This is a genomic window from Paenibacillus sp. FSL R7-0216, from assembly GCF_037969915.1.
In the GTDB taxonomy this organism is placed as follows: domain Bacteria; phylum Bacillota; class Bacilli; order Paenibacillales; family Paenibacillaceae; genus Fontibacillus; species Fontibacillus rhizolycopersici.
The window spans coordinates 2083198-2140299 of record NZ_CP150222.1 but is presented as its reverse complement, the minus strand read 5'-3'; the positions used below and the strand labels follow the sequence as shown (position 1 = coordinate 2140299).

Sequence of the window (57102 nt, the reverse complement as noted above, 5' to 3'; positions counted from 1 at the left end):
GAACTCGATCCAGCCGATTTCCAGACCCGGCTTGATATAATCAAACTTCAGCTCGTAATCGCCTTCTGTAAGCTCGATGCGGAGCTGCTTCTGAGTGACCCATTTTCCAAAGGTGCCATTCGTCTGCACGGTGGTCAATAGCTCGCCATTCAACAGAAGATTGCAGGCGGATTGCGACAGGTTCATGGCTTCGTATCGAATATGCGCTGTCACCGTGTACACCCCGGCTTCCCGCACCTGCACCACCACGGTCTGTGCACTGGCCAGAACTTTGGCGCTTTCCGAGCGGGACAACGAATAGACTTCTGTGCCTTCCCCGACAACGAACTTACCGTCTTGTACAGCCTGGATTGAGCGGACCTCGTCAGCCGATTTCGGTTCACGGGCAAATACCGGCGCATTCATCAAAAACCGGCAAATATTCATGGCGCACCGCTGCAATTCGCCGACCGTCAACGATCCATTAGCCAGAGCTTCTAGCGTATTATCCCCCAGCGAATTGATCTCCGCGCCATTGTTGTTCACGACCATATACAGATCGTTTTGGGCACGTACCATGAAGGATGTATTCTTCGCATCGGCCGGTCCGCCTTCTACGCAGTCGTTCATGACTGCCCACCAGTCCGTCATGACGATGCCCTCGTAACCCCATTCGTTTCGGAGAATGGTCGTGTTGAGATCATAGTTGGAAGCCGCCCAATGACCGTTGACCGGATTATAGGAGGTCATGATCGAAGTCGCTTCTCCTTCTTTCACCGTCATTTCGAAGCCTTTCAGGTAGATTTCGCGCAAAGCCCGTTCAGAGACAACCGTGTCCACTTTCGAACGCGCCTGCTCCTGGTTATTGCCGGCAAAATGCTTCACCGTCGCGGACGAGCCGCCTTTCTTAATCCCACGCGTCATGGCCGCCGCGAAACAACCGGTCAAATACGGGTCTTCGGAGAAATATTCGAAATTCCGTCCATTTAATGGGTGCCGATGGATGTTGATTCCCGGGCCCAGCAGGGTGTCGATTTCATTCTGCAGAAGCTCTTGTCCCTCCAGCACGTATAACGATTCTACCAGACCAACATCCCAACTGGAAGCGAGCAACGTGCCGATTGGCAGTTGAGTTGCCTTCAAACCGCTGTCCATGCGAATGCCGGAAGGGCCGTCGGCAGCACTAGCCACCGGGATCCCGTACTCCAGCAGATTGTCCCCTACCCCGCCAAAAGCGGAAGCCGTTCCCGGCGTGACCTTCGGGCTGCTCATGCCTTCGCCGCGCACGATTGTGGCCAGATCCGCGTCGCTCAGTTGAGCGACGAATTCCTCTAGGCTGGAATTACCGGCTTGAACGTCCTTCAGCATGATGCCACGATGGCCTGTTTGCGGATACGCTTCCGGTAATCTGCTTTCGATGCGTTCTCTGAGCGAAATCGTTCGCTGCGGGACTTCCTCGCGCACGATTTCATACGTGCCGTTCGCCTTGCGGGTCCCCGGCTTCATCCGGGAAAAACGTTCAACCGGAGCCGCCGCTTCCTCCAGCCGTTCAACAACGGCCAGTTCAGCAAGATGGAACGCCGCTTTCCCGCTCACGGCAACCCGTTCCGTGTTTCGGATGCTATTGCCGACATAAAGCTCGTAATCGCCGGCTTCCATTACATAACAGGATTTATTCCCCGTAAAGCCGCCGTCGTCATAGGAAGCCATCCGCCGCACCGGTAATTGCAGCGTCAGCACCTCGGATTCGCTAGGCTGGAGCAACTTGGTTTTCGCAAAAGCTCCGAGCGCCCGGGCCGGTTTGCCCAATTGACCTTGCGGCGCTTCATAGTACAGCTGAATAACTTCTTTTCCGGCAAAATCCGCTCCGGTATTCGTCACCGCAACTTTAACTTCAAGCCGGGCATCGATGCCAGCTCCTTCGAGCTTCACCCCTTGCACGCTCCAGGTGAAGGATGTGTAGGAGAGTCCATAACCGAAAGGAAATAGGACCTTATCCGGACAGAATGTTTCAAAATAACGGTAACCTACATAAATATCTTCCTCATAGAAGTTCCGCACTTCACTGCCAAAGTTGGCTGTGGACGGGTAATCCTCGATGTGATAAGCGACCGTATCCGGCAGCTTGCCGCTTGGCGTGACATCTCCCGACAGCAGGTCGGCCACCGCATGACCGCCGATCATTCCGCCTTGCCATACGAACATGACCGCATGGATTCGGCCTTGGTGTACCGGATCGTTAATCCAGCTCATGTCGATGACATTAGCAACGTTCATGAGTACCGCGACCTGTTCAAAATGCTGGGTGACCGTTTCGAGATTCAGCCGTTCCTGCTCGGTTAAGCGATAGCTTCCCTCGGTATCGGCATTATCCTTATCCTCGCCGGCCGTCCGGCCGATGACGACCACCGCCTTGTTCGTCACCTTCTTAGCCTCCGCTACGATTTCGTCCGTCAGCGGCATTTCCTGCTGGCACCAAGGCTCGGCAGCCCAACCGCCGCCGCCGTTATCAAACGGGTTCTCGGCAATCCATTGCTCATATTGCCCGGCCAGCTGCTCATTGACCTGAATGCGTGGATTGGCCCGGAGCCCGTCCAAAATGCTGACGACATAAGGAACGTTCACGGCGCCGCCAGACCCCGTGCCGCTTCGGTAGTAATCGATTTGACTTCTTCCGAAAACGGATACAATTTCATTTTCACGAATCGGAAGCATAGCGTTTTCATTTTTCAACAAAACGCCGCCTTCGGCTGCCGCGATTCGGCTGTACTCGGCGAAACCTTCCAAAGGAACGCCCAACATCGATTTGCTCATTATCTCTGCTCTCTCCTATCCGTTAGTAGATCCCGTTACGGGATGCCTCATAAGTAGTAGACCTAGCTATAACTATACCAAAACCAACGTGAAGTTGGATAGAATAACCTGCTTCCTGCAAGGGGAATTCATGCGAAGATATTGGCGTAGATGATGATCCCTATAAACGGCACCACCCAAAGCAAAGGGAGCAGATTCCACCATACCGCTTGTTTGTATTTGCCTTTAGCGAAGAAGGTCCATCCCAAAATCAAGCCTAGCAGTAGCCCCCCGGGATAAGCCTGGAGGTAGGCAAACAACCCTCTGATCCCTGGATTCACATCGCCGGAATCTCGAAACAAATACGCAGAAATGCCCAGCACGACAAGCCACGAGATAGAAAACATCAAATACACGAGCTGCGACAGGATCAAGAAAATCAAAGTTTTGCGTTTGGATAACATAAGGATGACCTGCCTTCCTTCATCGGGTTAAGTGTGCCTAGTCAAGCCATACTTCAGTTTCGTGACGAAGGTCGAATAAACGTTCAATCTGTTTCGAGGTGTTTCTCCCCGTGGACAATGGCGGTAATTCGTCCCGGCCGAAGAATCCGACCTCCAGCGTCTCCATCCCGGCTTCCGCTTGCCCTCCGGCGATCTCGCACAAAATGAACAATTTGTAGATATGGTAAGCTTCGGGAGGATGCTCGTGGAATTTCTTGTCCAACACGGCAAGCAATCGCACGGGGACAACAGTAAGACCGGCTTCTTCCTTCACTTCCTTGACAACGACTTCTTTCGGCGAAAGACCGATGTCCGCCCAACCGCCGGGAAGCGCCCAAGCCCCGTCAATTCGTTCTCTGACGAGCAAAATCCGGTCTTCTTGGAATACCGCGCCGCGAACGTCAACTTTTGGGGTGGCATACCCGCTTTCTCCGGCAAACAGGGACTTAATTTTCTCCGTCTCAACCTCCGTGTAACGGGCCAGAATGTCCACGCTGAGCTCGCGAAGCATTTCAAAACGCTCAAGGTCGTACATATCTTTAGAATAGGCCAACCCGGCCTGACTAATCGACTGGATTTGCTTCGCCCATTCCAGCCATAACCGCCGTGGAATCGAGTCCGACATCGTATCGCAACCTTTCGTGTAGAAATGCTCTAGATCCATTGAACCGCTACCGAGATCAAATAGGCTGCTGGCAGAATGATTGCTTGTGCCGCAAGCGTCCCCAGAAATCTGGCACCCATCAATAAAATATAGATCTTCCCGAGTTGTTGCCGGGATTCTTCCTGATGTAGCGCCCGTTCCGTAATCAGCCCGAGCTTTGGATCGATAAAGATCGTCAGCAGGATGGTAGCGACGCCGTTAATGATGCCGGACGCTTGTGAGGCCGTCGTGGCCAGTTCCGGCACCAGATAAGCAGCGTATAAAGAAGCCAACACGCCAACCGTATAGAAAGCGGTCACCGCGATATTCAGCAATATAAAGCGCTTCGGAACTCCCATGAGGCGAAAGGAACGAAGACGCAGGCTGGGCTTGCGAAAATAATGCCGGACGTTTTTGAGCTGCGGGATCGATACGCTCGTGACCAGCTTGGGCAGCGATCCTGCCACCTCCAGCTTGGCGATCACGCGTTCAAAGAGATTTACACAGGTAGGAAATAGAAGCATCGCCAGCAGCGTTCCGGCAGAACCGGCCAACAGGATGATCCGCAGCGTGTCCATCACCTGAAAATCGGGATACTTCCTGGCGTGATCGATAAATGTGGCCGTCATCGGTGCCTGAAGCATATTCGCTGTTCTAGATACAAGCACGACGATCCCGGTCAGAGACAACGCAACAACGATTTTGTTCAATTTCACACCGGCATAACGGATTGAATACGATAGGGTCTCTGCTGCATGAATAATCATCGTTAGGATACATACAATGGCCAGATTGGTGGTCAATTTATTCCCATCTCCACTTAACTTCCCTTAGATTCATGGCCTTGCCTAAATGCGTTTCACGTATTTGGCCATCATCGTTCGATAATCGAACAATACTTCTTCCTTCTCTTCGGTATACACGAACCCGTTCGATTTATAAAAAAGCGTACCGATGCCGTTCTCGCGTTCACACCAGGCATAAAATTCCTTAATCAAGGGGTTCTGGCGAATCAGCTCGTTCAGCAATTGCTTGCCGATGCGCTTACGCTGATGCTCTTTTAATATATATAGTCGAGTCAGTTCGCTAACTCCCTCATCCGGCTCCGACAATTGGCCGAAACCAACGATTTCCCCTTCCCATTCCGAAACCAAAAACTTGCGCGACGATTGCGCCTCATCCAACGTAATGCTTTGTTCCAGGCTGCTCTTGGCATAGGCATGGGTCAAATACGTCGCAATGAAATGCTCCGGATAAATCGTTTCGTACGTGCTGTTCCAGGTTTCCACGGCCACCTCGCGAATGCCGTCGATATCGTTCAGACTTGCCGGACGGATCAGCAGTGAATCCATCAACTTCAATCCTTTCTCTGTCTAAAATAACTGAACCCAGCCTTGGATATGGGCGATCTCCAGCCGGGTCGTATGTTCAAAAGTGATATAAAGGACATTTTACAAATCTATGATACACTGTTCGCAACGGGGAATGCTACCCCTAATCATGAAATCGCTTTCTTTCTAACAATGTAATCAACGAACCCTTGTCTGATGCGTTCTCCTTCATAAATTCTTTCAAGCACCCTGTCCTCTTTATACAAAATCTCCATATCGCTCAGGAGAGCATCTGGCTCCCCCGGCTCGTAATAGGAATGAATCACCGGTTGGTCATCATCAAATTGCTCGTGTTCATGATTCCCCACGTCGGGACCTTGCCCGCATCGGAAGTCATTTGTCGTCAGAAAATTAACGAACATCAGCCCGCCCGGCATTAAGACGCGCTTTAACTCCACAAGCGATTGTAGGACCTCTTGTTTACGCATATGAAATATCGAATTGTACGAGTACACAAACCCCATCGATTGATCTGGAAAGTCTAATTTGCGCATATCCCCTTCACGGATGTTCAAGGATTGGTCTTTTTGCCGGCCATACGCATTAGCTCGGTGGCATTGCTCCGGATCCGCATCGATGCCATAGGTAGTAAAGCCGTAAGCGCTAAACAGGCTCAAGGGAGGCATGTCCCCGCCAGCCCCGCAATCGAGAATCCGTCTTGGAAGGTTCGTTTCCATACAATAGGCCAGAAAACGGTACAACGGTACTTGCTTGAATATTTCTTGCAAGATCCTCACACTCCAATAGGTATGTATTTTCGTTCACAAACATTATATTAGAGAACTGGTGATAGATATAGGAAAAACCTTATTCTGAGGTTAACACTGGGATGAAAAACACGTGCTAAGCTTGTCATGGGATCAAATGAGATAAGAGGAGGCAATCAACATGCTGGACAACAGTGCCAACTGGCGGGAGTTGGCCTTTCATCATATCCCGCGCATGCTCATCGATGAACATGAGCCGTTCCGTCCCATCCGGGTCGGCGTGACGGTGCTTACGGAAACCGGGCCATCCCCTTCGTTCAAACGAATGCTGGAGGTTGATCACAAGCGCGTTGGCGCCGTGATCGAATATGCGGTCTATTGGGACTACGATATTACGCATCTCTACGATCTGGAACATATGTGGATCTTCCTGTCGCCGCAAGGGGCTGTCGTCGATTGCGAGGCCAGCTTCCACGGGACGTACTTGAAAGGCATCGCCCCCAGTAAAACGAACGTCGGATCTGATGGAAGCATCAGCTTATATTGTCAGCCGGGAAAACACGCCTACTCCCCGCTTCGTGAGCTGTTCGATCTACTGCCGAACTTGCATCTGGCAACCGGCGAGCATGCGGGAAAACACGGCGTACTGGAGCCCGACATGCTACGCGGTACGTATAAGACACTACCCGATGCCGATGAACTCGCGGCCAAGCATCTCCGCAGCTTCCGGTTTGACATCGCCGGCACTTATATGCCGTTCGATTGGACGCCCGACATGCTGGTAACCTGGGAGGAACTGAAGCGAGAAATCCCGGCCCGCATGAAAGATTTGCTGAACCAGCTGCGCGAACAAAGGCCGACCAGTGCCTTGAGCCAAGAATCGATCTTATAGCCATTTCAAAAGCCTTCCAGCGGCATCAGTGCGCGACCGGAAGGCTTTTATTTTTCTCTGATTTAGGGATAAGTCAGCAGTAAGGGTTAAAGAACGTAATGGCGGGTTTGTGATTTAAGACCTACAGATAGTCCCAAAATTCACAGCGTCGTTGTCCGCTAAGACTTCACCCAACGTTTGCCCAGCTCATGGCCGACCATCACCAGCGGTACGACGAGCAACCCAACCGGAACGCTGAGCAGAATCTCGCCCCAGGTTACCAGGTTATCCGAAAGCAGACGGTCAAACAAAACCAACGAATAAGGAAGTACAATCAGAACGGCGGTGACGACGCCCGGCGTGTACATTTTCAAATAGAGCGACTGGGCCACATGAGTAAACACATGCAAGAAGAACAATGAGTTAATGGATAAGAAGATAAAGAACCTTCCTTGCTCCGCCGCCATCAGCGTAAACGGAACAAAGACGATAAATTCCAGCAGAACGGCCACGGCGAATTGGCTGCTGTTGATGGTAAGTATCTGCGTTAACGAACGCCTCATACGAGCCGGGACCGCAGCCACCGCCTTCTGACGATTTCGCTTCGCCCATGGCCCGACCCAGATCATCTCCTCCATGTCATGGATGACAAACGCTACGAGAAACAGCCAGACCAGAGATGAAATACTTAAGTCGTCCATCTACTCCCCCCCTCTCGAACAGATCCAATCACAACAACCTCAGTCTTCCCCTCATTCTCCACATCGGCTTACCCTGTCACAACGCCAATGATCGTCCACACGCCGGAAACCATGATCAGCCATAGGGCAACTCGTTTAAACCGCTGCTCATCCAGCTTCTTCAGCGCACGAATGCCGACGAACACGCCGATCAGCATGCTCGGGACGAACCAGCCTGTGTAGTGAAGTGTCTCTCGAGTCAACAATCCCCCGTACAGGTAGGTCAAGATCGTCACGATGTTAAGGAAGATCCCGTATACCGAAATATTGGCACGAAACGTCTCCTTGCCCACTCCCTGGTTGGATAGAAACAAAGCGACCGGCGGACCGCTCATCGAGATGCTTCCATTCAGCAGCCCGCTCAATGCGCCGATCGGCAGGTACGCCAGCTTGTCCCGCTTGACCGGAAACGATTTGCCCACCAGTTGAAGCGCAGCCACAAGGATAATGAGGGTGCCAGTAGCCAGCTTTAGGACATCCCCGCTTAAAAAGAGCAAAAGATAGGTCCCCAGCGGAGCAGCCAACAAGCTAGAGAGGATCAGGAGCCAGATCTTACGAATATCGGCGTGTTTGTAGCAGCCAGCGAATACAATCACATTCGTGCATAGGCTCAACATGACGATGATCGGAACCGTTTCCTGCAACGAAATGATCTGACCTAGGATCGGCGTCGCGATCAGCGCAAAACCAAAACTGGTTAGTCCCTGTGTGAATCCGGCTGCCAAAATAACGATGATACCAAGCAAGATAAGGACGGACGACTCCATGAGAACGGGCTCCTTCTGGGGTGATTTTCCTGTAGATATACTCCGTCTACTTTACCACCATCGGCCGGTTCCTTCTATGCCCAATCTCTCGAACCGGCCGAAGAGCCGAAGGAGGAATTCTAGCTACATCGTCGGTTGTAAATAGAGATGAAACCACGCCGAAATTTCCTTCAGTCGGCGAATCCGGTGCACCGGTTTTCCCGAACGGGACAACTCGTGGTTTTCGCCTTTGAACAGACATAACCGCGACGCCACGCCATGCATTTTCAAAGCGGTAAACATCTGCAGTGCCTCCACCTGCCAGCAGCGGAAATCTTCGTCGGAATGAAGAAACAGGGTCGGGGTTTGCACGCGGTCCGCATACTTTAGCGGGGACTGCTCCCACATGTGCTCCGCCCCGTCCCACGGCGTAGAAGCGGTTTGATCTACAGCGAAATAGTAGCCGATATCGGTGGTACAGCACATTGAAATCCAATTGGAGATGGACCGCTGAGAGACGGCGGCGGCAAAACGCTCGGTATGCCCAATGATCCAGTTCGTCATAAACCCGCCGTAGCTTCCCCCGGTGACGCCCAGCCGCTGCGAGTCGATCGCGGGATAAGCTGCCAAGGCCCGATCCGTGAATTCCATCAAATCCTCATAATCGATCGTGCCATAGCGCCCCCGGATATCAGCAAAATCGTCCCCGCGTCCGTCTCCTCCTCGCGGATTGCTGTATAACACAAAATAACCATCATTGGCCCACAGCTGCATTTCATGGAAAAATACCGTTCCGTATACGGTTTTCGGACCGCCGTGAATGTTCAGGATGGCCGGATATGTTCGGCTAGCATCATAATCCTTCGGCAGCAGCACCCAGCCGTCGATCTCCACGTTGTCCTTGTTTACGAAGCTCAGCGGCTGCGGGACCGCAACGTATTTTCCATGCAGGACCTGATCGTTGAAATTTGTAAGTTGAATTTCCTCCCCGGAGGACAGTTCTAGCTGGTAGAGCTCTTGCAGCCGTTGCTCCCGCATCCCAATGAACACAACTGTTTCCCCGCTCTTGGCGAACACATCCATAGAGCCTTCGGCTTGGCTGAGAAACTCGGTATGTCCATCATAGGTGATTTTACACAACCGGGAGCATGCCCGGTCGGTCACAAGACAGTAAATGCCGTCCTTCTCCGCCTTAAACCATCGTCCTTCGCCCAAGCGGCAGTCGCTACCTACCGTGTTGCCCACGGAGAAGTCCGGATCGGCAAACCGGACGATCCGCCCTTCCGGGTCCAAGCGCGAAAACGTCGGGTTTTCGTTGATCGTATATTTTCTGTGCTCCGAAGCGGCGAATACGATATCTTGCCCTAGAAACTCTGCCGAACGGAACTGATAAGTGCCGGCCGGAATCCGTTCGCGCGCTTGGGCTGTGCCAAGATCCAAAGTCCAGAGCGAATCGGTCAGTTCCATTTTGTCAGAATAATCTACCCCTATGTACATGAGCTGCGTTCGAGTATCGTTCACTTTCATCAGGGATACGTCAAAAGACGGAGCGCTTACCGGCGTCAAGCTTCCGTTTGCCGCATCATACAAATAAATTCGATTCCGCTTCTTATTGGTGATTCCCGCGCCGTTTTGCCAAAACGGAATTTCGTCCAAGACCGTGTAATCCTGCTCTTCATCGTAAGCCTTCCGAGCTTTGGCCTTGTCTTCCTCCGTCTGTCCCGTGATTGTCGGATTGGCGTTGTCGTAAGAGGCACGTACCGCCCATCGGCTGTCGTTCAGCGGCAAGATTTCCGTTACTCGCAACGGAAGGGTAAAAGCTTTGAGCGCTTCGCCTCCATCCAGGCGCAAGGTATAGAAATGGGTTTGGGGCTCAAGCGGATGCGGCTCCTTGTCCAGATGCTCCCGGTCTGCCTGAATGAACAGAGTATCGTCATCCAGCCAACGAAACGACCCTACATCTCCCATTCCCGTATACTGACGGGTTTGCCCGTCTCGAACTGACGTGATCCATAAATCGGAGAGATACCCCAGCTTCTCTGGATTGCTGATTTTCACGCCATAGGCGGCGTAACTTTCGTTTGGTGAAAGCTGCACGGCCGACAGGAAACGATACCCGGTAAAATCCTCAAGCTGCAACGCTTCCATTCCTGACCCACTCCTTTTCCGGCATTTTATCCCATTCTACTACGCCGAGATCCGCAACAGAAGAAGAAGTCGCTATGAAATCCATAAAAAAAGACCTTCCCCGATCAAGTTCGGAGTAGGTCTCTAGAAATTGGAGGAAGTCACGCGAGATCAGCATTATTCTTTCGACTCAGATGTGGGGCTTTGCGCTTCGCCATCAGCCTCCCGGATTCCCCTGCCGCCGGTCATCTCCTCCGCCGCTTCCATCAGCGGCGTTGTGACCCGCGTTGGCAGGGTCCGAACAGGTTCACGGGATCTTCTCTGTTTCACCCAGTAGATCCCGGCAAGCAGGGCGACCAAGCTCAAACCGACCACCAGCCCGGCGCCTTGTCCGGAAATAAACGGCATACTCGCGATGATCCCGACCATGCCGATAAGGCCAGCCCAAGACGTGTAAGGATATCCCGGAAGCTGGCAGGCGGCTTCGGGAGAGCAAGGCGTCGTTCGCCGCCAGCGATAGTGCGATGCCAGAATCATAAAATAGGAGAACAGCAGCGAAAACCCGCCGCAGCTGACCAGGAAGAGGTAAACCTGCTGAGGAAGCAGGTAACCCATGGCCAAGCCAAACAGCATGGCGGCTCCAGAGAACAAGATCCCCTTATAGGGGATATCCTGCCGGTCTTTCAGCCAAGCGGGGGCATGACCTTCCGCTGCTAGGGAACGCAGCATCCGGGCAAGGCCAAACGTGGAGGCCAGCATGGTAGACAAAATTGCCGTTATCATCACGATATTGATCAGCATCCCGGCCCACCCCATTCCCCAACGGGTTAAGGCCAATACCAGCGGACTTTGATCCGCAATCATGCCTTGCGTCGGATACAGCATAAGGACCACGGCGATGGCGGCAATATATAACGCCACCAAGCTAATCAAGGTCATGTTGATGGCCCGGGGAATCGTTTTCTTGGGATTCTCAACCTCGGAAGCGGCCAAGCCGATGACCTCAAATCCAGCGTAGGTGAAAATCACAATCAGCATGCTGCCGGCAATTCCCGTGAATCCGCCCGGAAACCATGCAGTTCCCCGCAATTCGCCCACGCCTGCGGCCGGGGTTCCGGGTACCCAGCCTGCGATCAGGGCTAGCCCAATCACGATGAACCCGACGATCGCCAGCAACTTGACTGCGGCAAGACCACTTTCCAGCTTGCTTAGGTAGTTGGCCCCGAGCAAATTAAGCAAAGTGATCCCCACAATGATGATCATACCCATGGCGACCTCCGGGAATCTCGGGAACCACTCCCTCAAAAATGTTGACGCGGCAATCGATTCGCTGGACATCGCCAGAATCAAGCCGATCCAATATACCCAGCCAGTTACAAATCCGGCGCCCCGCCCAAAGCTGCGTTCGGCATACGTGCGAAAAGAGCCCGGCACCGGGTCGGCTGCCGTCATTTCCGAAAGAGCATAGAGGATGACGTAGACCAGCAAACCACCGAGAATATATGAAAACAAGATGCTGGGACCCGCCGCTTTAATCGCTACGCCCGAACCGAGAAAGAACGAGCCTCCGACCACTGTGCCAAGCGCCAGCATCGTTAAATGAAACGTGGAGATTCCTTTTTCCCTTGCCTTGCCGTTACTCACATCGCCCGCCTCCCTATTCGCTTTAGTAACTATAGGGAGTATTGGCGTATTATAACGAAAATATGTTACATAAATGCGATGCAAAGGCCTACAAAGCCGCTTCTTCGCGCCACCGCTCCGCTTGTTCCCGTACCATAGAGACGAATTGCTCCAAAGCCGGAGATCTCCATTTCTTGCGGTGTAAGGCTAACTGGGTTGCAACCCGCTGAGATTCGTCGTTCCAGTTCAGCCTCACCAGCTTGCCTTCCGTAAGTTCGCTGCGCACGGTGATCAGGGGCAAGAAGGACAAGCCTAAGCCGGTTATCACGCACTGTTTGATCGCTTCAACGCTCCAGAACTCTAAGTTCGGATCGGGGAAAACGCCATGACTGTTCAAATAGTGCTCAAACAAGGTACGATAGGAACAGCCGCTTTCGGTGTGCAGGATCGTTTGATCCTTCAACTGGGCCGGAACGACTTCCGGCTCCTGGCTTAAGGGATGGTCAGCCGGAGCGACCAGTGCCATCGGCTCATGAACAAGCGTTTCAATGTGCAGTCCCGATCCTCCACCTCCGGCTGTAGTAGAAAAGCCACATCCAGTTCCCCTGAACGAACCAGATCCCTTAATTCCCAGCACTGTCCGGGCTTCAGCACGATCTGCACTTGAGGATAACGCTGCCTGTAATGACGGATGACCTCCGGCAAACGAAACGCGGCCAGCGATTCCGGTGCACCGATCTTTAGGGATCCGGCCATATCCGCTTCCGGACGCAGGGCGTTTTTGGCCATCTCGTGGATCTTGGAGATCTCTTGGGCGAAGGGGAGCAATCGTCGACCCGCATCGGTTAAGACGATCCTTCTGCCGATCCGGTCGAACAGCGGCAACCCGATTTCTGCCTCCAATGCCTGAATTTGTGCCGTAACGCTGGACTGCGCATAATCGAGCTGCTGCGCGGCCCGAGTAAAGCTGCCAGCCTCGACCACAACCAGAAACGTAAATAAATGACGGGACTCCATTAGTTCACCTACTTCCATCGGAAATTCGAATGGATAAAATTCGATAATTCTGTTTTTCCTATGGATCTATTATCTGATACGCTAGAAAAAAACACAATGAAAGCAGGAAACCTCCATGAAAGAAACAAGCACCAAACTCCAAAAAGGGATTGGCCTGCCGCAGGCTATCGCATTATACATCGGCGCCGTGCTGGGCTCCGGCGTCTTGATCGTACCCGGACTGGCGGCGGAGACGGCCGGCCCGGCTTCCTTGCTCGCGTGGGGATTCATGACTTTGCTTATTTTGCCGATGGCGTTGTCGATGGGACTGCTTTCAGCTAAATATCCAAATGCCGGCGGGGTATCTCACTTCGTAACCTTAGCTTATGGGAAGAAAACCGGAACGCTCGTCGGCTGGTTTTTCCTGATGTCAGTGCCGATCGGTGGACCTGTGGCCGCTTTGACCGGTGCCGGGTACTTATCCGCGGCGCTGGGCTGGGGAGAAGGTGCCAAGCTGACGGTTGCCGCAGTGATGTTGGCCGTCGGCCTGCTGACGAACTGGGTCGGCATGCAGCTCGCCGGCAAAATCCAGATTGCCGTAGTTATTGCCATCGCCTCCGTGTTAATCTTCGCTTTCGGGGCGGCATTACCGCGAATGGAAAGCGTTCATTTTACCCCGTTTATGCCGCATGGCTGGCTCAGCGTCGGCCAGGCCGCTTCCATGCTGTTCTGGTGCTTCATCGGCTGGGAGGCGGTATCGCACATGTCCGAGGAGTTTAAGGATCCGCAAAAGGCGGCAATCAAAGGGGTGACCGCCGCCGCAATTATCGTAGGGACTTTATACTTTTTGTCGGCATTAGCCACGGTTGGCACGCAAAGCTACCTGAAGGGCGGCTCAGAGTCTTCCATGGTCTGGATTATCAGTCAGCCGCTGGGTTCATGGGGCGGTATCGTCGCCGGGGTTACGGGGCTGTTCATTTGCATGGCCGCGATCATCGCCTATACCGGAGCTGCCGCTCGGGTCGCATACGCCATGGCTCGCGAAGGCAGTGCCCCGAAATGGTGGAAGGGGTTGTCTCCACGGTTTCATACCCCCACCGGCTCGCTCTTATTCCTCATGTTCTGCTTTGCGGCAGTGATGATGCTTTACGGAACCGGGACGGTATCCCTAAGTACGCTGATCCAGTTTCCGAACGCGACCTTTATTCTGACGTACATGGGCGGCTGCGCCGCGGGGATTCGGCTTCTGAAAGGCAGCCGCACCGGAGTTGTCCTTAGCTGGATTTCTTTCGCCGCCACGGCCGTCGTGTTTCCGTTCACCGGCTGGGCCATGCTGTACCCGCTGCTAATCACCCTGTTGTTTCTCGCGATCCAGTTACGCATCAGTCGGCGGAAGGCGGCTTCACTGGAATCCTAAACCAATATCGGAAAAGGCCTGCCGAGAGTTCGGCAGGCCTTTTTGATGTTCAAATCTCAGATACGGCCTTCGTCAAAATACGTGACCTCCACACCCTTCGTCACGATAGAACTAATTCCTTCGGGATAATAGGGCATCCGTTCATCGGCATGCTGCACATCCACCCACTCGATAGCCAGAATTTCGTCCGGCCGGGTAATCTCCAGGTCACCGCTGACGATTTCCGCCCGGAATGTCAGTAATACCACATGTTCATCTTTGTCCGTATGTACGAATTCGTTCACGGCCACGATCCCGAACACCTTAACATCCAGTCCCGTCTCCTCCTTGCCTTCGCGAATCGCCGCCATCTGCAGCGTCTCTCCAAGCTCTACCGTGCCTCCCGGCAACGTCCAGGCTTCATTTTCATTCTGCACCATGAGCACTTTAGTTCTAGTCTCATCGGTAATCAATAGATACACGACATCCGTTCGTTTCATCGTTAACCTCCAAACAATAAATCCAGAATGGTCGAGAATTTGCCAGACGGGTGTCCTCGAAGTACGTCCGGGTCATAGATTTCCACATGACCGCAATGCAGGCAGGAGACAAAGAGGTAATGGTTGTGCTGGATGTCCATCAGTTGACTCAGTCCGGTGCCGGTCATCGCCACCTCTTTCACCGTTGCCTCCCGGTTCCCACACTTGCCACATTTGAACCGGCGCTGCAGCACTTCTTCCAAATTGAAGTAATCCATGACCCGAGGGGGTTCGGTGGGATCGCCAGGTTCCGGGCCGGGCAATCCCTCCAGATGCTCCGGAAGCACCTCATGTCTGCATTCGGGACAAACGTCTTGGACCAAAACGACCCGCTCTCCGCACCAAGGACATTGAATCATGGCCTCCGCCTCCTTAGAGATCAAGCTTAGAAAATTTTCCCCATATAGTACTCGTCGACGTACATCCCATCCATCCGAATGGAATTTCGTTTAACCCCTTCGATTTCAAAACCCATTTTCTTATAAAGCGCAGCGGCCCGTTCATTCGGTACCATCACCGTTAATTCGAACTTGGTGAGCTCGCTCTCTTCGCGCCACTTTTCGGCCGCATGAAACAGCGAAGTCCCCAAGCCACTTCCTGTATAAGCTTCAATAATACCTATGACGATGTGACCGATGTGTTTCGTTTTGTTCGCATTCCCGCCGAAGATAGCCAGATAACCAACGAGCTCGCCTATCTCCTCCGCTACTAGGATCGTGGAGCGTCCATCCGCCAGAATCGCTTGAATCCGATCCCGCTGAAGCTCTACTGTCGTGGTTCGTTCTCCTGGTTCATAAAGCATAAATTTCGTTTCCTGATCCAATCGCAGACAAAGGCGCAAGAAGCACTCGGCGTCGTCCTCTCGAATCTCTCTAATTAGAGTCATCCCGTTCTCTCCATCTTGAAATGATAGATATGTTGCAATCCCACCGGACCTAATCGCGTTAAACCGCGGTCTTCAAACCCGACTTGGAGGTATAGCCGCTGGGCGGTAAGATTCCGTGCGTTTACGGCAAGCACGATTTCATCGACTTCGGGGAAATGTTCCCTTACGAAAGCGGGAAGCTGCAGCATTGCCGCTTTGGCATACCCTTTACCCTGTTGCCGGAAGTCAACCGATAAGGCCCGTAAGAGGATGGCCCGCGGGTTATCGACCAACAAATCCGAACCCCCATTCAGGTGCAACACGAAGAATCCGACCGTCTCCCCTTCCGCCGATTGGATGACCACCGGATATCGGTTTGGATCCTGGGCAGCCACTTCCAAAGCCTCGCCAGGCAGCGCAGTAAATTCGACTTGCTCGGAGAGGAGCTCAAACCCTTGAAGCGTTTCAAAATCCTCCTCCTTAGCATAAAAGCGAAGTTGCGATGGACTGTTATTCATTCTCTATCCCGCGCTCCTTGGCCGCCCATTTATCTGCAACCTGATCCTCGCCCTTGAAATAGTCCACTTGGTCAGCGCTATCGTAAATTTCCTGATAAGGCAAAATATTAATTTTCCCCGAGTCCGGATATTCGCAGACATCCAGCCCCACATTCGTGCGAATATCCAGATACTTGCACGGCTTTTCCGTATGATTAAGCAGCTGGTGTGCTCCTGAAGGGCCCGTCTCGAAGAAGACGACATCCCCGGTTTGTAATTCCTGTTTCCCTTCCGGCGTACGGAGCAACGCGCTTCCCTCCAGAATAACGAAGAGTTCCTCGGCATTGCGGTGAAAATGATACGGATAAGAGTATTTCCCCGGATCCAACGAGCGGATATCGAACGTCAAGTGTTTGGAGCCGGACAGCTCCGCCAAGCGTTCGCTGGTGTGCCAAGCAAACTCCGGAATCGGTGATTGCTTCAGATGGTACGTAACGCGGTCCGCGTGATAAAGATGTGCCATACCTCTCCCCCTAGATAAAAAAATGCCCGGCCGCCGATCATCTTTTCCTGGGGCCGGGTCATGCGTTGGTCTCTCCATTATACCTAATTTCGGACCGTTCGGATGGTTCTTGTTCTCTTATAACGAAAAGGTTTGGGCCAGAACCTCGTGGAAACCAGGCAGCCCCTCGATTTCCACGCTTTCGATCGACTCGACGAATGTGATTCCGTGCTGCCGGTAAATCTTCTTCCAGAAAGCAACGGCAATGGCGTTATTCTGCAACTGTTCCACCCGAATGCGGCCCGACAAGCGCCGCAGGATTTCGGATACGGCCTTCTCTGCCGTTTTCTGCCCGCGATATTTATGTAGAATAAACATCTCCTGTACCGTAAAATCGATCTCTTCAGGTACAAAAGGCGGTGCGCAAACCAGTAGGAAACCAGCCACCTTCCCCGAACAATAAATAAAATAAGGATGCAGTTCCTCCCGCTCCAAATAGAGGTACGTGTTCGCTAGGTCGAATCTCCCGTCATCACCCGGTTCCTCGCCGGTGAAAGCCGACAAATCATGCAAATACAAATTAAACAAATTAAAGAACAGCGCCTTCTGAGACGGTAAAATGGTTGCGATTCGAACGTCCATGTAGAGCCCTCCTTGGTTTCGCGAGTTACCGTCCTCTTTGGTCACGGAGATAAATATCCAGAGCTTCAATGCCCCGGCGGGCAAGAGCTACCCGTCAGTGGTCGACTCCGGCCAGCATTATGAGTTCCGCCAGGCTGCGAATCTCGTAAGTCGGCTTCAGGCCCAGCGTATTCGGGCGATGGAACGGGTTAAACCAGCAGGTGTCGATGCCGTAGTTTTGGCCGCCCCTCATGTCAGAAGTCAGCGAATCTCCAACGATCAACACTCGGCTTTTGTCCGCCTGCCGAAGCCCCAGTTGCTCAAAAGCATAATCGAAAATACCCGGATGCGGCTTCTGATATCCCGTATCCTCGGACACAATGATTGCCTCAAACATCCCCGACAATTCCGAACCGGCGATCCGGTTTGTCTGCACCTTCTTAATCCCGTTGGTGATGATGGCCAGGTGAACACCGGCTTCGTTCAAACCACGACAGATGTCGTAAGCGCCGTCGATTAGATATATACCTTCTCCGAGCAACTCCAGATAACGCTCGCTGATCTCTGCCACCTCGAAACGGGGAGTCAGACCCAGCTCCTGCACCAGCCGAGCAAACCGCTCCGTCCGAAGCGCAGCTTGCGTAACAAGCCCTTGTTCAAGGTCGCGCCATAGCTTCTGATTAATCGCTTGATAGGCTTCCATCACCTCATCGGTGCAAGCAATGTCTGCCTCCGTAAGCGTCCGGGTTAAGGCATGGCTCTCCGCCTTCGGATAATCGTATAACGTATCGTCCGCGTCGAATAAAATATGCGTATAAGTCAATGGAGCTCCTCCTGTTGCGTTCTAAGTTATCGTAAAGCATCGCCTAGCACTGGCAGACCATCAGCAGATTTCCGTCGGGATCCTTGAAATTAAACCAATGATTATGCTCGATCCCCGTAACCAATTCCACGTTCCGCTCCTTCATATAAGCGTAAGCTTCCGTAATGTCATGGGTGTTGAAATGAAACGCAGGAACGCGAAACGTCTTGTCTTTGGCATAGATTTTGCTGTCCAGCACCAAGCCAGCTCCCTGCATCGGCAGCACGTATAAATGGCCGTGCAGAACTTCTCCGTCGACCGGCAGCCCTAGTAAGCCGCAATACCAGTCCCGGGCCTGTTCAATGTCGCTGACCGGAAGAAACACCGCCCCGATTTGATTGCTGATCGGATTCAAATAAACCTCTCCTTTCACGCCCTTGTTTTGATCGGAATGTATAAGTCCACCTTGGCCTTGCCTTCGGGATCCTGAGCCGGATCGTTCATGCTGAACTCTAGGCAGTACCGGTCGTCCGGGTCATATTCGCTGTCCGGCAGCCAGTTACCGAAAATGCTCTGGTACAGAAGCGCAAGCTTATCCGTTGTATCAAAGAAATAAAACTTGGCATAAAGTCCTCCCGGCAGCGTCTGGAACTGAATCTCCGGCGGCGTATCCGTTTGGCTTAACCCTTCTGGAACGGTCACACAGGCATCGTACCGGCATTCCTCTTCCTCAGTCACTGCGGGATCGTCCAGTGAAATGCCGATATAAGATTGCCCCGGCGGAAACAGACGATGTTCCGCGGCCCACATGCCTAATTTCGCCCAAGCCCGATAGGTTTCCAGATAACTGCCCACATGCCTTACGTACGCTACTTCCATCAAGGGAAGCTCTTCAATGGTTGCTTGCATTTGCCAAACCCTCCTCAATAAACTGTGTTTTACAGTTTGATCATATCGGATTGGCGCTGCGGCGACTTCATCGGGATTGCGGAACGATTGCGAAATATTGCGATCCTGCCGTGCTTGTTCGCGCATCTCGGTTGGTGTTTGGCCGTAGTACTTCTTAAAAGCCGCATTGAAGTTTGAGGCCGACTCAAATCCGCATCGCAGGGAAATCTCCAGCACAGGGAGGGGAGATTCCCGCAGATAAGTGGCAGCTTGGACTAATCGCTGCTGAGCGATATACGCAAACGGCGTACGCCCTGTAACTGAAGCAAATATCCTCGAGAAATGATATTTGGAAAAATGGGAGACTTCGGCCAATTGATCCAGACTGAGCTTCTGATCCAAGTGCGCATCGATGTGTGCGCAGACCTGGTTAACTCTTTCCTGATAATCGTTCATCCCGCTTCAATCCTCCCCGGAGCCCCCTCCCAATGGGAGGGCCGTTGGAGGAGAGGCGGTAGCTTCGTAGCCGAGTCCCCTTTAGCCGCGTTGATTTGAGCTTGGGTAAGGAAGAAGCTCTGAGACAGATTGGCACCTCTTAAATCGGCATCCCGCAGATCTGCACCGATCAAGTCGGCACCGCAGAGGTCCGTTCCCCGCAAATCGGCGGCGATCAGATAGGCGCCTCGCAGGAGGGCACCACGTAAGTCGGCCCCCCGAAGCTTCGCGCCGATCAAGTCAGCGCCGCGTCCAAAGTTTCTGCGGCGTCCAGGTGACGACTTGGCCTGTCGGAGCGCTTCGGAACGGACGCGCTCGCTCACCTCCAGCAGCAGCTCGTTGACTTTGGCACGATGAGCTGCCGGATCACAGGCGAGCAGATCGTCCGCACCGGCGTAAGCGAGCCGTTCAGTCTCGTCATAGGCGAAGCGCAGCTGATCATGCAAATCATTCACCTGGGATAGACTTAACGCTTCGTCCAGGTACCAGAGCAATTCGTGCAGCTGCCACATCACCGGGAACACTTCGAACATCGGCTTAGCAGATCCCGCCGCTTGACGCCAACTCACCCCAGCGAAAGTCACCTGTGAGACCTGTTGCCCTGCGCCAAAGCAGTCATAGACTGTACAGCCTCGATAGCCCTGCTCCCGCAGTCTGCCATGAATCCCGCAGCGAAAATCCTCCCGCAAATGTCCGCAAGGCTGTCCTGCCACCTTATCCGCAGCGAAGTCCACCGATGCGGCGAAGGGCAAGGCGGCACAACACAAGCCAAAGCAATTGTCGCAGTCGGCTCGCAGCGATAATCGGCGTTGCCCGTAAGCTGTTTCCCCGGTCGTTAAGTTCTCAGGCATAACGAAATTCCTCTCTTTTCTTCTTCAAGGTTGTGTATCTAATATAAACAAGGAACCGGGAAAATCAAAGGAATTTCCTAGTTTTATTCCCTTAACGAATATCGCGAATTTGTCTGAGATGATGCTCCGCATGCCGGATATAATCTGCAAATAATTCGTCAAGTGTTAGCGAGGTACCGTCGGTGAGCACACATCGTTTCGCTCCATCCGATTCGGTGGCACTACGCAGCGCATTCAGGATCAACCCGTTAAGTTGATTCCACAACAGGAGAAGCTCCTCACGGTGATAGTAATGCTGATAGCCGTGGCGTTTCACCCAATCATCCTGCGCGTACCCATCAATTGTGATCGGCTCATCCGTCGTCAGAATCCGCATAAACCGCACATGGTTATTTGCCGCCGAATCGCACAAATGCCCGAGGATCTCCATCTTCGACCACTTCTCCGGCGACGGTTTATTCACAAAGCTTGCCTCGTCCATGGCGCTCACGACTCTCGAAAACTCCGCCAACAAAAGCTCCAATTGATCAAACGATTTGATCATCCCGCTCCCCCTCCTCGATTCGATAACGTAACCAATAACTCCATATTAGGCCAGAATACAGCTGGAAGTAAATGCCGATTTGCTAACCTTTGCCTAATCAAAAGAGGCCTGTCGTAACAGGATGAACTCCTGCTCCGACAGACCTTCCGAGATCCCTAAAGAGTTTATTTCAACTTCGCAACAGTGACGGCTACCTTCTCCATCTGGGTTTGGCTTATTTTGCCATCCGGCGAGCTTAGCGTCACGAAACGGTCATCCAACTTGAAGGAAAGCATCGGCGTTTCAGACGGAGTGTACCATTTCGCTTGAACATCGTTCGACAAGGTGATCGTTTTTCCCTCGTATTCGTAAGCATAATCCCGCGGGGATATCGAAACCGTCATATGATTAAAAATCAAGTTCACGCCATCATCCGAGGCGCCCACCAGCTTAAAGCCATCCCCTTTAGCCATTTGTTGGGGCGCATATGGCGTTTCGAAGGATTCGAATTTGGCGAACGCTTTGATGATCTCCTCCAACTGGGCTTTTGTATAGTTTACAGTGATCAAGTCTGTATTGGATTCAGGGATTTCCGGGGTTTCCGGAGCTTTGCTCCCGATTTGCACCTGATGGCGGGTAGCGTCATAATTCACCGGAACCTTCAGCACATCCGCCAATGCCCGTACCGGCAAATACGTCGTTCCGTCGTAAGTGATTGGCGCCAACTGACGCCCTTGCCCGTCAACCGGGGCGTAGGTTTGACCGTTAACCTGGATGCCGATTTGGTGATTCAAATAAGCGGTGATTTTCTGCAATTGCGTTCCTGCGAAGACTCCTGCGGCTCCGGTAAAGGTCATGCCCACTACAGCGAAAGCCAAGATCGATTTTTTCATGTTGTTGTTCATATGGTTATTCCTCTCCTCACAATGTTCTTTTCAATTACTTAAACTCGATGACTTGAGTGACAAGCAGCGATTTTGGATCATCCACCGTAATACCCAGCTGTTTACCCGATGGACTCCAGCTTAATGGGTATACCGGATGGGGGAGCGGCTCCGTAGACGCGTAATAGGGAGCGAGCGGCGACACTTGCCCTGAACCCGTGTCGAACAGATACACCCCGTTCATACCCGGTTTCTTCTCGGTATACACGTCGAACGCCAGTTTGTCGGACTCCGGAGACCAAGATACGTAGGAGATCAGGTCACCTTTGCCGATAAGCGTACCCTGGAGGGTGCCGGCCGAGTCGTAGATCAGCAGTTCGCTGCCTTGAAACGCTCCCGATTGGGTAACCGTAGACACGGATATATATTGGCTGTTCGGTGAGAGTTGGAAATCCCATACGTCGCGAATTAAGCTGACCGGCTTCGTCTGCCCCGGATCAAACACCTTCAATACCTGGTGGTTGTCGGTATAGTAGATTCGGCCGTGACTGACGCCAAACTGCGTAAATACCTCAACGTCAGGATCCTCCAGCGGAAGCTTCGTCACTTTCCCATCCGCTGCAGAGATTTGCCGGATCTCTCCGCGCCCACTCATAGAACCGGCGGCCAAAACATACGTATTCTCGTTAAGCCAGCCACCCAGTTCCAAGTAGTTGTCCCCGGGGATTTGAATCGTTTCGCCCGTCCCGCGATCTTTCACGAAATTGTCGGCAGTATATTTGTCCTTCCATTTTTGAATAAAGCTGTACCCCCCGTTTGGTGACAAGGTCTCTTTCACGAGCATGTAGCCGTCCATTTGCTGTCCCTCCTCTCCCGCGGGTTTGCGCGTTTGGCCATTCACCAGGTTCAGGATTGAGGTCGCGTACTCGTATTGAGGTTCCTCAGTCGCCGTCCCGGCTTTGACGAGTCGGATCGTTTCGATTGCCACCTCTTCTTCTGAAATCCAGGATTGAATGCTCGCGGCTTCAATCTTATGCGTTCCAGCAACGGTTACCTCTCGGCTAGCCGGTTGCCCCGGCGTGTGAACTACCGTTAACTGTCGCTTGGCTTTGGCTTCATCCGCTCCACCTCGGACGGGCGTCTGCTGCCCGGATTGGCGAGTGGCACCAGGGTCCACGACCGTCAGCCGGTCTCCGGTTGCTTGACATGCCGTTAAGGCGATGGACAACAGCGTTGCAGCCAACAACGTGAACCCGTACTTCCCAGGGTGATGCTTCATTACAGGTACCTCCCGCGTTAGTGCCACAGGAGCTCCGAAGCGTTTCGGTTTCCCCTGTTGACCTAAGTATAGAAAAGAGTTATCACGTAAAAATATCCGACTTGTAACGTTCTTGTAACGTCTTTGCTAAATGTGAAAGTGCAGGCGATATGCACACGAATTTCGGTAAGTGGCCTTCAGATGCAAAAGTGCAGGCAATTTGCCCGCGGATGTCGATAAATCGTCTTTCAGATGTAAAATTGCAGTTTATTTTTGCCCAAAACGTCCTTAAAGTTAGAATCAGCTCCTACCGGATGCACTTTTACATTTGACTAGCTCGAAACTGGCACTGGGGCTAGAAATCAAATGCACTTTTGCAGTTGCTCCTTTCACCTTGCCGCCGGACCCGACGACATGCCAAACAGCCCGGACCTCGATTAAGTCTGGGCTGAAACCGGCTGAATTAGCCGCCATCCTGAGGATCAGGACGCTCGAGCGGCAATTCGATGACAAACGTCGATCCCTCGGGGCCGGATGCGGTTAGTTTCACCGAACCCCGTTGCTTCTCTGCGAGGCTGCGAACTAGCGGCAGGCCAAGGCCTGTCCCTCCATGAACTCTGGCTCTGTCGCTGCTGACGGTAAAGAACGGATCAAAGATGCGAGGCCACGCTTCCGGTGGGATGCCGATGCCGGTATCTTTCACCGTAATTTGCATCCGCCCCGGACCGCCCGGTTCTGAGATCGCTTTATTGGATAGAAATACTTTGCCGCCGGGTTGATTGTATTTCACGCCGTTATCCAAAAGATTCATCACCATATGCATCATGTTATCCGAATCGGCCCAGACCTTGCCATCCTGCAAGGTTGTGACCAGTTCGATGCCTTGCTTCTCCGCTTTCGCTTGCAAGCGTAACGCCGCTTCCGTAAGCAATGGCTTCAGGTCGACCGAGGAGGCATGAGTTTCAAACTCGTAGACGTCCATAGAAGAAAGCTTCAACGATTTCTCAACAAGCGCGTATAATCGCTCGGCTTCCATCCCGATATGCCGGGCCGCCTCCTCCAGGAGCGCCGGATCGTCCCGATACATGTCCAACAGATCGGCGTAGGCGAGAATTGAGGTCAGCGGGGTTTTCAGTTCGTGACTGATGTTCCCGATGAACAGTTTCTGTTGCTGCTCCAGCTCCTGCAAACGGGTAACTGCCTCGAGCAGCTTGCTTTTCTCATCGGTCAACTGGGCGTGGGTGGTCGCGATTTTTCCGCTCATTTCATAGATCCCCTGCGCGAGTTCCCCAAGCTCATCCTTCCGTTGGACAGTAGGCTCACGTAGGTACTCCCCTTCTCCTATCCGCGTTGCGGCGCGATTTAACCGCGTGATCACATGAGCTTGTCGCCAGACAAAGAGGTAGCCGAGCAGAAATCCCCCAACCAGTACCGTCACACCCGCGAGCCAGAACAACCGCCGAATCCGCTCGTAAAAAGCCTGCTGTTCCGTGAGGGACACATGAAATTGCACCGTTCCCACCGATTCCTGATCAAATGCATAAAGAGGCGCTAAATACAGTAGCTGATCGCCTTCCGTGATATAGGCAGATCGCCCTTTGGCTGTATAACTTAGCGCATCCTGGACATCCACCTTGGGCTGAAACGGCAACGAGGTGCCCGCAAGCGACCCGTCGGTTTTATAGAGTGTGACCGGCAAGCCGCTTTCGGCACCCAAATCGACGGCAAGACCTTGGCCGCTTTGCTCCATGAACGCATCCGGAGCGGGCGAACCGCTCGTCAGCACTTCCTGGCGAACCCGGAGATTCGCGGACTCTGCCTCTGCGGCCAACGTTTGCTCTAGGCGCTCGCGCTGGTCCTCCCGGATGCCTGCCAACACCAGGACGCTAAGGACGGCGATGACGGCAGCCAGCAGAATAGCGAGAAGCACCGCTGCCTTCCCTTTGAGGCCAAATCGCCAAGTCCGTCGTTTCATGGCTGTTGCTCCGCGCTTTTATAGCCAATGCCGTACACGGTTTGAATCACATCGTTCCACTGACCCAGCTTCTTGCGCAGTCGCTGCACATGCATATCGACCGTTCGCGTGCCTCCGGCGAAATCCATGTCCCACACTTGCTCCAACAGCGCTTCCCGAGAATACACCCGTCCGGGATGTTCGGCGAAGAGCGCCAGCAAATCAAATTCTTTTGGCGTCAGGTCAATTAGGGTACCGCCAGCATAAACCGTCCGATTGAGTAAGTGAATCGTAAGTTCACCTAATCGAACGAGCTCCCGATCCTCATTGGGAGTCCCGGGGATTGTCTGTAAGCCGCGTCGCGCAAGCGCTTTAACTCGGGCGACAAGCTCTCGCATATCAAACGGCTTGGTCATATAATCGTCCGCCCCAAGCTCCAGGCCCAGCACTTTGTCGACAATGTCGTTCTTAACCGTCAACAAAAGAATCGCCGGCCGCTGCGGCCGGCCTTCCAGTCTGCGGCATACCTCGTATCCGCTTAGCTTGGGCATCATGACATCAAGTACCATGACCTCCGGTCGGAACGAATCGACCCGGTCTAGCGCCTCTTCCCCATCCGCCGCCGTCTCCACCGTGTACCCTTCGCGTCGCAGTGCGTAGGACACTGCTCCGGAGATGCCCGCTTCGTCATCCACTACAAGCACTTTGGTCATGCGACAACTCCTTTTTGTACTACAAGCTTAGAAAGTAATGGTAAAACTCCGTATCCCGCTCGTATCCACTTTGTTCATACAATCGCTGAGCCCGGGCGTTGGTCATAGCCGTCGACAGCTCCAGGCCTTTAGCATCCGTATCCCGGGCATGGGATTTTGCTGCTTCCAGCAACAGCTTCGCCGCGCCTTGGTTCCGATATTCCTCCTGTACGTACAAATCGTTTAAAATCCAAATTCGTTTCATCGAAATGGACGAAAAGGAAGGATATAGCTGCGTAAACCCAACTGCCTTCCCACTGAGCGGCTCGACCGCCAAGAAAACGACGGATTCGCTCCGGCTTAGCCGGCTCTCCAAAAACAGCCGGGCTCCTTCCAGGTCCGAGGCTTGTTCATAAAATAAGCGATATTCGTCAAACAGCCGGGCTAATTGCTCCAGATGTCCGAGTTCCGCTTCATAAACGCTGACGGGTGTATGATTCATTGGTGCATCTCCTTGTTAGATGATGAATTCAATAGTCTAGCAGCCGGCGAAGCTGCCACTGCCGCTCCAGCTCAGTTCTTGCCTTGGCGGTGTCCGCATCGTCCGCGGCAAGAGCCAATGCCTTGGCGGCATAGGTGGCGCTATGCGGCGCATGCTCCGCCACATGCGCGGTCGCCGCCGCATGACCGGCGGCTCGGGCCGCTGCACTGGCGGAGGCATGGCTGGCTTCGCGGGCCGCGTTATGCGCCGCAAACGCTGCCGCACGCGCCGCGGCCATGCTCACTTCGCCGCGCACCCAGGCGCGGGCCGCTTGGATCGCCTGGCGTGGCCGCAAATCCCCTGGCCGCTCCGCCTCGAAGCAGGTCAGCACGCGCTCCGCGCATTCCGCTGCCCATAACGCCAACGTCCGCTGATCCGTTTGCTCCGCATGATCCGCGATGGACCGCTTGATTTTCGCGTCGACAAACTTCCTGGATTTCAACGTGGCTTTTCTCCTTTCCCCAAACACAGCTAGTTGAACAACCCCCAATAGAAAATGAAAACGAGCGCCAGAATCACTGCAGCGGAGATGACCAGCGTTTGGATGAGATTGCCGTATATTTTTTTGAGATGAAGTTAGGATTCCGTTAGGATAAAGAAACCGGCAAAGATCGTTACGACCATACCCAAACAACGAACAAAACCGAAAATGAAACGAAACAGAAAAAAATCCGAGGCCGCAAAAGGAACCAGGCAAAATCCAATGCCAACCAAAAAGGCGTATAACAGGCTTTTTTCCTTATTCAAATCACATCACGTCCTTCGCTTATTCGGCTTCATTAGTATCCTGTCATATAATTTATATATGCCAAAGCCCAGCATAAATCCCGCCGCGTTCAGAATCAAATCGTCGACGTCGAAGCTGCCTCTCTTCAGTACCAGCTGCAAGATTTCAAGGATCACGATTCCCAGCAAAAAAAGAGAAATCTCTTTCCGCAGCTTCCCTCCGAACACCATGGGCATCAGGAGACCAAAAGGGATAAACACGCCGATGTTCCCGATCATATTCACGAGCCATCGGGCTGACATAAAATCACCTGCACGAAGAAATTGGCGGATCGTAAATAAAGGCTTCAAGTTGTACCTATAGGTATCATGCGGTTCTCGGCCGAAACCGAACAACATCCAGTAAATCAGCAGCAAGGAATATCCGACCAGCGCGAAGGCAACCCACCGCCTATCCTGAGGTTTCACCATGCGCTACCTCTTTCCGATCTGGTCAAATAACAATTGATAGTACTCGTCCGAATTGGGCGTAAAATCCGTTAGACGCCATGTGGCCTGTTCTTCCATCAGGGTCCCGCTGGGGTCATCCACGTAAACTCCGGTTGACGTCAGTTGGTCGCGATCCCCACAGCGCAACTCCTGAAAGTCTCGCAAGCTAACCCAATAAAGCCCCGTCAGTTCCTCGGCCTGGATGCGGTAATCGACCAAAGGCTGTTCGCTTTCGTAGAGAAATACATGGTTAAACTCACGGTCGATCAAATGGGGGGAAATTAGATGCTCCTGAGCTACCTTGCCGATATAGGTCAGATCCTCAACCGGTACCGCTAGTCCGAGCTCCTCTTCCAGTTCGCGGACTCCGTCCCTTGCTTCTTCTCCAGCTTGGAGATGTCCTGCGCAGGAAGTATCCAGGAGCGAAGGGAACACGTCTTTATTCACATGACGCCGTTGAAACAAGAGATCGATTTCGCCCCTGGTATCCCGTTTCATAATCCAGCAATGAAAGGTTTGATGCCACAAACCTTTTGTATGTACCTCTTGTCTGGAGGCGGTGCCCAGCTTCCTCATCTCTATGGTGTAGAAGTCAAAAATTTCGGTTTCGCTCATGTTGTCCTCCAAGTCGATTCGTTCTCATGCCTCTGTTCTCATGGCCGATGTTCCACCTCGCGAAACACATCCTTGTATTAAAACCCGAACATTTCATGCGTTTATCTCTACATTTCAATGAGAGGGGAACTTCAACACGATTATAGCTGAAACCGCTCCTGGATGATTCTTGCCACCTCGTCCGGGGAACAGGCGGTATTGTTGATTTTGATGTAATTAGCTTCTCCTATCTCGCCGTCCAAGGAGTTCAATCGATGTTTCTCCATGGTTTGAAGTAGATCCCTTTCGGAGCGCGCCAGATTTCTTTTACTTGCCTTATGCAGCAGACGATGCGGATCGCGGTTGCGGATCAGCCGTTCCTCCAGATCGGCCTCCAATTCAACGTAGAACACTTCACCGCCCTGGGATTCAAAAATCCGGCGGATATGTTCAACATATTCCCGGTCAGACGGGAGGTCAAACGCCCAGACATAGGTAAAAATCAGCCCGGGCAAGTCACTTTTCGCTACCTCTTCAAAGATTTCCTCCCGAAACAAACCAACCAGCCGTTTGCCGGCGGGAGACCCATAATCAAAAAAATGCGAGACCAGCTCAATCGTCATATGATTATGAAATAACTTCAGTCCAGTAAGCTTCTCCAGCTCCTGGCCTACCGTCATCTTTCCTACCGCCTGCGGGCCAAATATAATCACAAGCTTCATCTGCACCATCTTCCCCTCCGTATAGAGTTCGACCCGGCTCGTCGCACACAGGAAGGCCGGGTCGTCTTGAAGTACTATGGGATGTTAGTTGCGTCGGGGCAGCTTGGCATCCAGATAGGTGGTCTTGCAATCGCTCCGCAGCATTTCCATATAAATCTCATCGAAGTACGTATCATTCATATAATAGCTTTGCGATCGGCGGCCGAAAACACGGAACCCGGCTTTTTCGTAACATCGGATGGCCGGTTGATTGAACTCAAATACGCGCAGCATGATATTGTTGAGATTCAAGATTTTGAACCCGTATTCGCAAATGAGCTGCAACGCCTCGGTTCCGTAACCCTGCCCCCGTTGCTCCTCATCTCCCAAGAAGATCCCGACCTCCGCGACCCGGCGAATCGAGTCCATTGCAAACAAGGAACAATTTCCCAGCAGTTGGTCATCGTCCATCCGAACGATCGCAAAATTTTGGCCCTCTTTGACCATGTCCTCCAGCAAGCCTTGTTCTCGTTGCAGCCCAAACACTTCTCTGGAATTCCCCAGTCTGACAGACACGGAAAGATCATTGATCCACCGGGTATAGGTCTCTACGTCTTCTGGATTCACGGGGGACAGATACAACCTGGATCCCTCTAGCTTCTTGAAATACTTCATCGGTTATCTCTCCTTCTCTCCACTCTTTCGATCACTTTCGTGCCGGCGACAACGTCGTGGAAGGTCTGGTTTCCCTTAGTGGAAAATAATATCACAAGATAAATCAACAGGATACCGTTAGGCAGGTAAATCCAGCCTGGGTGGGCCGGTATTTCCACACTCCACCAGGGTTCGGGCACCAGGATGATCCCATGGGTCATTTCCCAGGGAAACAGACGCACCGCCGTTCTGACCAAAGCCTGCCCAACATGGATCGGCTTGCCTTGATCGTCCGTGACGCGCAAACCCAGACATTTTTTGCCGAGCGTCTGTCCATAACGTCGCTCCATCAGGATGAAGTAACCCCATACGGGCAAAGACATCGTACCCAGCACCCAGAGCTCAACTTCGATCCCCTTGTCGAAATAGGCAAAGGGAAAGCCGGAAGACACAGCGTTCACCAGCCCCTGCAAAGCGACCAAAACGGCAGCCAGCAGCATGAAATCAATCCAGTAAGCCAATAATCTCTTTAAGGCGAGTTTCATGTCTCACCTTCCGATTCATTTTTTATACAAGATACGCTTTACGTTCTTCGATTTGACTCCGATGATGCTGATCATGCCAAATAAAATCGCGCAGATATGATTCAAACGTAAACTCCCCGTAGGTTCGGTTAAGCATCGCCTCATCCATGCCCTCAATCGCCTCGAGGATCAAGCAGCGATAATACACGGCAAGCTCGATTAATTCCGATTTTGATTTCGCATGCCCAAACTCCACGGCCTCACGGTTAAATTCGTCAAAATCCAGCTCCTGCAACGAAAGGGGCTGATCCTGTGAGATGGGCTGGATAGCCCTCTCCCAGAAATATTTGTCCCACATCATCAAATGGCTGACCAACCCGTGGACAGACCACTTCCCTTCGTTAACGGGCTTCGCCCAATCCAATGGCTCGATGTCCCGGACATAACTTGTCCACGCGCGGAATTGGCTCAAAAGGTCATCTTTGACTGCTTGCATTGACATCCCCGATCCCCCTAATCAAACTCTCTTGATAAAATGGAATACTGATACGAATCCCGCCAACTTCCCTTGTGCCAGCGATGTTCCCGAAAATGCCCTTCATACTGCATCCCGAGCTTTTGCATCACTTTAGCGGAACCCACATTATCCGGCCGACAGGTCGCATAGATCCGGTGCAGTCCCAGCTCGCGGAAGCCCATGCGTACCATGAACTTGGCCGCTTCCGTCGCGTACCCTTCCCCCCAAAATGTCCGATTGAAGCAATACCCGAGCTCGGCTTGCCTGTACCCCTCCAGGAACAAGCCGCACCCCCCAATCAATTGACCGGTCTCACGGATGACTACTGCCAGTTCATACGCTACCCGCGGCAGTTGCTCCTGCTTTTGGATCACTTGTCTCAAATAATCCTGCGTATCTTCCTCCGAATTCGGTCCCCAGAGCATATGCTCCACCACCAATGGATCAGAAGCATAAGCATGAACCGCCTGCTCGTCCTCCCACATAAATTCCCTGATCTGCAGACGTTCCGTGTTCATTAGCATCCTCCGTCCCCCATTCAGTTCAGTTTTAACGCCATATAATCCTCGTCATAATACTTGCCGTCCCATTTCAAGGCTCTTCGCTCGGTTCCGTAGGTCCGAAACCCTATCGATTCGTAGAGTTTGAGAGCCCTCCCGTTTGTAGATACGACCGCTAGATTGAGCTGTTCCAGCCCATCCAACTGCTTAGCTCTCGATAGGAGCTCCTGCATCAGCACCTGACCTATTCCTTGGCCCCGCATTCCGGGCGTGACGTACAAACCGAATACAGTTCCTTTATGCCGTGCTTTGGGGGAGCTTTCCCGAACAAAGGTAACGATGCCCGTTAACGTCCCATCTTCGTCGAACGCGCCCAGCACGAATCGGTCTTCGCTGGGTTTGATGCGATCCGCCACCGTGTCAGTCGAAAAAGCCGATTCCCGCTCGTAAGTTGATCCGAAAGCTTCCGGATGATCCTGCAAACCTCTCAAACGAAGGGTCTGATAGATCACAGCATCTGACGCCTCCAATATCCGCAGCTCCATACGATTCCTCCCGTTCTATCATGGGTTGATACAAGAATAACAGAACCATATCGATTTGAAAAACCTTCCAAAATAGGTGTTGTAAAACTAACCTTTAAATGGTAATCTATGTAATGATAGCGCTATCATAATAATCGAAACCGGTTTAGTATGAACATCGCACGTGGCAGGTTAGCCCAAACCATTCAATTTTTGAAAGGAGCGAATTCATGATGCTAAAACGCGGTAAACCGATTCTCCTCTTTCTGCTGCTCACCCTCTTGGTCGTCTTTGTGCCTGCACCCCAAATCTCAAGCGCGGCTCCAAACTGGAAACTGGTCTGGAGCGACGAATTTAATGGTTCCTCTCTCAATCGTGCTTACTGGACACCCGAAATGGGCACCGGTACGAACGGTTGGGGAAATAACGAACTCCAGTATTACACCGACCGTCCGCAAAACCTGCAAGTTACCGGCGGCAATCTGGTGATCACCGCCCAGAAGGAAAATTACGGAGGCAGAAACTACACATCCGCGCGAATCAAAACCCAAGGCTTAAAGAGCTTCACTTACGGCAAAATCGAAGCCCGGATCAAGCTTCCGACCGGACAAGGCCTTTGGCCGGCGTTCTGGATGCTGGGCGAGAACATCACTTCCGTTAACTGGCCTTATTGCGGCGAAATCGACATTATGGAACGCGTAAACCATAACGCGGTTGTTAACGGCACCGTGCATTGGGACGCGAACGGATACGCCTCTTACGGCCGGACTTCAGGCAATTTAGATTTTTCTCAATACCATACGTACACCGTTGAATGGGACTCGAGTTATATTCGCTGGTTCGTGGACGGTATCCAATATAATGAGTTCTATATCGCAAACGGAACCGGGAACACGGAAGAATTTCAGAAGCCGTTCTTCCTGCTGTTGAATCTTGCAGTCGGCGGCAACTGGCCGGGTAGCCCGGACGGGTCCACGCCATTCCCCGCGCAAATGCTGGTGGATTATGTACGCGTCTATCAGGACCAGGTCGGTACTTCGCCTACCCTTGAGAACGGCGCAGTCTATACCCTCGCTTCTAAAGCTAGCGGTAAGGTGATGGATGTGGTTGATGTCTCCACTGCAGACGGGGCCAAAATACAGCAATGGACCAACTATAGTGCCAGCAATCAGCGTTTCCGTCTGGATAGCACAGGCGATGGATATTACAAGCTGACAGCCATCCACAGCGGCAAGGTGCTGGATGTCCCAAGCGCAAGCACAGCCACCGGCGTGCAGCTGCAGCAGTGGACGGATAATGGTACGGATGCTCAGCGTTGGCGTATCGTTGATGCGGGCGGCGGATATTTCAAGCTGGTATCCAAAGCCAGCGGTTTGGTGGTGGATGTGTCCGGCGCTTCGACGGCGGACGGAGCAGCGGTGCAACAGTGGACGGATAACGGCACGGACGCGCAGAAGTGGATGTTTACGAAGGTGAATTAAACAGAAGCTTTAAAGGGGCGGCCGAGCTTCCGCCCCTTTTCAGGTTAGTTTATTTTCGGGAGGGAACGTTGGCTTCGGATGCTGGCTGGTATATGTCCGATCCCGAAAATTAGGCTGCAAGCCATAAGAGGATAAGAATGCAGCAGAAGTGAGGCACTCATGAAATACAGGACCGGCATGACCGCCATCGGCACCGGAATCCCCAACATCGACGTGTATAAGTAACGATACTCCCGTTCATTCCGAAGGTAGCGAATCCAGCCGCTGGCGTAAAACCCTAAGCTCAGGAGCATCATCACGAGAGCGATCCATTCAAGGCTCCCTTCCAAGCGTATCGCCGAGAACAAAGGGAGAACCACGACACCCACTCGTCCGATGCCTTCAGCGATTTGATAAATGTGGCTTTGTTTGGTTTCTTTCAATCCGGGTATGGGCTGCGGAGGCCAAACCACAAACAACAAATTTGGGAGTAACACCGCTGCCGGGATGAGTAAACTGGACATATGCACCATAGGATAAGCCTACCTTCTCTCCCCTTGCTTTTCACCCAGCATAGCAAAAAAAGATTTCCGGCGATGTGACTTGCCTCCCTTCGCTCAAGGGCTATCAACAATTTGAATGGAGTGATTTCGCCGAATCAGCTCTTCGATGAATCGCTTTTGATCCGCCGGTGAGATAACGACGCTGCCAAGGACACCGGTTCGGTAGTGGATTTCAATCGCATCACGCGAGGAGATGAGTCGATACCCTAACCAGATATTCGGATGGTACGTAATCCGAGTAATCTCCTCGAATCGAATTTTGGAACGGAGCATGCCTCCCTTAACGAGCAGCACATCCTCTTTGATCTCGTAGGAGATACCGATCGCGAGCCACCCCAGCAAGGCGGTCACGAGCACATCGGGTACGATTAGCCCCACAAGTCCTCCCGACGTTAATGCTTGCGGATCGAGAAGCAACGGCCATAGAATCACCAGATTTGCAACCAAAATCAATGCCGTCCAAAGGACAGTGAACAAAGGATCTCGTTTCGTTTTGAATCGCATAGCAACCCTCCTGCAATACAGGTTGAATTCATTCACTCGAAACTCCGCCGGGTTTACCTGGTAGTCGGTTTTCTCATTCGAATCAGGAATTTCTATTTATATCCAAACCTTACCCTCCTCATAACCGATTGCCATGAGATAATGGCAGAAGAACCGATTACATAGGAGGTTATGGATTGATAACGTACACGATTCGTCAAATGCGAAAACCGGACGATTATGATGCGGTCGCCGAACTAATTAACTTTATAGCATCAGAGCCGACGTCCGGGAAGTTGTTAGAGGAAGATGACGCCAAAATTCCGCCAGGCCAGTTGGACTATAACGAAGAGGGGAAGCTTACGGGCTGGGATCATCCCAAATGGGTTGCCGAAGATACGCAGGGTCAGATCGCCGCTTATGCCCATGTTTGGCGCGCTCCTTGGACGGAGCCGGGCGAGCTCATGTTCACCTTGGTGGTGCGGCCGGAAGTGCGAATGAACGGCGTTGGCCGTGCCATTTACAATGAAGTTGAACGTTGGTCTACCGAAGTCAAAGCCAGTCGCCTGACTAATTATATGAGGGATAACGATGCCGCTTCCTTGGCTTTTGCGGAACGCAGAGGTTACGTCCGGGAACGCCACACGTTCGAGTCTGTACTGGAGCTGGCGACATTCGATGGCGGTAATCTGCTGGGCGCGATTTCAGCAGCCCAGAACACCGGGATTGAATTCGTTACATTGGCGGATGAGCCCGGTGAAGCTAACGAACGAAAACTGCATGAGCTGTACCGGTCAACGCACCTGGATATCCCCGGATTCTCCGGAAGTTTTCCTTGGTTCGAAGAGTGGAAAAAATGGAGTATCGACCAACCCGGCGTTCGTCCCGAATGGATCCATATCGCCAAAGACGGGGAACGGTACGTTGGCGTCGTGACGCTGCAGCAAAACGAGCAAACGCAGGCGATGTACCACGAGTTCACCGGCGTGCTGCGGGAATACCGCGGCCGCCATATCGCTCTAGCCTTGAAGCTGCTGGCGATCCAGACGGCGGTAAGCTGCCGAGTGCCTTACTTGCGGACACATAACGATTCCATGAACGGTCCGATGCTGCGCATCAATCGTGATCTGCTTGGTTTCCGTGCCGAGCCTGGGAGTTATAAGATGGTATTGGAACGAAGTTACTAGTCGAGGAACTCTAAACCCGAGCAAAACGCCCCAACCTATGGATAGCTCTATCAAGGTGGGGCGTTTTGCAATTGAGTTTGTTACTTTCTATTTTACGATCAAGCCAAGCAGTTTGGCAAAGCCGATGGCTTGCTCTGGTGAAACCGTACAGCCTGCTAAAGCATAGGTGGGAATATCCGCACGTTCAAACGTGCACGTACTGATATCCATACCCTTCAGAGTGGTTTCATTAAAATCGGTCTCATTCAGATCACAGCTCAGCAGCTCGACCTCCTTGAACTTGGAGCCGTAGAAATTCGCATTTTGGAGAGAACAGTCCTCAAATCTGACCTGTTTTAAGGAGGCCTCCACCAGGTCACTCAAATTCATGATGCAATGTTCGAACGTCACCGAGCCCGTATTGGCCTTGGATAGATTCAGTCCCGTCAACTTGCAGTCCTTGAAATGTACCCGATGGATAATCGCCTTCTCCAGCACCGCATTGGACAAATCGCAATTTTCCAGCACGACATCGGTCATGTCCATCCGCTCGAATACGGTGCCGGCAAAAGAACAACCACGGAGCACCACTTTGGATAGGATGCATTTTTCCAATACCTCATGTTCGTAAGACGCACCCACCACCGTTGCTCCAACCAATTCATGGTCCTCATCTTTCAACACTTCATTCCAATTGGCTTCCGTTAAATCAGCCGTGAGTTGCGGGGCGCTCATTTTCGACTTTGCGGTCATCAAGATTCCTCCCCGGTTGACGTCTTCGCTAATTCATTTACCTCATCCAACAAGGTTCGGAGTTCGTGGATGCTTTCGCGGATTCCCTTCGGGTCTGGTCCTAGCTTTCCGTACATCAGATCCAATCGATCTTTGTAACTTTCCGGTCGGATGTCAAACGATTGGATGTTACGCACCGCCTTTTTCTCGTTCAAGCAATAACGGCCATTTAACGCATAAAGTGCTTGATTGAGGCTCGACACGCTTCGAAAAGCATGCCCGGTTACGTATGAGATATCGTCACGATCGGCACTTGATTCCATAAGCATCAGGGAAAAACCCGCTTCAAACAGAAACTGCCGCAACATGCCCTCTCGTAATAGAGGCGGGTACGGATGGGTCTGATTTTTCAGCCGGGTCAACCGGTCTTCCCGCTCCCACAAAATCCGGCATACGGCTACCTCCCCCATATAAATGCTGTTCAAGAAAGCATGGGGATGCCCCGTTTGGTACATCATTTGGACAATTCCTTCACAGCAATCCTCAACTGCCTTTCGGACTACGGTCATATCCCGATACAGGAAATCTACGTGATAACCGCCGATGACGAGCCAACCGCCACCGTTAACCCCCGGGCCCCATTCGCCGATCCCCGTTAACAGATCGTTTCGGTGCTGATCGTCGAGTTCCGTCGCGATTTGACCCAACCCGGTGATATCCAAACCGTTTTCGCCTTCATAGTACAGGCCGATGTCGATATCCGAATCGGGACGATGGGTGTTCGTCGCCCGCGATCCTCCCAATACGATGGCCTGAAGGCCTTCCGTTCCCTGCAGGCGGTTAACGATCCGCTCTAGGATGTGTTCAATACTCATGGTCGCCCTCCTCTATTCGTCTGAACTGCCCGAAGGTCATTCACTTGGCTTCCCTGCCGCTTCCAAAGCCTCGGCCAAGCCCTTTACATCGAGACCGTCCACGGCAAAAGCTCGCCGTACCAGCTCAGGCGGCATAAACTCATCGTACTTGCCTAGATAAGGAGCCTCCGATGCCGCCAGCAGCGCCTCCGGATGGTCGACGGATGCGAGTTCTGCCCGAATGGCGGACAGAAGTTCCTTGGCGCCCGATCTCCCTGCCACAACCATATAATAGGGTTCCATCGGCACCACCTGACGCAGCCCCATTGGGTCTGTCAGATTATGCTTCAGCAGACGTTCCAGCGTGCGGAATTGCTTGCTCCCCGCCCAAGGCAAAATAAACAGTGAGTCGCCCCCCGCCGGAATCACCGGGCTGTTCAAAAGCCCGCTCTCCCGGGCTAACCGCCGCGCCCGCTCCAAGCGATTAGCTGCGCCCGGAGCGAGGTACGGGTACAACGTATGCTCCTCCAACACCTGGCGCATTTTCTGCATGACCCGGCTATGAACATCTCCTCCGGCGCCGAGCCAGAGCGTATCCACCTTGCCTCGGGAGGATTTCACGTACACCGCTTTATGCTTGCTGTCCACTTCCTCGACCTTCCACATCTTCCCGGCCAGCGAGAAGCAATAGCCGGGCGGCGGCACGGTGGTGATGCTGCCGATTTCCTCGGAGCCGTTGTAGACGACATGCTCCTCATCGTCCTTAAAGACGGCATAGAAGCGGAAGTTGTTCACGACCTTCTCCCCGCCAAGTCCGATGATCAACGTACCTTCTTCGGTCTGCTGGATGTGGTCGGTCTGCAGCAAATACTGCAGCATCCCTTTGTACTCCTCTGGCTCGACGCCGCGAAACGCCGGCAACGTCAGCACGGCCCGGGCCAAATCGGTCGGTTCCGCTTCACCGATGCTCTTCAGCGTGCTCATCGTCTGATGGTATAACACGCCTATCGGCTTCTTTCGCAGAGCTACGGGTTCTACCCAGCGCTCACGGACGTAAAGCTCGATGACGGCGATGGCCCGCAGCAGCATCCATGGCATCCGGGCAGGCAATTGGGCGTCCTCGTCCTCTTCCTCCGCACAGAGGAACATCATCTCCGACGCCTGATCTCCGCGCCGACCGGAGCGGCCCAGCCGCTGCACGAAGCTGGAGCAGCTATATGGCGCGCCCAGCTGGATAACCCGCTCGAGCTCACCGAGGTCGATGCCGAGTTCCAGCGTCACCGTCGCTGCGGCGACCGCCGGGCCGGGACCGGAGCGAAGCGCGGCCTCGGTCTCCTCCCGCAGCATCGCGGAGATGCTGCCGTGGTGGATATGAAACACGTCGCGCTCCTCCCGCTTCGCCGCAATCCGGCGCAGCTCCAGTGTGGTCAGCTCGGCGTCAGTGCGGCTATTGGTAAAGACGAGCGCTTTTTTGCGATGGGTGTTGTCATAGATGAAGTTGTAATAGTTCTGCTTGGCCAGCTCCAAATGCTCCGCTTCCCGTTCGTCCCGGGCATCCGGGAAGGAGAAGTGCTCGACCGACAGCTTCAGCTTCCGACCGCCCTGCGGAGAGACGACTTCTACCGGCTGCGGCGTACCCGCCCCAAGCCAACGAGCGGCGATATCGTAATCCCCAAGCGTAGCCGACAAGCCGATTCGCCTTGGCGAGCAGGAAGCCATTCGCTCTAATCGGGTCAACTGGCTGATCACCTGAATCCCCCGGTCGGCTCCCATAAATGCGTGCACCTCGTCGATCATGATATACCGCAAATCATGGAACAATGCCGGGATCGCATTCGGGCGGTTCATCAGCAGCCCTTCCAGCGATTCAGGAGTAATTTGCAGCACGCCGCACGGGCGCTGCATCAGCTTGGTTTTCTCCGCTTGCGCCACATCGCCGTGCCAATGCCAGACGGGGACCTCCCCGTCCCGCAGCAGTTCCTTGATCCGCTCGAACTGATCGTTGATCAGCGCCTTCAACGGTCCGATGTATAGAATGCCGACGGATTCCGAAGGCCGATGATAGAGCTCTGTAAGCGCAGGGAAAAAGGCCGCTTCCGTCTTCCCCGACGCGGTCCCCGACGCGATCAGGAGATGATTAGGCGTGTCGAACAACACCCGGCAGGCTTCTACTTGGGCATCGCGCAGCGAATCCCAGTGTTTGCGGTAAATGTATTCCTGGATGAACGGAGCCAACCTAGCAAACGGATTCCCCCCGCTCATAGCTCAAACTCCGCCAAGAAATCGTCCAACTCGTCGGTGCCGCCCTTGTTCTTGGAACCCTGGTTCCCGGATGCCGCATACTCCTGCTCCCGTTCGCCCATCAGCTCCTCGAAAGACAATGACGGCTGCTGATGCAGCAGGTGCAGCACATCCATGAAATCGCGCACGACCTCGCGTGTCGTCAGCAGCTCCTCGGCCCCAAGCCGATTCACCGCCGCCTGCATGAAGGCGATCAACTGTTCATCGGCCAAACGCATTTCATAACCGAAATGCAGCGCGTGAATCTCCCGCAGCTTCTGCAGCAAAAGCAGGATCTCTTCATGAGACAGCATGTCCAGCTTCAGAATGGGCGAGGTATACGAACGGCGCGTCCCGCTGCTGTAACGCCCGTCCATCAGCCGCGTGCGAAGTGCATCGTAGCTAAACAACCCGCGGCGTTCGTCCTCGACGAACTGCGGTGTCCCGCCTAAGTAGATGCCCAGGTACTGTGCCTTCCCTTGCATCGTGTCGTTAAACATCGTCAGAAGCTTCTCGTAATTGCTTTGACGGGAGACGCTGTTCGTGATTTTGTACAGGTTCACGCCTTCGTCGATAAAGAGCAGCAGCCCGCGATACCCGATGCGCACCGCAAACTCCGCCCATAATTTCATATAGTCGTACCAATTGTCGTCATCGATGATGACGCCGACGCCCAACTCTTGGCGTGCCTCCGTCTTGGTTGGGACCTCTCCCCGCAGCCAACGCAGGGCGGCTGCTTTCCGATCATCATCGCCAAGCTTATACCCCGACCAGTAGGCGGCCAGGACTTTGGCGAAGTCGAATCCATGCACCAGACTTTGCATCTCGTTCGTCACCGCATATATCCGCAGTTCTACTGCATCATGCAACTGCGGATCGCCGGGACGCAGGCCGGTGGCCTGCATTTGCTCCTGCTGAAGGGCGGCGATCCACTTCTGCAGCATCGTCTCCAGTGCGCCGCCGTCCGGCCGCGTTCGGGTCGACAAATGCATCATCAGTTCCCTGTAAGTCGCCAGGCCCTGCCCTTTCGTTCCAACCAGCCGGCGTTCCGGAGACAGATCGGCGTCGGCCACCACGAAGTCGCGGTCCATGGCATAATTGCGAATCATCTGGAGCAGGAAGCTCTTGCCGCTCCCATAACGTCCGGAAATGAGGCGAAAAGCCGCTCCGCCCTCCGCAATATTGTCCATATCCTGCAGAATCGACGCTACCTCCGGTTTACGCCCGACCGCAATATGCTCCAGTCCCACCCGCGGCACGACCCCGGCCGTCAAGGAATTGACGAGCGCCGTGGTCAACCGCTTCGGAATTTGCATCTGTTTCATCCACCATCACCTCATCGTTCAAAACTTATCCTCTATGTGATCAGCGCTGGATTAACGCCCTGTTATCAGCCACTTGCCAAGCTCCACACGGTAATCCTCCAAGATTTCGTCCCCATCGACCAAGAGATCCCCGATCCGCTCCATCGCGAGTTCGTTGATTTCATCGACCAGCAGCTCAGGCATAGAACCGATTTGCTCGGCGATCATTTGGCGTTCCGCAGCGCTCTGCCCCTGGAACAAAGCGGCCAGCATTTGCGCCTGAGGCGCGGTGAGACTCGCGAACAGCTCCTGCCATTCCTCCGACAGGGTTACAGACGCCTCTCCTTTGGTCTCTAGGGTCTCGCGCCGTTCCTCGATCGGCGGCAGAAGTACCTCTTCCGGCACCTGCTCATACCCCCGCTCAAAATCAAAGGTCGGCTGCAGCGGTTCGGCGACTGATATCTTCGGAGAACTTGCGACCTTCTCTGGCGGCAGACCCGGTGCTTCCGGCGCAAACGCCAGCGTCTGCTCTTCGCTCAGCAGCATGTCCCTCACTTCGTCGGATTCCTGCTGAAGCTTGCGCAATTTGGTCGCGTTGATTTTCACCTTAGGGATCCGGGCCTTCGCTTCTTCCGCCTTGCGACGATCGAACTCCTTGCTCAGGAATCGGTCGACCAACTGTTCAATCTCTGGCCCCACGTCGATTCCTCGAAGCTTCCCCTTATAACCCAACTGCTCTCGCAGCTTGTTCTCCGTCAGACGAACGAGTTGGGTCAAGAATGCGCGCAGCGGCGGATGCCCGCTGTAAGGCAGAATGGAGACCGGCTTGGTTCGACCGTATAGATCATGGTCGTACACGGCGCTGCGGAACAGGAAACGGGATACTTTCTGTTCCATCGGCTTATGCAGCTCCAGAATACGGCTTCCCTTGCTCTTTAAGAGATAGCCGTCCACCAATGAAACCACCTTCGGCACATAGTTTCGCAGTTCCTTACGTCCCTGCTCCAAATAAAAGCGGCTCTTCTCCACGTCATAATCAATCAACGTGAGGAGCAGCTCCCAGCTCACATCCAGCGGATCCGCGGTGAACCTTCTGCGCCATTCCAGCTCCTTCAGCTCCATCGACAAATTGCGCGGGAGCTTGGCCATCGGCTCCGCAGGCGGCATCTCTAAATCGAACACCAAAGCCAGATCATACAACCATTCCCGAACATAAAGATCCAGCTTGGGATAACGCTGTCGATACCCTTGCCAGACCCGTTCCATTAACGTGTATCCCTCGGCGGGTTCCGACCAGCCGACCCCATGGATCAGCTCGTACAGGTAGATGAATAGGTACGATAGGTCGGTGTCCGGATAACGTCCGGAGCGAACTTCATTCCGCCAGTACAAATACCATTTCAGCTGCCTTGGCTGCATTTCTTCATAAGTCGGCCAATACGTCTGAAAAGGGACAAACTCCGCCGTTTCCGCTACAGCCGTCTCCAGTTCCTTCGCTTTCTGGACGAACAGCTGCTCCCGCGAAACATAACGAAAATCCTGGCGCCAATCCATATCGCGCTCCCAAAGATCCGGCGCTACAACTCGGCTCACGGGCTCCGCCTTGCCGTTCGCCTGCTTCGTGGCGTCATCCACATCCAATTCGGCGAACGTCAATCGAGGTTCCGTTCCTGACCGCCGCTCTCGATCTCTATGTACATGTAGGCCGAAAAAGCCGTGTTTTTCGTCCGTTCCATCCTTCATCGTTCCAAAACCTCCGTCACGACCAGTCTATCATCGAACCGAAAATTTGTTCGCCTTTTGAATACTATTTTGCCCTCCCTTATAATGAAAAGCAACAGCAAGTTGCCAGGGAGGGCGAAAGTTTGATGAATAAATGGCTGAAGGCCTTATTATTTTTGATCGGGGCGGCCGTTTTGACCCGATTGATCCCATTCTCTGATTGGTTCCGCATGCTAGATACGATGGTTCATGAGTTAGGCCATGCCATCGTCACATTGTTTGCGTCCGGACAGGTGCTCCGTATCGAATTGCATCCTGATCACAGCGGCGTTACCTATTCGGTACTGGCTTCAGGCTGGAGCCAATTGGCGGTATCCTTGGCCGGTTATATCTCAGCTTCGCTGTTTGCGGTAGCGATGTTCTTCGGTTATTATCGGCAAAATCAAGCCGCCGGCCTTGTCCTCATCAGTATCTTGGCTTTGGCATCGTTGCTGTTGTTCGTACGATCGGGATACGGCCGGGGGTGGTTGATCCTGTTTGTGCTGATCAATGGGGCGTTCTTTCTACTAGGGGGGCGAATACGCAATTTCTATTACTTGCTGCTGGCTTTCTTATGCCTGGAGGAGTCGGTGATGGGGCCCGTCACGCTGCTGTTGAATTCCATCGTTTCTCCTAGCCAAGCGGGTGACGCGACCAATCTGGCCCAGCTTACGGGAGTTCCCCCTCTGGTCTGGTCGTTGATATTTCTAGCTATCTCATTGATTTGCGCCTTGTCCGCCTTGCAATTGTATTGGAATGACCGCAAACGGAGTCGGGAGAAGAAAAGAATGAGCGGATCGAGCTCGCTAAGCCCTTGAAATCGGCCTCATTTGTCCTTCACAATCGTACATCTCAGCACGTGGACTTCCTGATTCTCACGAATCATCGCATCGACATCGTCGCTGGATTCCATATGGTCCTGCACCTCACATACTGCTGATGTTAAAACGATTTCCGTCCGGATCATAGAAATGAAAACTGACCAACCCTTGAGTCAGAAACCCGCCTATGCCGGAGGTTTCGATCCCGCGTTGTTTCAAATAATGATGATATTTGAACAAGTCCTGACGTTCTTGAATCCAACATACCGGCTGGACTTGACCGTCCACTTTCCCCACATAAGCCTCTTTGTTTTTTTGTTCGAGCACCCAAAGCGACTTGTTCTCCGAATGATTTAGCTTTAGCTCCATCACCGCGTAGCCGCCGGCTGGATGATGCTCAACGCACTTCATTCCCAAATGCTGCCCGTACCATTGAATCGACTCGTTTAACCGGCTGACCCCCAGCCTGACCCAGGAGGGCGCCAAATCGGAGGAAGGCAGCGATCGATCCTCTTGGAGCGTTAACCGGATCCCTTCGGCGGTAGCCCAGACATCGAAATACCTGGTTTTGGGGCCCGAATACACGGTGGATACCCGCACTCCATCGGTCACAAAAGCGCGCCGCAAGCGATCCAATTCCCGGGTTCGAAAACACAATCGAAGATCGGGATCCACGGTCCCGCGTTCGGCATAATGATGAGGGAGCCGGGTTCCCGTAAGATAAGTAACCAGCCAGGTCCCAAAGTCCATCTGAGTCATTTTGCCCTCTGAACAACGGGGATCGACCTTCCCATTTTCTTGCCGAAGCACCTTCCACCCGAAATACTTCTCGAACCACTCCACGACCTGATCATGATTATCCCACAACACATCGATCGTTTGACCGTCAAAATAAAGCTCGGGGATCTCCTTGCCCGTTGCCATAGGGGAACCTCCTTATATCCAGCTGTTTTCAACCCTATTATCCCTGAACCCGTCCGAATGATAAAGGAAAATATTTGCAAGATGCGCCGCTTCCATCTGAAACTTTTGTTCATATAATGCGACTGGATATAACAAAACAAGTTTAAAGTATGCCGATTTTGAGGTAAGATGGTATTCGATGTTTCTATGAACTAGGGATTGGAAAGGAACGGTGCGATGGACCGGCAGCAGCAAATCATTAAACAAGCCGAACAATTCGTGCAAGAAGTGCACAGCGGTGATGGGAGCGGACACGACTGGTGGCATATCCACCGCGTTCGGAATACGGCTCTTGCCATCGCTCGCAAGGAGCAGGCGGATGTATTTGTTTGCGAGCTTGCGGCTTTGCTGCACGACGTGGCGGATGAGAAGCTGAATCCGTCCAAGGAAGCCGGGATACTGCGTGTCCGCAGCTGGCTGGATGAACATGTGAGCGATTTGTCCGTTAACCAAGAAGTCATGGAGATCATCTCCACGATGTCTTATAATGGCGGCAAAAATCCTCCGATGTCTACGCTCGCCGGACAAATCGTTCAGGATGCGGATCGGCTTGACGCCATCGGGGCGATCGGGATAGCCCGAACGTTTGCTTTTGGCGGATCCAGAGGCAGATCCATGCATGAACCAGGCCAAGATTTCTCGGATCATGACTATCGCAGCCGCGGAAAAACGACGATCTATCATTTCTACGAAAAGCTGCTCAAACTGAAAGATTTGATGAATACCCGGCATGCCCAAAAGCTGGCCGAATCGCGGCATGAATATATGCTGCGTTTTTTGGAGCAGTTTTACCGGGAATGGGATGCCACCGATGAACATCAGGACGAACAAACCACAACAAATTCAGGTGATATGAGTGAGAATCGCATTTTTTGATTCAGGCATCGGCGGCTTAACCGTGTTAACGGAGGCCATGAAGAAGTTGCCGAAGGAAGATTTTCTTTATTTTGCCGATACGCTCCACGTGCCTTACGGGACCAAAACGCTGCCCGAAGTGAAGCGATACGTTCAGGAATCGGTTAGTGTCATCATGCGAAATGACATTAAGGCTTTGGTCGTAGCCTGCAATACAGCAACCAGTGCCGCCATTGAAGAACTTCGGCGCATGTACCCTATTCCGATCATTGGAATGGAGCCGGCCGTCAAACCGGCCGTCAAGCGAAGTCAAGCTGCCGGCAAACGAGTGCTGGTGTTTGCGACCTCTTTGACGTTAAGCCTATCTAAATATACCGACCTGGTAGCTCGGGTGGACGACCACAAGGTGGTGGATTCCATGCCTCTGCCGGAGTTGGTGCAATATTGCGAACAGCTGCAGTTCGATCGGGAAGAGATCGAGCGTTATTTCAGCCGCAAGCTGTCCGGCATTGATCTTGGGCAATACAGCACCATCGTACTCGGCTGCACGCATTTTCCTTATTACAAGACGATTCTGCAGCAAATTTTGCCGCCTCATATCGAGCTGATTGACGGCAGTCACGGCACGGTAGAGCGGTTGTGCTCTCTGATCGGCGGTTCGACCCTCTCCACTCAGGGGTATACGGGACATATCGAGTTCAGATGCTCGGACGAAAACCCGGCTTATCTGGACAAAATGGCGCGAGCACTGGATTACCTGCAAACGCAATATGCACGATAAATGAAGAGGCTGCTTACGTAAAAGTCTTGTCCAGGCGATGAATCGCTCGGGGCAGGACTTTTTTCGCGTGGGCATAGGGGTTGGTTTACTCCATCTCCTCATTCAATAGAACCATATGGATATGATCTTCCCACTGCCCGTTGATCTTCAAATACTTTCTGGATGTCCCCTCATTCTGAAAGCCCAGCTTCTGGACCACGCGAAGCGAGGCCTGATTTCTCGGCATGATGTTCGCTTCAATCCGATGCAAGCGCATTTCGTGAAACGCATGGTTTACCACCGCTTCGACGGCTTCGGTCATCAATCCTTTTCCTTGTTCCTGCTCATCGATCTTATAGCCCAGATGGCAGGATTGGAACACGCCTCTAACGATATTGCTCATAGCTACCGCCCCAATGATTCTACCATCAAGGAATAACCAAAATTTACAGAGCGATCCTTCTTGGTTCTTAGCCGCCTCGTCCCGCAGCAATTCCTGTTGAACCGAGGAAGTGTAGAAGTCCTCCGTTCTTAGCGGTTCCCACTCCTCAAGATAGGTTTTATTCCGAACGGCAAACGCTAAGACCTGATCCGCATAGGTATCATCGATCATTTGGAGCGTCATGCGTTTCGTAGTGATTTTGTTTTTCATGGGTAACCTCTCTCTATTCGTTAGTCGTCATTCTTAATTTGGAACTCGATATTATATCGTTGCCTTAGAGAAGTGAATATCTTGCTTTACCCTGACGCTGGCTTTATACGCTTCGCTGAATCCTAGGGTTTCGATCTTTTGCTTCAAGATATATCTCTGTTCCAGGGTTGTCATTAGTTCCTTGGCCAAAAGAGACGGGGTTAACCGGATTTCTCTAGCATTGATCCACCTGGCTTCACATCGCTCCCCTAGTAACGTAGCTTCAAAGCCTTCCCTAAACCAAGGATGTTCCTCTTCTTTGGAAACGCCGGGTTCATTCAGGCAAACGTAAAGCGAGATGTCGTCACATAGTTGCAACAGCATGAAATGCCGTTGGATGACCTCTTGAGGAACGCTTAGTTTGTCGGTGATCCGACGCTGCCTTTCTAGCTCATGTTGGTAGAATCGAGCGCACGCCTCGTCTAGCGAATCCCTGATATGCATAAAAGAAGCATAGTGGAGACTGCACAACAAAGCCGCATATTCATTCATGTTCTCCACTTCGTCGATGCCTCGCTGATATTTATCAATTTTCGGGGTTAGCGGATAGTCCATGAAGGAATACGGCGCCCGGCTCTCCGTATTCCAAATTGGCGAGGCATCAAGCGCGATCCAGCCTCGGTCATGCTGATCTATGGCTAGCAAAGCACTTGATAGAAACTCGTCATTCAGAAATAACTCCTTCTCCAAATGGCTGGCGATTTCACCCGCCAAGCGCGCATGGTCATGCTGGGTGATCATCACAAATTCCCGCTCCGTCTCTCGAATAATCATAGTTCCACCGCCTTTTTCGTTGTGCATCTATCATTTATTCCGATATCTTGGTACTGATAGTCTGATGATCCGCTTCTGCTGTCAACTTAAACTTTGTTCCCTGCTCTTCAGGAAGAAGTTGATACCAGAACCGGACATTCCGATCCCCCGTTGCCTTAATAGACGCAGTAAAGCTCTCCTTTGTCGCATAGCTATAAACCTGGATCGAATCGATTTGCGAGTTTAGGATCACACCAAATAGAAACGGAGATGGAAAATATTGAACCGTCCAGTAACTGTCGGGATCTTTGTCATGGATTGAAGGCAAAGTGTGACCCCCACCATATCCCCATTTCCACCCAAGTAACGGCGTTTTTCGGACGTATTCTGCATTGATCGTTTGCCCGTTTTGGAGATCACGAAGAATGAACAGAATTTTGCCTCGATCCGTCTCGGCCTCGTATAAGAGATGTCCCTTCATCTCATACCTAACCTTTTCGACCGCCTCAATCGGAGTAGACGAAAAAAAATGGTTACTGACGTAGATATAGCCGAACCCCACAGTACCTAAAATCAATGCAAGAATAGTTAGCTTTTTCATAGATCCTCCAGAAAATGATCTCTTGCTTCATTATAACGGAACGTAGGGCCGCTATTCGAACATTTCCAGGTTATTTCCCATGCTAACGGAACCATAAGCCGCTATTCGGCTAAAAATGGAGCTGACGGGGTCTATTTCGACCCAATAAAGTCTTCACGTTCCGTTAGAGTTCACAGTCTCGTGTTTGCAGCCAAATAGCGTCCCTCAGTTCCGTTAACACTCGACCCACCTTCCTGCGAAGGTGGGTCGAGTTAAAACAAGATGATTAGTAAGACGGCAACTCCACCCAAACCCCGGACGTTTCCGCCGCTTTCATCCCATACTCGATCACGGCGATCACGGCGACGGTTTCGGCAGGGTCGACCATAGGCTGGCCGGTTTCGAAGAACGTCACCATATTCCTGATGAACGGCTCGAAGAAATTTGAGATCGCGGAGGCTTGCGTAAAGGTTCCGTTGCCGTATTTGATACCCAGCGTAAATGGGCAATTGTCCCCTAAATGGTGGATCGTGGCACGGCGACCTTCCCCGAAATCGATGAGAAGCGCGGGAGAATCTGCCGTTCCAGTATACATGACCCGCTGCGGATCGGCTCCCATCAGCCGAATGATGGGCTCAATTTGATGGATCGAATAGTTGTCAAATGCGCCCGGCCCCCAGCTGCTGATCGTTTGGATTCCGGCCGGGTCGATCTCCGCATATTCGCTGGCAAAGCGGAGCGCAGACGTTGAATACATCGGTGTATCGTGATGTGCGGCGAGCTCGAATAAGCGAACCGCTGTCTCCCGATCCGGAGCAAACGTCTTGTCGATGTAAGTCGGCTTGCCTGACTGGAGCGGCAGCTGGGACAGTTCTTCATGAAATTCCGGGTTATCGGGAGACAACACGATCAAGTAATCGCTTCGCTCGACGACGTCTTGGATGGTCGTCAGCAATTCGATCCCGTTCTCCTTACACCAGGCTTCGTTCGTGCGTCCGTTCTCCTTGTCTCTTTTCCCATACGCATACGTCACCTTCATAGCGCCATCTGTAGCCTGCTCGATCCACCCGGGATATTTGTTGGCGTGGAACTGGTCGAGGTGAAGGTCGATAAATCCGATTTTTTTCATGGGATGGCGATTTCCTCCCCTTTGTCGGATGAATCATAGATAGCCTGGATAATCCGGGAAGACAGAATAACGGTATCAATATGCGAGGGCTGCTTCTCCCCCGTTTGGATACATTCCAGAAAGCTATCGATTTCCTGCTGATACATATTGCCCGAGGTGAATTTCGGCGTCGTTTCGGTCAAAGCGCCGTCTGTTGCCGTGTAGAAGGTAAAATCCCCTCCGTAGTTCAGTCGAATGCCGCCCTTATCGCCCAAAAAGTCGATAAACATCTCCTCGACCCCGATGTTCTGGGCCCAAGCTCCGTTTAAGGAGATCGTGGGGCCTTCGGTGCGGATCAGAGCGGTCACGAAGTCGTCGACATCATAGGTCCCGTTATAATCCGGCGGTCCTGCCCACATTTTGAGATAAGTATAGTTCGCCATCTCTTTCCCCAGCTTGGAGTAAGCCTGCCCGGTGACGGTTTGAGGTTTCGGATCGCCCGCGCAATACATGACGATGTCGAGGAAATGAACGCCCCAATCGATCAACGCGCCGCCGCCAGCAATGGCCTTTGTGGTAAAAGCGCCGCCCAAGCCTGGAATCGATCGGTGTGAACGGAAGCTGGCATAGACATGATACAACTCGCCGAGCTCGCCGTTTTGAATCATTTTTTTGATGCGGTTCACGCTTTCGTTATACCGGTTGACTACCCCGATATTCAGAATTTTGCCCGTCTCATGCTGAACCTGCTGCATCTCCAGGGCTTCTGCGTAAGTGCGGGCTGCCGGTTTTTCGCACAGGACATGCTTGCCTGCCCGCAGGCATTCAATGGCGATGGAAGCGTGTGAAGCATTCGGCGTACAGATGGATACCGCATCGACCTCCGGATCTTCTACGATCTGCCGGTAATCCGTGATGGCTTCGCCGCATTCGTATTTGGTAACAGCGGCTTCCGCCCGATCCATCAGAATGTCGCAAAAATACTTGATTTTCACCTGCTTGTGAGCTAAGTAGGACGGGATATGGGCGTGGTTCGCAATCGTGCCGCAGCCAATCACGGCAATGGTTACTTGGTTCATCGGCTTACCTCCTACAACGTGAAATAGTCGCTTCAAGAAAGTCTATGATGATTCCTAGCATACCAGATCCATCGCGAATTGAGATGAGGTCGAGAGCGAATGCACATCAGATTACCATAAAAGGTCACCCGCCTCCCGTACCGTTCTCGTGCTGATCCATCTACAATGAATGCAATCATGGACATTCTGACGCCTAGCTCTTAAAACCAAGCCAAAGGAGAATACATGCGATGAAACGCGAAATGCAGGCCGATATCGTGATTCTAGGCGGCGGGACCGGTGGAACTGCGGCGGCCCTGGCTGCCGCGGCTTCGGGCAAAACCGTCATCATGACGGAAGAGACGCTCTGGATCGGCGGACAGTTGACCAGCCAAGCCGTTCCGCCCGACGAGCACCCGTGGATCGAGTATTTTGGTTGTACGAGAACGTACCGGAACTTCCGCGAAGGCGTCCGCCACTATTATCGGGAGCATTTTCCGATGACGTCGGCGGCAAGGAACCTGCCCGAGCTCAATCCTGGCGGCGGCATCGTCAGCCGGATCAGTCACGATCCGCGTGTCGGCTTAGCCGTGCTGCAGCAAATGCTAGCTCCGTACATTCATAGCGGAAGGTTAACCCTACTGCACAATTACCGAGTACGACATGCCGAGACCACCGGGGACGTGGTGAACAGCGTTACGGTACGTCATCTCGGCACCCGGGATGAGCTCGTGCTTCAGGCTCCGTTTTTTATCGATGCCACCGAGCTTGGCGATTTGCTACCGCTGGCTGGCATCGAATACGTGACCGGCGCGGAATCCAAAGCGCAGACCGGGGAACCTCATGCCGTCGACGGCGAACCGGAGCCACAGAACATTCAGGGCTTTACTTATTGCTTCGCTGTGGATTACGCGGAGGGAGAAGAACATCTCATCGACAAGCCCAAGATGTACGATTTCTGGCGGCAATATCGAGCGGATTTCTGGCCGGATCAACTGTTAAGCTTAACCGGCGTGAGGCCCTCCACGAACAAGCCGGTCGAGTATGAAATTTTCCCGGGTCACGGAGGCAAATTTCCGCTGTTTCAATACCGGCAAATCCTTGAGCCCACTCATTTTGACAACCGCTTCGGTTTTCGTCCGCTTTCTCTGGTCAACTGGCCGCAGAATGACTATTGGCTGGGCTCCATCATCGACGTCCCGGAAGAGGAAGCCGCGCGCCATTTGCACCAGGCCAAACAGTTGAGCCTGTCGCTATTGTATTGGCTGCAGACCGAAGCTCCCCGGCCGGACGGCGGGCAAGGTTACCCTGGTTTACGCCTGCGCCGCGACGTCGTCGGAACGGAGGACGGACTCGCCATGGCTCCCTATATCCGCGAGTCGAGACGAATTCAAGCGGAGTTTACGGTGCTGGAACAGCATGTTGCTACAGCTTCCCGTCCGGACGGTGTAGCCGAAGTGTTCCCGGATACCGTCGGAGTCGGCTGTTACCGCATCGATTTGCATCCGAGTACAGGCAACCAGCCGTATATCGACATTTCCTCCCTGCCCTTTCAAATCCCGCTGGGTAGCTTGATCCCCAAACGGGTCAAAAACGTGCTGGCGGCAGGCAAAAATATCGGAGTCACCCATATCACGAACGGCTGCTATCGGCTTCATCCCGTAGAATGGAACATCGGCGAAGCGGCAGGAACTTGCGCCGGCTTCTGTTTGGACCGCAACCTCTTTCCTACAGATGTTCGCAATCATGAAGAGACTTTATCCGATTTTCAGCAGCGCCTCCTCGATCAAGGGGTTGAATTGCAGTGGCCAAAGCTGCGTCCGGTCTAATCCGAAAAAAGATCATGCCAGCCTGCGGATGACTTCATCCACAGGCTGGCATTTTACTTTCTAGCTCGTTTACGGATTGATTAGCCCCGCCATCCGCAGCATTCGGGCGAGAACCGTCGCCGCCTCCGCACGGGTTGAGGAGGCTTCGGGAGCAAATACGCCGTTCTTGCGCCCCTTCATCAAGCCCGAACCCACCGCGGTTGCAACGGCTTCTTCGGCCCACGCTCCAATTTGGCTGCGATCCTCGAAACCGGACAGCATGGAATTCGGATTTCCAGGAGTAACCTCTGCACCCGCCAGCTTCAAGGCTCGAACCAGCAGCACGCTCATCTGTTCCCGGGTAATTTGCACATTCGGACGGAACTCCCCACCTGTAAAGCCCTCAATCAACCCGTGTTCCACCGCCGCCGACACGGCATCTGCATACCACGCACTGGAGTTCACATCCGTAAAGTCTGATCGCGGACCCTGTCCCTGCCCCGTTAATCCGAGGGCACGGACGAGCATGGCGGTAAATTGAGCTCTCGTGATGGGATCATTTGGACTGAAATCGGTGTTAGAGGTGCCCTGGATGACCGTTTTGGAAGCTAACATCGCAACCTCGTCCGCTGCCCAGTGCGCGTTCATGTCCGTAAAGGTCTTCCGGTGCGAGATCGCCGCATACGTGCCGCTTTCCTTCAACCGGAAGGTGATCCGGGACTTACCACCCTCTTCATTGAAGACTGCAGGTACGAACGCATAACGGTTCAATGAAGGTTCCAGAAGCAGAACGGTCGTTGTATCGGCATCAACGGTTCCTACCAGCGATGTTGTCGTCAGCTTGGCATCCGTTCCCTTAAAGACCGGCAAGGAAGTCAAAGCGTTCCCCTGCCCCCAGAAGAAGGCGACCTCCAGCTTAGGCCCGAGCAGGCTAGCCTGCTGCGGCAACAAACCGTTTAGCCGAGTCTCTTGCTCTTTCTCGGGAATCCCCATGCGAATGAGCAAGCGATCCGCCGTCCCTCGTAAGTTCAAGGAATCGCTTAACGCCTTAACAGGCAATTCCAGCCTTCCTAACGAAGACTCCAGAAGGATGACGCCTTCCGGTAACTCCTTCACCACCGTCTCCACTCCGTCAATGGGCAGGTGCAAGGCGATGACATCTGCGGTTTCATCGAAGCTGTATTGCAACTGCTGCGATGGGATCGGCTTCTCGCGAAGGCTCTTCACCTCTTCGAGCATCCGCGTCAGATCCGCTTTGACGTCAACGAGGTGTTGCCCGTTCTCCGTTGTTTTCTTCTGGATGCTCAACCGTTCCGGCTTCGCGGGCCTGGTGGACATGGACGGCGAACCGCTGCTGCTGCCGCCGGATGAACCGGGTTGGCCGGGATTCGAGCCGCCGTCTCCGGTGGAGGTACGAATGATTTGCACTGAATCGCTATTGGTCTTCAGATCATCCACATACACCTCCACTTGTACGAAATTGATTCCCGTCGTTAAAGGTACGCTTACGGTAAAAGTACCAGTCTGTGATATGGAAGCCGCCTCTCCGTTCACCTTGACGGAAGGCGTCCCAGGTCCAAGCACTTCGATGGTTCCTTCCAGCAGATATCGGCTGTCCCTTGTTTCCCGCAGCTCGTCGTCCATCAGACCGCTTAATACGGCCGCTCGAACCTCATCGCCCACCTCGTAAGCATTCGCTACGAGCTGGCGGTTCGTTCTCGTTCCCGAAGGATCGATGGTCGAGATGACGAAGCCGCCGGACGGAATGACGCTATTGTTCTCTTCCGGCGCCCCCCAGCTCCAATTGATCGCCTGTTTCCGGTTTGCGACACGAGTGACGATTCCCGTATGGTCCACGACCACCTCTACGCCGAAATGATTCGTGCCGGTCGTCGTTCCGTAGGCATCCGTCATCACGTTAATGTTGCCCTCTACTCGGTTCACATTGTAGTAATGACCTTCCAGGAACGTGTCGGCACTGTCTGGCAAGCTCATGCCAAGCTGATAATCCTTCACCCATTCGAGGTCCTGGAGTGCCGCCTTGGCGATCGCCCAGTTGATCTGGGAAGCATCAAACAACATCAGCCCGTTGGTCGTTTTCAAGCCGGCCTGGAACACCTCCCGCTGAACGGCAGGGAGCTGCACATTATTTAACGCAATTCCCGCATACAGCGGAATTTCTCCATTCGTGACGATGTTCCCGAGCGTAATATACTTCTGGATCTCCTGACTGGTCGTCTGATAAGCGCCGATCATCAGAAAATCCAAGTATTCGATATATCCGGTATCGTAATACTCCGGTGTATAGACGGACTCCATCGGAAAGCCCAGAGAAGGGTGGACGCGGAAATTCTTGCTTCCCCAGTTCACTCCGTTGAGATAATACGTCTCATACCAAGAACCCACATAGGAAGATACCTGGATGGTTCTTCCCGTTTGAGCTTCGTAGGAATCCACTAGCGATTTGACTTCGCCGAAGAAGCTCTGGATGATGCCCGAACGGAACTCCCACCAGTCCTGAATGAGCGGGCCATCCACTCTGGCGTTATTTTCGTAATAGAAAATATCATTCGGCCAATGGTTCAACTGCTTGCCGCGCTGGAGCAAAAACTGCTCGAACTTGACCCTGGTCTCCTCGCTGAAATCCGCGCCTTCGTTGTCATACCGCCCGCGGTCGTGAACCACGCCGTCTACGTCATAATTTTTGATGATCTCCTCAAACGTCTTGAGCTGGTACTCGCGCACCTCATCGTTCGCTGGATTGACGAAAGCCACCAACCCCTGCTTCGCGCTTTCCCGCAGCCGTTTGATCTCGCCGTTGTTCTCCGCGTAGTGCACGCGCTCCTCCCAATCCAGGTGATCATTCAGCACGGCGAACTCGTTATAGGCAATCGATCCTTCGGCAAACACGTTGATGGCCGCATGAATCTCCAGCCCCAAAGCGTGGCCATGATCGATGAACTCCTGCAGCAAATCTAGGTTGGGGCTGGCTCCCGCCTTCTCGGGAGCTTGGATCTCGCTGACGTAAGGTCTGCCGGTCAAGTCGTTCTTCTTGTACGAGACATACCCTTCAACGCCTTTCACATCAAAAGCGATAGAAGTAACCCCACTGTCCTTGGCCTTTTGAAGAAAAGCGCGCACCTGCTCGCTGGTTTGGAACTTTTTCGCATTCGAGGCCTGATCTACCCAAAGAATGACTTGTTTCTCCTCGGATAAATTGTCCCGGGCAAACACCGCAAGGTCTCGTCGATCCTGCTCGATTCCGTTCTTCAGCACTTTGATTTCGATATAGTTGGTGCCTTTGGCTAAAGCGTAGGTATAACTGAACGCACCACCCGGATCCAAAGGGATAGCACTCTCATTTACCAGCAGTTGGATCGCCGCAGGATCGTCGATGTTCTCGATCGTCCCCAAGATGACCGTGCTGTTCTCCGTCACCGTGTACATCCGCTGATTGTTCAGTTGAAGCCGAGGGATCAGACCGTTTCCGCCCATCAGATCCCGAACGGATACGACTTCCCCATTCTTGCGAAGCTTGATGACATCTCCAACCTTGAAATTTTCCGCCAGGAAACGCTTGATGTAATTGCCGGCATAACTGTTGTCCTGCGCCATCAATACGTAACCTTCCTCTGGGATGTCAAGAGCTGTGGGCCCGGACCATACCGGAGGCTGGCCATTGATGGAAGGATTGACCACCTGCAAGACCCGATTGTTGGCATCAACCTGCACCGCGACATTCGTCTGGGGAATCACGAGGGAGGCACCGTAATCTCTCGTAAATAAAGCTACGATATTCGGCACGCCCGTGACGTCTTTATCGACATCGTCGATCTTGATTCGCGGTCCATCGATGTCAATCGAGATGTCCTTCGGTGCGGCTTCGACTTCGATATAGTCCTGATTCTCCAAAGGTTCATACGTAATCGTCAGCGTGCTCGTTGCGATCTCCTCCCCAGTCTGGAGCAGCCTGATCGTAATCACGTTTGCTCCAGAACTTAAGTACACATTCTCGCGAAAAACGCCTTCCGCCGATAGCTCGGCCGTGTCCCCGTTCACCGTAACGGCAAGATCCAGCTTCTCGTCATAATTCGCCACAAATCCAGCCACTTCGATGACAGGGATGTCCACGATGGTCTGGTCCTCCGTAATCATCATGAGCTCTGGAAGCTGTGGCTCCGGGTCAGGATCAGGTACGGGTTCGGGGACAGGTGGAGGCTCAGGCGTGGGTTCCGTTTCCGGATCTGGCGATGGAGGAAGAAAATCCGCCGTCGTCACTTCCACTCCCGCTCGCATCAGCTTCACGCGATCCCCGGTATGATATCGCCCGAAAAGCGTCTGCCGATAACTCGACTCCTCCCAAGTGATGCTCCCTCCAGCCAGTACGATATACCCTCCATCCGGAATCAGGAGCATCTGCTCCTCATCCCAGGTTGTCGGGGGATCGTCTAGTGGGCCAACGACCTCCTGCACAAGACCCGCTGCATCCACAGCGACCGCAACATGCCGTTCTGGAACTCGAACTTCCAGGGTGGTATACGCAGCGTCGGTTACAGTGGCTCCGCTTGTGTATAAGGCGAGATAATCGACCTTTTCCTCGAGCGAAGCTTCCGTCACATTCATATCCGTGAATTCAAGTGAGGTACTACCGTCCTCGGTGACAAACTGCACCGGTTCCCTTTCAACCTCTTTAACGCTCGATGGGTCCTCCACCCCGGCGGCCGAGGAGATCATCGGCGCGCCGGGCCAGAACAACGCCGCGATCAAAGAGAGACACATGAGCCCGGCCATCCGTTTCTGCAGCGTACGCTTCATCCGCTTCCCCCTTTCCATTCAAAGAGTGTCTTCACTTAGTTGACTGGAACCACTCGTTCGCCGCAGCAACCATGTCGGCTCCGCCTTCCGCTCTCCATTGCGCCAGGAATTGATCGTATTGCTCGATTGGCTTCGCCCCCGAAATGAATTGCAGCACGTTATCATCCAGCAACGTCGTCAGCTTGAGGAGATTTTTGGATACGGCTTCGATTGGCGGTGCCGTCGACATCGGATCCACGACGATCAAGCCTTCCGCGTTTTTCTGGAATGCTTCGAAATGAGCTTGTAGCACCGGATCCTTCCGTACGCGTGCCTGCCAGTAGATCGGGTACTTCTCTTCGTCAACGCCGGTCATGAAGCTACTGGCATTGTTTAACTGATCGTTAAAGATCGGGAGAATCGGATAATATTTGTCGTCCTTCACTTCATAATGAACGCCTTCCTGGCCGAGGGCGATGCCTTTGAAGGTCTCCGGCTCCAGCTTTGCGTTCAGAAAATCCATCGCCGCTTCTTTATTCTTGGAGGATTTCAGAATGCCGATATACCAGGTCGTGTTCGCCTTTGCGCCAACAACCGCTTTCCCATCCGGTCCCTTCAGATAAGGGATAATGGACGTTTTGGCTTCGGGGAA

Annotated in this window: 58 protein-coding genes and 1 pseudogene (2 of these 59 cut by a window edge); 8 read left to right on the top strand and 51 right to left on the bottom strand. The window is 53.0% G+C overall.

Going from position 1 to position 57102, the window contains the following annotated elements:
* The 6 genes from MKZ15_RS09555 to MKZ15_RS09530 form a co-directional block, all read right to left on the bottom strand.
* Positions 1–2793, bottom strand: the 5' portion of a protein-coding gene (locus tag MKZ15_RS09555; protein ID WP_339821536.1) for a glycoside hydrolase family 3 C-terminal domain-containing protein. 6 nt of this gene lie to the left of the window's left edge; only the first 2793 of its 2799 coding nucleotides appear in the window; its start codon is at positions 2791–2793; the stop codon falls past the left edge of the window.
* Between the two features lie 128 nt (positions 2794–2921).
* Positions 2922–3236 carry a hypothetical protein gene (locus MKZ15_RS09550; protein WP_193415151.1) on the bottom strand — a complete coding sequence of 105 codons (315 nt, stop codon included), beginning with the start codon at positions 3234–3236 and terminating at the stop codon, positions 2922–2924.
* Positions 3237–3273: 37 nt separating this feature from the next.
* Positions 3274–3900, bottom strand: coding sequence for an NUDIX hydrolase (locus tag MKZ15_RS09545; protein ID WP_193415386.1), 627 nt, complete (start codon positions 3898–3900; stop codon positions 3274–3276).
* A 29-nt stretch (positions 3901–3929) separates the two neighbouring features.
* Positions 3930–4721 (bottom strand): lipid II flippase Amj family protein, encoded by a 792-nt coding sequence (locus MKZ15_RS09540; protein WP_155605227.1) that lies wholly within the window; start codon positions 4719–4721, stop codon positions 3930–3932.
* A 45-nt stretch (positions 4722–4766) separates the two neighbouring features.
* Entirely contained in the window at positions 4767–5270 is a 504-nt protein-coding gene (locus MKZ15_RS09535; RefSeq protein WP_339821532.1) for a GNAT family N-acetyltransferase, read from the bottom strand.
* A gap of 146 nt (positions 5271–5416) precedes the next feature.
* Positions 5417–6037, bottom strand: coding sequence for a class I SAM-dependent methyltransferase (locus tag MKZ15_RS09530; RefSeq protein WP_155605225.1), 621 nt, complete (start codon positions 6035–6037; stop codon positions 5417–5419).
* Positions 6038–6197: 160 nt separating this feature from the next.
* Between MKZ15_RS09530 and MKZ15_RS09525 the strand changes: the two genes are divergently transcribed.
* A complete protein-coding gene (locus tag MKZ15_RS09525) occupies positions 6198–6908 on the top strand; it encodes a hypothetical protein (protein ID WP_339821528.1) in 711 nt (236 codons plus the stop codon).
* A 158-nt stretch (positions 6909–7066) separates the two neighbouring features.
* Here the strand turns inward: MKZ15_RS09525 and MKZ15_RS09520 are convergent, their stop codons facing one another.
* The 5 genes and pseudogenes from MKZ15_RS09520 to MKZ15_RS09500 all read right to left on the bottom strand — a co-directional run bounded on the left by MKZ15_RS09520 (position 7067) and on the right by MKZ15_RS09500 (position 13140).
* On the bottom strand, positions 7067–7588 hold the full coding sequence (locus MKZ15_RS09520) for an HXXEE domain-containing protein (RefSeq protein WP_339821525.1): 522 nt from the start codon (positions 7586–7588) through the stop codon (positions 7067–7069).
* A 68-nt stretch (positions 7589–7656) separates the two neighbouring features.
* On the bottom strand, positions 7657–8394 hold the full coding sequence (locus tag MKZ15_RS09515; RefSeq protein WP_155605222.1) for a sulfite exporter TauE/SafE family protein: 738 nt from the start codon (positions 8392–8394) through the stop codon (positions 7657–7659).
* A 123-nt stretch (positions 8395–8517) separates the two neighbouring features.
* On the bottom strand, positions 8518–10521 hold the full coding sequence (locus MKZ15_RS09510) for a S9 family peptidase (RefSeq protein ID WP_339821520.1): 2004 nt from the start codon (positions 10519–10521) through the stop codon (positions 8518–8520).
* A gap of 156 nt (positions 10522–10677) precedes the next feature.
* On the bottom strand, positions 10678–12144 hold the full coding sequence (locus MKZ15_RS09505) for an amino acid permease (RefSeq protein WP_213621775.1): 1467 nt from the start codon (positions 12142–12144) through the stop codon (positions 10678–10680).
* Between the two features lie 88 nt (positions 12145–12232).
* Positions 12233–13140 (bottom strand): annotated as a pseudogene (locus MKZ15_RS09500) (LysR family transcriptional regulator).
* A 115-nt stretch (positions 13141–13255) separates the two neighbouring features.
* Between MKZ15_RS09500 and MKZ15_RS09495 the strand changes: the two are divergent.
* On the top strand, positions 13256–14536 hold the full coding sequence (locus tag MKZ15_RS09495; protein ID WP_213621777.1) for an amino acid permease: 1281 nt from the start codon (positions 13256–13258) through the stop codon (positions 14534–14536).
* 56 nt (positions 14537–14592) lie between these two features.
* Here the strand turns inward: MKZ15_RS09495 and MKZ15_RS09490 are convergent, their stop codons facing one another.
* The 25 genes from MKZ15_RS09490 to MKZ15_RS09370 all read right to left on the bottom strand — a co-directional run bounded on the left by MKZ15_RS09490 (position 14593) and on the right by MKZ15_RS09370 (position 31677).
* Complete coding sequence (locus tag MKZ15_RS09490; RefSeq protein WP_339821515.1) at positions 14593–15015, bottom strand: NUDIX hydrolase; 423 nt, start codon at positions 15013–15015, stop codon at positions 14593–14595.
* Between the two features lie 2 nt (positions 15016–15017).
* The gene (locus MKZ15_RS09485; RefSeq protein WP_193415140.1) at positions 15018–15413 is read right to left on the bottom strand and encodes a zinc ribbon domain-containing protein; all 396 of its coding nucleotides are present in this window, start codon (positions 15411–15413) and stop codon (positions 15018–15020) included.
* A 26-nt stretch (positions 15414–15439) separates the two neighbouring features.
* Positions 15440–15940, bottom strand: a complete 501-nt coding sequence (locus tag MKZ15_RS09480) for a GNAT family protein (protein ID WP_339821511.1) — start codon at positions 15938–15940, stop codon at positions 15440–15442.
* The gene (locus MKZ15_RS09475) at positions 15937–16437 is read right to left on the bottom strand and encodes a GNAT family N-acetyltransferase (RefSeq protein ID WP_339821508.1); all 501 of its coding nucleotides are present in this window, start codon (positions 16435–16437) and stop codon (positions 15937–15939) included. Before MKZ15_RS09475 ends, MKZ15_RS09480 begins: the two co-directional genes overlap by 4 nt.
* Positions 16430–16939 (bottom strand): cupin domain-containing protein, encoded by a 510-nt coding sequence (locus MKZ15_RS09470; RefSeq protein ID WP_213621780.1) that lies wholly within the window; start codon positions 16937–16939, stop codon positions 16430–16432. The genes MKZ15_RS09475 and MKZ15_RS09470 overlap by 8 nt, the downstream gene beginning before the upstream one ends.
* Before the next feature lie 117 nt (positions 16940–17056).
* A complete protein-coding gene (locus tag MKZ15_RS09465; protein ID WP_339821502.1) occupies positions 17057–17560 on the bottom strand; it encodes a GNAT family N-acetyltransferase in 504 nt (167 codons plus the stop codon).
* 94 nt (positions 17561–17654) lie between these two features.
* A complete protein-coding gene (locus MKZ15_RS09460; protein ID WP_339821499.1) occupies positions 17655–18362 on the bottom strand; it encodes a YjjG family noncanonical pyrimidine nucleotidase in 708 nt (235 codons plus the stop codon).
* Positions 18363–18405: 43 nt separating this feature from the next.
* Entirely contained in the window at positions 18406–18756 is a 351-nt protein-coding gene (locus tag MKZ15_RS09455) for a VOC family protein (RefSeq protein ID WP_339821496.1), read from the bottom strand.
* A gap of 14 nt (positions 18757–18770) precedes the next feature.
* A complete protein-coding gene (locus MKZ15_RS09450) occupies positions 18771–19685 on the bottom strand; it encodes an AraC family transcriptional regulator (RefSeq protein WP_339821494.1) in 915 nt (304 codons plus the stop codon).
* Positions 19682–20575 carry a pentapeptide repeat-containing protein gene (locus MKZ15_RS09445; protein WP_339821491.1) on the bottom strand — a complete coding sequence of 298 codons (894 nt, stop codon included), beginning with the start codon at positions 20573–20575 and terminating at the stop codon, positions 19682–19684. Before MKZ15_RS09445 ends, MKZ15_RS09450 begins: the two co-directional genes overlap by 4 nt.
* Before the next feature lie 91 nt (positions 20576–20666).
* A complete protein-coding gene (locus MKZ15_RS09440; protein WP_339821487.1) occupies positions 20667–21119 on the bottom strand; it encodes a DinB family protein in 453 nt (150 codons plus the stop codon).
* 164 nt (positions 21120–21283) lie between these two features.
* The gene (locus MKZ15_RS09435; RefSeq protein WP_339821484.1) at positions 21284–22003 is read right to left on the bottom strand and encodes a stalk domain-containing protein; all 720 of its coding nucleotides are present in this window, start codon (positions 22001–22003) and stop codon (positions 21284–21286) included.
* 34 nt (positions 22004–22037) lie between these two features.
* Entirely contained in the window at positions 22038–23261 is a 1224-nt protein-coding gene (locus MKZ15_RS09430) for a WD40 repeat domain-containing protein (RefSeq protein WP_339821481.1), read from the bottom strand.
* Between the two features lie 442 nt (positions 23262–23703).
* Positions 23704–25215, bottom strand: a complete 1512-nt coding sequence (locus MKZ15_RS09425) for a HAMP domain-containing sensor histidine kinase (protein WP_339821478.1) — start codon at positions 25213–25215, stop codon at positions 23704–23706.
* Positions 25212–25907 (bottom strand): response regulator transcription factor, encoded by a 696-nt coding sequence (locus MKZ15_RS09420; protein ID WP_339821476.1) that lies wholly within the window; start codon positions 25905–25907, stop codon positions 25212–25214. Before MKZ15_RS09420 ends, MKZ15_RS09425 begins: the two co-directional genes overlap by 4 nt.
* Before the next feature lie 19 nt (positions 25908–25926).
* Positions 25927–26388, bottom strand: a complete 462-nt coding sequence (locus tag MKZ15_RS09415) for a GNAT family N-acetyltransferase (RefSeq protein WP_193415128.1) — start codon at positions 26386–26388, stop codon at positions 25927–25929.
* 28 nt (positions 26389–26416) lie between these two features.
* Entirely contained in the window at positions 26417–26869 is a 453-nt protein-coding gene (locus tag MKZ15_RS09410; protein WP_339821474.1) for a putative immunity protein, read from the bottom strand.
* A 311-nt stretch (positions 26870–27180) separates the two neighbouring features.
* Positions 27181–27624, bottom strand: coding sequence for a VanZ family protein (locus MKZ15_RS09405; RefSeq protein WP_339821471.1), 444 nt, complete (start codon positions 27622–27624; stop codon positions 27181–27183).
* A 3-nt stretch (positions 27625–27627) separates the two neighbouring features.
* Positions 27628–28257, bottom strand: coding sequence for an NUDIX domain-containing protein (locus MKZ15_RS09400; protein WP_155605201.1), 630 nt, complete (start codon positions 28255–28257; stop codon positions 27628–27630).
* A 140-nt stretch (positions 28258–28397) separates the two neighbouring features.
* The gene (locus MKZ15_RS09395; RefSeq protein ID WP_193415383.1) at positions 28398–28958 is read right to left on the bottom strand and encodes an AAA family ATPase; all 561 of its coding nucleotides are present in this window, start codon (positions 28956–28958) and stop codon (positions 28398–28400) included.
* An 84-nt stretch (positions 28959–29042) separates the two neighbouring features.
* Positions 29043–29612: a GNAT family protein gene (locus MKZ15_RS09390; RefSeq protein WP_339821465.1), complete on the bottom strand. Its 570-nt coding sequence runs from the start codon at positions 29610–29612 to the stop codon at positions 29043–29045.
* Positions 29609–30136 (bottom strand): RDD family protein, encoded by a 528-nt coding sequence (locus MKZ15_RS09385; RefSeq protein WP_339821462.1) that lies wholly within the window; start codon positions 30134–30136, stop codon positions 29609–29611. The genes MKZ15_RS09390 and MKZ15_RS09385 overlap by 4 nt, the downstream gene beginning before the upstream one ends.
* A 22-nt stretch (positions 30137–30158) precedes the next feature.
* Positions 30159–30617, bottom strand: a complete 459-nt coding sequence (locus MKZ15_RS09380; protein ID WP_240908620.1) for a DinB family protein — start codon at positions 30615–30617, stop codon at positions 30159–30161.
* An 11-nt stretch (positions 30618–30628) separates the two neighbouring features.
* A complete protein-coding gene (locus MKZ15_RS09375) occupies positions 30629–31150 on the bottom strand; it encodes a GNAT family protein (RefSeq protein WP_306433120.1) in 522 nt (173 codons plus the stop codon).
* Between the two features lie 20 nt (positions 31151–31170).
* Entirely contained in the window at positions 31171–31677 is a 507-nt protein-coding gene (locus MKZ15_RS09370; RefSeq protein WP_193415122.1) for a GNAT family protein, read from the bottom strand.
* 212 nt (positions 31678–31889) lie between these two features.
* On the opposite strand from MKZ15_RS09370, the gene MKZ15_RS09365 reads away from it, so the two are divergent.
* A complete protein-coding gene (locus tag MKZ15_RS09365; protein ID WP_193415381.1) occupies positions 31890–33137 on the top strand; it encodes an RICIN domain-containing protein in 1248 nt (415 codons plus the stop codon).
* Positions 33138–33181: 44 nt separating this feature from the next.
* On the opposite strand, the gene MKZ15_RS09360 is transcribed toward MKZ15_RS09365, so the two are convergent.
* Positions 33182–33649, bottom strand: a complete 468-nt coding sequence (locus tag MKZ15_RS09360; RefSeq protein WP_213621798.1) for a hypothetical protein — start codon at positions 33647–33649, stop codon at positions 33182–33184.
* An 84-nt stretch (positions 33650–33733) separates the two neighbouring features.
* The gene (locus tag MKZ15_RS09355) at positions 33734–34183 is read right to left on the bottom strand and encodes a PH domain-containing protein (protein ID WP_193415120.1); all 450 of its coding nucleotides are present in this window, start codon (positions 34181–34183) and stop codon (positions 33734–33736) included.
* 176 nt (positions 34184–34359) lie between these two features.
* On the opposite strand from MKZ15_RS09355, the gene MKZ15_RS09350 reads away from it, so the two are divergent.
* Positions 34360–35349 (top strand): GNAT family N-acetyltransferase, encoded by a 990-nt coding sequence (locus tag MKZ15_RS09350; RefSeq protein WP_244868348.1) that lies wholly within the window; start codon positions 34360–34362, stop codon positions 35347–35349.
* An 87-nt stretch (positions 35350–35436) separates the two neighbouring features.
* Here MKZ15_RS09350 and MKZ15_RS09345 read toward each other — a convergent pair whose 3' ends face one another.
* From MKZ15_RS09345 to MKZ15_RS09325, 5 genes are read right to left on the bottom strand one after another with little or no spacing between them, the layout of a single operon-like run.
* Entirely contained in the window at positions 35437–36081 is a 645-nt protein-coding gene (locus MKZ15_RS09345) for a pentapeptide repeat-containing protein (RefSeq protein ID WP_193415118.1), read from the bottom strand.
* Complete coding sequence (locus MKZ15_RS09340; protein ID WP_213621799.1) at positions 36081–36935, bottom strand: nucleotidyltransferase domain-containing protein; 855 nt, start codon at positions 36933–36935, stop codon at positions 36081–36083. The genes MKZ15_RS09345 and MKZ15_RS09340 overlap by 1 nt, the downstream gene beginning before the upstream one ends.
* Before the next feature lie 36 nt (positions 36936–36971).
* A complete protein-coding gene (locus tag MKZ15_RS09335) occupies positions 36972–39176 on the bottom strand; it encodes a DEAD/DEAH box helicase (RefSeq protein WP_339821452.1) in 2205 nt (734 codons plus the stop codon).
* The gene (locus MKZ15_RS09330) at positions 39173–40519 is read right to left on the bottom strand and encodes an ATP-binding protein (protein WP_155605189.1); all 1347 of its coding nucleotides are present in this window, start codon (positions 40517–40519) and stop codon (positions 39173–39175) included. The genes MKZ15_RS09335 and MKZ15_RS09330 overlap by 4 nt, the downstream gene beginning before the upstream one ends.
* Before the next feature lie 51 nt (positions 40520–40570).
* Positions 40571–42241, bottom strand: a complete 1671-nt coding sequence (locus tag MKZ15_RS09325) for a TerB N-terminal domain-containing protein (protein WP_339821449.1) — start codon at positions 42239–42241, stop codon at positions 40571–40573.
* A gap of 125 nt (positions 42242–42366) precedes the next feature.
* Here MKZ15_RS09325 and MKZ15_RS09320 point away from each other — a divergent pair, with 125 nt between their 5' ends.
* Entirely contained in the window at positions 42367–43077 is a 711-nt protein-coding gene (locus tag MKZ15_RS09320; RefSeq protein WP_339821447.1) for a M50 family metallopeptidase, read from the top strand.
* Between the two features lie 108 nt (positions 43078–43185).
* Here the strand turns inward: MKZ15_RS09320 and MKZ15_RS09315 are convergent, their stop codons facing one another.
* On the bottom strand, positions 43186–44004 hold the full coding sequence (locus MKZ15_RS09315) for a VOC family protein (protein WP_339821444.1): 819 nt from the start codon (positions 44002–44004) through the stop codon (positions 43186–43188).
* 216 nt (positions 44005–44220) lie between these two features.
* On the opposite strand from MKZ15_RS09315, the gene MKZ15_RS09310 reads away from it, so the two are divergent.
* Both MKZ15_RS09310 and murI read left to right on the top strand, forming a co-directional pair.
* Positions 44221–44919, top strand: coding sequence for an HD domain-containing protein (locus MKZ15_RS09310; RefSeq protein ID WP_339821440.1), 699 nt, complete (start codon positions 44221–44223; stop codon positions 44917–44919).
* Positions 44900–45679 carry a glutamate racemase gene (gene murI, locus MKZ15_RS09305; protein ID WP_193415110.1) on the top strand — a complete coding sequence of 260 codons (780 nt, stop codon included), beginning with the start codon at positions 44900–44902 and terminating at the stop codon, positions 45677–45679. Before MKZ15_RS09310 ends, murI begins: the two co-directional genes overlap by 20 nt.
* An 85-nt stretch (positions 45680–45764) precedes the next feature.
* Here murI and MKZ15_RS09300 read toward each other — a convergent pair whose 3' ends face one another.
* The 5 genes from MKZ15_RS09300 to MKZ15_RS09280 all read right to left on the bottom strand — a co-directional run bounded on the left by MKZ15_RS09300 (position 45765) and on the right by MKZ15_RS09280 (position 49869).
* A complete protein-coding gene (locus MKZ15_RS09300) occupies positions 45765–46310 on the bottom strand; it encodes a GNAT family N-acetyltransferase (RefSeq protein WP_339821436.1) in 546 nt (181 codons plus the stop codon).
* A gap of 51 nt (positions 46311–46361) precedes the next feature.
* Entirely contained in the window at positions 46362–47123 is a 762-nt protein-coding gene (locus MKZ15_RS09295; RefSeq protein WP_339821434.1) for a DUF3891 family protein, read from the bottom strand.
* Between the two features lie 34 nt (positions 47124–47157).
* Positions 47158–47703: a hypothetical protein gene (locus MKZ15_RS09290; protein WP_339821431.1), complete on the bottom strand. Its 546-nt coding sequence runs from the start codon at positions 47701–47703 to the stop codon at positions 47158–47160.
* Between the two features lie 265 nt (positions 47704–47968).
* Positions 47969–48811, bottom strand: a complete 843-nt coding sequence (locus tag MKZ15_RS09285; protein WP_339821427.1) for a hypothetical protein — start codon at positions 48809–48811, stop codon at positions 47969–47971.
* Positions 48808–49869 carry a Gfo/Idh/MocA family oxidoreductase gene (locus MKZ15_RS09280; RefSeq protein WP_339821424.1) on the bottom strand — a complete coding sequence of 354 codons (1062 nt, stop codon included), beginning with the start codon at positions 49867–49869 and terminating at the stop codon, positions 48808–48810. Before MKZ15_RS09280 ends, MKZ15_RS09285 begins: the two co-directional genes overlap by 4 nt.
* A gap of 230 nt (positions 49870–50099) precedes the next feature.
* On the opposite strand from MKZ15_RS09280, the gene MKZ15_RS09275 reads away from it, so the two are divergent.
* A complete protein-coding gene (locus MKZ15_RS09275) occupies positions 50100–51677 on the top strand; it encodes an FAD-dependent oxidoreductase (protein ID WP_339821422.1) in 1578 nt (525 codons plus the stop codon).
* Between the two features lie 69 nt (positions 51678–51746).
* On the opposite strand, the gene MKZ15_RS09270 is transcribed toward MKZ15_RS09275, so the two are convergent.
* Together MKZ15_RS09270 and MKZ15_RS09265 are read right to left on the bottom strand one after the other, a co-directional pair.
* Entirely contained in the window at positions 51747–56471 is a 4725-nt protein-coding gene (locus MKZ15_RS09270) for an S-layer homology domain-containing protein (protein ID WP_339821418.1), read from the bottom strand.
* 31 nt (positions 56472–56502) lie between these two features.
* Positions 56503–57102: the 3' portion of an extracellular solute-binding protein gene (locus MKZ15_RS09265; protein WP_244868349.1), read on the bottom strand. 933 nt of this gene lie beyond the right edge of the window; only the last 600 of its 1533 coding nucleotides appear in the window; the start codon falls outside the window, past its right edge; the stop codon is at positions 56503–56505.

Bases quoted from the DNA above. Each gene is read 5' to 3' on its own strand.
- MKZ15_RS09550 (WP_193415151.1), bottom strand. From the start codon at position 3,236: ATGTTATCCAAACGCAAAACTTTGATTTTCTTGATCCTGTCGCAGCTC.
- MKZ15_RS09545 (WP_193415386.1), bottom strand. From the start codon at position 3,900: ATGTCGGACTCGATTCCACGGCGGTTATGGCTGGAATGGGCGAAGCAA.
- MKZ15_RS09535 (WP_339821532.1), bottom strand. From the start codon at position 5,270: ATGGATTCACTGCTGATCCGTCCGGCAAGTCTGAACGATATCGACGGC.
- MKZ15_RS09525 (WP_339821528.1), top strand. From the start codon at position 6,198: ATGCTGGACAACAGTGCCAACTGGCGGGAGTTGGCCTTTCATCATATC.
- MKZ15_RS09520 (WP_339821525.1), bottom strand. From the start codon at position 7,588: ATGGACGACTTAAGTATTTCATCTCTGGTCTGGCTGTTTCTCGTAGCG.
- MKZ15_RS09515 (WP_155605222.1), bottom strand. From the start codon at position 8,394: ATGGAGTCGTCCGTCCTTATCTTGCTTGGTATCATCGTTATTTTGGCA.
- MKZ15_RS09510 (WP_339821520.1), bottom strand. From the start codon at position 10,521: ATGGAAGCGTTGCAGCTTGAGGATTTTACCGGGTATCGTTTCCTGTCG.
- MKZ15_RS09495 (WP_213621777.1), top strand. From the start codon at position 13,256: ATGAAAGAAACAAGCACCAAACTCCAAAAAGGGATTGGCCTGCCGCAG.
- MKZ15_RS09490 (WP_339821515.1), bottom strand. From the start codon at position 15,015: ATGAAACGAACGGATGTCGTGTATCTATTGATTACCGATGAGACTAGA.
- MKZ15_RS09485 (WP_193415140.1), bottom strand. From the start codon at position 15,413: ATGATTCAATGTCCTTGGTGCGGAGAGCGGGTCGTTTTGGTCCAAGAC.
- MKZ15_RS09480 (WP_339821511.1), bottom strand. From the start codon at position 15,940: ATGACTCTAATTAGAGAGATTCGAGAGGACGACGCCGAGTGCTTCTTG.
- MKZ15_RS09475 (WP_339821508.1), bottom strand. From the start codon at position 16,437: ATGAATAACAGTCCATCGCAACTTCGCTTTTATGCTAAGGAGGAGGAT.
- MKZ15_RS09470 (WP_213621780.1), bottom strand. From the start codon at position 16,939: ATGGCACATCTTTATCACGCGGACCGCGTTACGTACCATCTGAAGCAA.
- MKZ15_RS09465 (WP_339821502.1), bottom strand. From the start codon at position 17,560: ATGGACGTTCGAATCGCAACCATTTTACCGTCTCAGAAGGCGCTGTTC.
- MKZ15_RS09450 (WP_339821494.1), bottom strand. From the start codon at position 19,685: ATGAACGATTATCAGGAAAGAGTTAACCAGGTCTGCGCACACATCGAT.
- MKZ15_RS09445 (WP_339821491.1), bottom strand. From the start codon at position 20,575: ATGCCTGAGAACTTAACGACCGGGGAAACAGCTTACGGGCAACGCCGA.
- MKZ15_RS09440 (WP_339821487.1), bottom strand. From the start codon at position 21,119: ATGATCAAATCGTTTGATCAATTGGAGCTTTTGTTGGCGGAGTTTTCG.
- MKZ15_RS09435 (WP_339821484.1), bottom strand. From the start codon at position 22,003: ATGAACAACAACATGAAAAAATCGATCTTGGCTTTCGCTGTAGTGGGC.
- MKZ15_RS09430 (WP_339821481.1), bottom strand. From the start codon at position 23,261: ATGAAGCATCACCCTGGGAAGTACGGGTTCACGTTGTTGGCTGCAACG.
- MKZ15_RS09425 (WP_339821478.1), bottom strand. From the start codon at position 25,215: ATGAAACGACGGACTTGGCGATTTGGCCTCAAAGGGAAGGCAGCGGTG.
- MKZ15_RS09420 (WP_339821476.1), bottom strand. From the start codon at position 25,907: ATGACCAAAGTGCTTGTAGTGGATGACGAAGCGGGCATCTCCGGAGCA.
- MKZ15_RS09415 (WP_193415128.1), bottom strand. From the start codon at position 26,388: ATGAATCATACACCCGTCAGCGTTTATGAAGCGGAACTCGGACATCTG.
- MKZ15_RS09405 (WP_339821471.1), bottom strand. From the start codon at position 27,624: ATGGTGAAACCTCAGGATAGGCGGTGGGTTGCCTTCGCGCTGGTCGGA.
- MKZ15_RS09400 (WP_155605201.1), bottom strand. From the start codon at position 28,257: ATGAGCGAAACCGAAATTTTTGACTTCTACACCATAGAGATGAGGAAG.
- MKZ15_RS09395 (WP_193415383.1), bottom strand. From the start codon at position 28,958: ATGAAGCTTGTGATTATATTTGGCCCGCAGGCGGTAGGAAAGATGACG.
- MKZ15_RS09390 (WP_339821465.1), bottom strand. From the start codon at position 29,612: ATGAAGTATTTCAAGAAGCTAGAGGGATCCAGGTTGTATCTGTCCCCC.
- MKZ15_RS09385 (WP_339821462.1), bottom strand. From the start codon at position 30,136: ATGAAACTCGCCTTAAAGAGATTATTGGCTTACTGGATTGATTTCATG.
- MKZ15_RS09380 (WP_240908620.1), bottom strand. From the start codon at position 30,617: ATGTCAATGCAAGCAGTCAAAGATGACCTTTTGAGCCAATTCCGCGCG.
- MKZ15_RS09375 (WP_306433120.1), bottom strand. From the start codon at position 31,150: ATGAACACGGAACGTCTGCAGATCAGGGAATTTATGTGGGAGGACGAG.
- MKZ15_RS09370 (WP_193415122.1), bottom strand. From the start codon at position 31,677: ATGGAGCTGCGGATATTGGAGGCGTCAGATGCTGTGATCTATCAGACC.
- MKZ15_RS09365 (WP_193415381.1), top strand. From the start codon at position 31,890: ATGCTAAAACGCGGTAAACCGATTCTCCTCTTTCTGCTGCTCACCCTC.
- MKZ15_RS09360 (WP_213621798.1), bottom strand. From the start codon at position 33,649: ATGGTGCATATGTCCAGTTTACTCATCCCGGCAGCGGTGTTACTCCCA.
- MKZ15_RS09355 (WP_193415120.1), bottom strand. From the start codon at position 34,183: ATGCGATTCAAAACGAAACGAGATCCTTTGTTCACTGTCCTTTGGACG.
- MKZ15_RS09345 (WP_193415118.1), bottom strand. From the start codon at position 36,081: ATGACCGCAAAGTCGAAAATGAGCGCCCCGCAACTCACGGCTGATTTA.
- MKZ15_RS09340 (WP_213621799.1), bottom strand. From the start codon at position 36,935: ATGAGTATTGAACACATCCTAGAGCGGATCGTTAACCGCCTGCAGGGA.
- MKZ15_RS09335 (WP_339821452.1), bottom strand. From the start codon at position 39,176: ATGAGCGGGGGGAATCCGTTTGCTAGGTTGGCTCCGTTCATCCAGGAA.
- MKZ15_RS09330 (WP_155605189.1), bottom strand. From the start codon at position 40,519: ATGAAACAGATGCAAATTCCGAAGCGGTTGACCACGGCGCTCGTCAAT.
- MKZ15_RS09325 (WP_339821449.1), bottom strand. From the start codon at position 42,241: ATGAAGGATGGAACGGACGAAAAACACGGCTTTTTCGGCCTACATGTA.
- MKZ15_RS09320 (WP_339821447.1), top strand. From the start codon at position 42,367: ATGAATAAATGGCTGAAGGCCTTATTATTTTTGATCGGGGCGGCCGTT.
- MKZ15_RS09315 (WP_339821444.1), bottom strand. From the start codon at position 44,004: ATGGCAACGGGCAAGGAGATCCCCGAGCTTTATTTTGACGGTCAAACG.
- MKZ15_RS09310 (WP_339821440.1), top strand. From the start codon at position 44,221: ATGGACCGGCAGCAGCAAATCATTAAACAAGCCGAACAATTCGTGCAA.
- MKZ15_RS09300 (WP_339821436.1), bottom strand. From the start codon at position 46,310: ATGAAAAACAAAATCACTACGAAACGCATGACGCTCCAAATGATCGAT.
- MKZ15_RS09295 (WP_339821434.1), bottom strand. From the start codon at position 47,123: ATGATTATTCGAGAGACGGAGCGGGAATTTGTGATGATCACCCAGCAT.
- MKZ15_RS09290 (WP_339821431.1), bottom strand. From the start codon at position 47,703: ATGAAAAAGCTAACTATTCTTGCATTGATTTTAGGTACTGTGGGGTTC.
- MKZ15_RS09285 (WP_339821427.1), bottom strand. From the start codon at position 48,811: ATGAAAAAAATCGGATTTATCGACCTTCACCTCGACCAGTTCCACGCC.
- MKZ15_RS09280 (WP_339821424.1), bottom strand. From the start codon at position 49,869: ATGAACCAAGTAACCATTGCCGTGATTGGCTGCGGCACGATTGCGAAC.
- MKZ15_RS09275 (WP_339821422.1), top strand. From the start codon at position 50,100: ATGAAACGCGAAATGCAGGCCGATATCGTGATTCTAGGCGGCGGGACC.
- MKZ15_RS09270 (WP_339821418.1), bottom strand. From the start codon at position 56,471: ATGAAGCGTACGCTGCAGAAACGGATGGCCGGGCTCATGTGTCTCTCT.